General features: G+C 59.9%; 59 protein-coding genes (2 of these 59 cut by a window edge). 32 read left to right on the top strand and 27 right to left on the bottom strand.

Annotated features, from left to right (window positions below):
* Both lnt and I6E51_RS08580 read left to right on the top strand, forming a co-directional pair.
* Positions 1-1,036 carry the 3' portion of an apolipoprotein N-acyltransferase gene (lnt, locus tag I6E51_RS08575; protein ID WP_197110175.1) on the top strand. 530 nt of this gene lie to the left of the window's left edge, so 1,036 of the gene's 1,566 nt are visible here — the last part of the coding sequence; its start codon lies beyond the left edge, outside the window; the stop codon is at positions 1,034-1,036.
* Positions 1,029-1,754, top strand: a complete 726-nt coding sequence (locus tag I6E51_RS08580) for a polyprenol monophosphomannose synthase (protein WP_197109967.1) — start codon at positions 1,029-1,031, stop codon at positions 1,752-1,754. The genes lnt and I6E51_RS08580 overlap by 8 nt, the downstream gene beginning before the upstream one ends.
* On the opposite strand, the gene I6E51_RS08585 is transcribed toward I6E51_RS08580, so the two are convergent.
* The 4 genes from I6E51_RS08585 to I6E51_RS08600 all read right to left on the bottom strand — a co-directional run bounded on the left by I6E51_RS08585 (position 1,755) and on the right by I6E51_RS08600 (position 4,493).
* On the bottom strand, positions 1,755-2,120 hold the full coding sequence (locus I6E51_RS08585; protein WP_197105583.1) for an RNA polymerase-binding protein RbpA: 366 nt from the start codon (positions 2,118-2,120) through the stop codon (positions 1,755-1,757).
* A 144-nt stretch (positions 2,121-2,264) separates the two neighbouring features.
* Positions 2,265-3,047 (bottom strand): glycerophosphodiester phosphodiesterase family protein, encoded by a 783-nt coding sequence (locus I6E51_RS08590; RefSeq protein WP_197109968.1) that lies wholly within the window; start codon positions 3,045-3,047, stop codon positions 2,265-2,267.
* The gene (locus tag I6E51_RS08595; protein ID WP_197105581.1) at positions 3,022-3,936 is read right to left on the bottom strand and encodes an SPFH domain-containing protein; all 915 of its coding nucleotides are present in this window, start codon (positions 3,934-3,936) and stop codon (positions 3,022-3,024) included. The genes I6E51_RS08590 and I6E51_RS08595 overlap by 26 nt, the downstream gene beginning before the upstream one ends.
* Positions 3,933-4,493 (bottom strand): NfeD family protein, encoded by a 561-nt coding sequence (locus I6E51_RS08600; protein WP_231599700.1) that lies wholly within the window; start codon positions 4,491-4,493, stop codon positions 3,933-3,935. The genes I6E51_RS08595 and I6E51_RS08600 overlap by 4 nt, the downstream gene beginning before the upstream one ends.
* A 66-nt stretch (positions 4,494-4,559) precedes the next feature.
* On the opposite strand from I6E51_RS08600, the gene I6E51_RS08605 reads away from it, so the two are divergent.
* From I6E51_RS08605 to I6E51_RS08625, 5 genes are all read left to right on the top strand, one after another.
* Positions 4,560-5,336, top strand: a complete 777-nt coding sequence (locus tag I6E51_RS08605) for an SDR family oxidoreductase (RefSeq protein ID WP_197109969.1) — start codon at positions 4,560-4,562, stop codon at positions 5,334-5,336.
* Positions 5,337-5,346: 10 nt separating this feature from the next.
* Positions 5,347-5,802 carry an NUDIX hydrolase gene (locus I6E51_RS08610; RefSeq protein ID WP_197109970.1) on the top strand — a complete coding sequence of 152 codons (456 nt, stop codon included), beginning with the start codon at positions 5,347-5,349 and terminating at the stop codon, positions 5,800-5,802.
* Positions 5,799-6,284, top strand: coding sequence for a heme-binding protein (locus tag I6E51_RS08615; protein WP_197109971.1), 486 nt, complete (start codon positions 5,799-5,801; stop codon positions 6,282-6,284). The genes I6E51_RS08610 and I6E51_RS08615 overlap by 4 nt, the downstream gene beginning before the upstream one ends.
* A 157-nt stretch (positions 6,285-6,441) precedes the next feature.
* Positions 6,442-6,960 carry a hypothetical protein gene (locus tag I6E51_RS08620; protein WP_197109972.1) on the top strand — a complete coding sequence of 173 codons (519 nt, stop codon included), beginning with the start codon at positions 6,442-6,444 and terminating at the stop codon, positions 6,958-6,960.
* 122 nt (positions 6,961-7,082) lie between these two features.
* Positions 7,083-7,220: a hypothetical protein gene (locus tag I6E51_RS08625; protein ID WP_197105576.1), complete on the top strand. Its 138-nt coding sequence runs from the start codon at positions 7,083-7,085 to the stop codon at positions 7,218-7,220.
* A 101-nt stretch (positions 7,221-7,321) separates the two neighbouring features.
* Here I6E51_RS08625 and I6E51_RS08630 read toward each other — a convergent pair whose 3' ends face one another.
* The 5 genes from I6E51_RS08630 to I6E51_RS08650 all read right to left on the bottom strand — a co-directional run bounded on the left by I6E51_RS08630 (position 7,322) and on the right by I6E51_RS08650 (position 13,677).
* Positions 7,322-8,104, bottom strand: coding sequence for a glucose 1-dehydrogenase (locus tag I6E51_RS08630; protein WP_197105575.1), 783 nt, complete (start codon positions 8,102-8,104; stop codon positions 7,322-7,324).
* A 307-nt stretch (positions 8,105-8,411) separates the two neighbouring features.
* Positions 8,412-9,803 carry an NAD-dependent succinate-semialdehyde dehydrogenase gene (locus tag I6E51_RS08635; RefSeq protein WP_197109973.1) on the bottom strand — a complete coding sequence of 464 codons (1,392 nt, stop codon included), beginning with the start codon at positions 9,801-9,803 and terminating at the stop codon, positions 8,412-8,414.
* A gap of 51 nt (positions 9,804-9,854) precedes the next feature.
* Positions 9,855-10,046 carry a hypothetical protein gene (locus I6E51_RS08640; protein WP_197109974.1) on the bottom strand — a complete coding sequence of 64 codons (192 nt, stop codon included), beginning with the start codon at positions 10,044-10,046 and terminating at the stop codon, positions 9,855-9,857.
* Between the two features lie 230 nt (positions 10,047-10,276).
* A complete protein-coding gene (locus I6E51_RS08645; protein WP_197105573.1) occupies positions 10,277-10,492 on the bottom strand; it encodes a hypothetical protein in 216 nt (71 codons plus the stop codon).
* Between the two features lie 77 nt (positions 10,493-10,569).
* Entirely contained in the window at positions 10,570-13,677 is a 3,108-nt protein-coding gene (locus I6E51_RS08650) for a lamin tail domain-containing protein (protein ID WP_197109975.1), read from the bottom strand.
* Positions 13,678-13,900: 223 nt separating this feature from the next.
* Here I6E51_RS08650 and I6E51_RS08655 point away from each other — a divergent pair, with 223 nt between their 5' ends.
* Positions 13,901-14,890 (top strand): YHYH protein, encoded by a 990-nt coding sequence (locus I6E51_RS08655; RefSeq protein ID WP_197109976.1) that lies wholly within the window; start codon positions 13,901-13,903, stop codon positions 14,888-14,890.
* Positions 14,891-14,919: 29 nt separating this feature from the next.
* Here I6E51_RS08655 and I6E51_RS08660 read toward each other — a convergent pair whose 3' ends face one another.
* On the bottom strand, positions 14,920-15,246 hold the full coding sequence (locus tag I6E51_RS08660; protein ID WP_307783881.1) for a GntR family transcriptional regulator: 327 nt from the start codon (positions 15,244-15,246) through the stop codon (positions 14,920-14,922).
* Complete coding sequence (locus I6E51_RS08665) at positions 15,246-16,229, bottom strand: hypothetical protein (RefSeq protein ID WP_197109977.1); 984 nt, start codon at positions 16,227-16,229, stop codon at positions 15,246-15,248. The genes I6E51_RS08660 and I6E51_RS08665 overlap by 1 nt, the downstream gene beginning before the upstream one ends.
* A gap of 121 nt (positions 16,230-16,350) precedes the next feature.
* On the opposite strand from I6E51_RS08665, the gene I6E51_RS08670 reads away from it, so the two are divergent.
* The 4 genes from I6E51_RS08670 to I6E51_RS08685 all read left to right on the top strand — a co-directional run bounded on the left by I6E51_RS08670 (position 16,351) and on the right by I6E51_RS08685 (position 19,048).
* Entirely contained in the window at positions 16,351-17,250 is a 900-nt protein-coding gene (locus I6E51_RS08670; RefSeq protein WP_197109978.1) for a hypothetical protein, read from the top strand.
* Positions 17,247-17,546 carry a transcriptional regulator gene (locus tag I6E51_RS08675; RefSeq protein ID WP_197109979.1) on the top strand — a complete coding sequence of 100 codons (300 nt, stop codon included), beginning with the start codon at positions 17,247-17,249 and terminating at the stop codon, positions 17,544-17,546. The genes I6E51_RS08670 and I6E51_RS08675 overlap by 4 nt, the downstream gene beginning before the upstream one ends.
* A gap of 213 nt (positions 17,547-17,759) precedes the next feature.
* Entirely contained in the window at positions 17,760-18,392 is a 633-nt protein-coding gene (locus I6E51_RS08680) for a DUF3105 domain-containing protein (protein ID WP_307783882.1), read from the top strand.
* Entirely contained in the window at positions 18,389-19,048 is a 660-nt protein-coding gene (locus I6E51_RS08685; RefSeq protein WP_197109981.1) for a DUF305 domain-containing protein, read from the top strand. Before I6E51_RS08680 ends, I6E51_RS08685 begins: the two co-directional genes overlap by 4 nt.
* 3 nt (positions 19,049-19,051) lie before the next feature.
* On the opposite strand, the gene I6E51_RS08690 is transcribed toward I6E51_RS08685, so the two are convergent.
* Both I6E51_RS08690 and I6E51_RS08695 read right to left on the bottom strand, forming a co-directional pair.
* Positions 19,052-20,683 (bottom strand): ABC transporter permease subunit, encoded by a 1,632-nt coding sequence (locus I6E51_RS08690; RefSeq protein WP_197109982.1) that lies wholly within the window; start codon positions 20,681-20,683, stop codon positions 19,052-19,054.
* Positions 20,684-20,799: 116 nt separating this feature from the next.
* Positions 20,800-21,708: an ATP-binding cassette domain-containing protein gene (locus I6E51_RS08695; protein WP_197109983.1), complete on the bottom strand. Its 909-nt coding sequence runs from the start codon at positions 21,706-21,708 to the stop codon at positions 20,800-20,802.
* 159 nt (positions 21,709-21,867) lie between these two features.
* Here I6E51_RS08695 and I6E51_RS08700 point away from each other — a divergent pair, with 159 nt between their 5' ends.
* Positions 21,868-24,258 (top strand): excinuclease ABC subunit UvrA, encoded by a 2,391-nt coding sequence (locus I6E51_RS08700; RefSeq protein WP_197109984.1) that lies wholly within the window; start codon positions 21,868-21,870, stop codon positions 24,256-24,258.
* 33 nt (positions 24,259-24,291) lie between these two features.
* Here I6E51_RS08700 and I6E51_RS08705 read toward each other — a convergent pair whose 3' ends face one another.
* Complete coding sequence (locus I6E51_RS08705; RefSeq protein WP_197109985.1) at positions 24,292-24,696, bottom strand: VOC family protein; 405 nt, start codon at positions 24,694-24,696, stop codon at positions 24,292-24,294.
* Positions 24,697-24,921: 225 nt separating this feature from the next.
* On the opposite strand from I6E51_RS08705, the gene I6E51_RS08710 reads away from it, so the two are divergent.
* The 13 genes from I6E51_RS08710 to glpK all read left to right on the top strand — a co-directional run bounded on the left by I6E51_RS08710 (position 24,922) and on the right by glpK (position 35,731).
* The gene (locus tag I6E51_RS08710; protein ID WP_197105560.1) at positions 24,922-25,323 is read left to right on the top strand and encodes a DUF805 domain-containing protein; all 402 of its coding nucleotides are present in this window, start codon (positions 24,922-24,924) and stop codon (positions 25,321-25,323) included.
* A gap of 53 nt (positions 25,324-25,376) precedes the next feature.
* The gene (locus tag I6E51_RS08715) at positions 25,377-26,300 is read left to right on the top strand and encodes a YHYH protein (protein WP_197109986.1); all 924 of its coding nucleotides are present in this window, start codon (positions 25,377-25,379) and stop codon (positions 26,298-26,300) included.
* Positions 26,297-26,935: a DUF305 domain-containing protein gene (locus I6E51_RS08720; RefSeq protein ID WP_307783883.1), complete on the top strand. Its 639-nt coding sequence runs from the start codon at positions 26,297-26,299 to the stop codon at positions 26,933-26,935. The genes I6E51_RS08715 and I6E51_RS08720 overlap by 4 nt, the downstream gene beginning before the upstream one ends.
* A gap of 125 nt (positions 26,936-27,060) precedes the next feature.
* Complete coding sequence (locus tag I6E51_RS08725) at positions 27,061-27,678, top strand: GAF and ANTAR domain-containing protein (RefSeq protein WP_197109987.1); 618 nt, start codon at positions 27,061-27,063, stop codon at positions 27,676-27,678.
* 29 nt (positions 27,679-27,707) lie between these two features.
* Positions 27,708-28,448 (top strand): GAF and ANTAR domain-containing protein, encoded by a 741-nt coding sequence (locus tag I6E51_RS08730; protein ID WP_197109988.1) that lies wholly within the window; start codon positions 27,708-27,710, stop codon positions 28,446-28,448.
* Between the two features lie 107 nt (positions 28,449-28,555).
* Positions 28,556-29,752, top strand: coding sequence for an NAD(P)(+) transhydrogenase (Re/Si-specific) subunit alpha (locus I6E51_RS08735; RefSeq protein ID WP_197109989.1), 1,197 nt, complete (start codon positions 28,556-28,558; stop codon positions 29,750-29,752).
* On the top strand, positions 29,752-30,078 hold the full coding sequence (locus tag I6E51_RS08740) for an NAD(P) transhydrogenase subunit alpha (RefSeq protein WP_231599702.1): 327 nt from the start codon (positions 29,752-29,754) through the stop codon (positions 30,076-30,078). Before I6E51_RS08735 ends, I6E51_RS08740 begins: the two co-directional genes overlap by 1 nt.
* A complete protein-coding gene (locus tag I6E51_RS08745; RefSeq protein WP_197109990.1) occupies positions 30,075-31,496 on the top strand; it encodes an NAD(P)(+) transhydrogenase (Re/Si-specific) subunit beta in 1,422 nt (473 codons plus the stop codon). Before I6E51_RS08740 ends, I6E51_RS08745 begins: the two co-directional genes overlap by 4 nt.
* A gap of 54 nt (positions 31,497-31,550) precedes the next feature.
* Complete coding sequence (locus I6E51_RS08750; protein ID WP_197109991.1) at positions 31,551-32,135, top strand: DoxX family protein; 585 nt, start codon at positions 31,551-31,553, stop codon at positions 32,133-32,135.
* A gap of 58 nt (positions 32,136-32,193) precedes the next feature.
* Complete coding sequence (locus I6E51_RS08755; RefSeq protein ID WP_197109992.1) at positions 32,194-33,267, top strand: 2,3-butanediol dehydrogenase; 1,074 nt, start codon at positions 32,194-32,196, stop codon at positions 33,265-33,267.
* Positions 33,257-33,703, top strand: a complete 447-nt coding sequence (locus tag I6E51_RS08760; RefSeq protein ID WP_197105552.1) for a pyridoxamine 5'-phosphate oxidase family protein — start codon at positions 33,257-33,259, stop codon at positions 33,701-33,703. The genes I6E51_RS08755 and I6E51_RS08760 overlap by 11 nt, the downstream gene beginning before the upstream one ends.
* Before the next feature lie 124 nt (positions 33,704-33,827).
* A complete protein-coding gene (locus tag I6E51_RS08765; RefSeq protein WP_197109993.1) occupies positions 33,828-34,199 on the top strand; it encodes a YchJ family protein in 372 nt (123 codons plus the stop codon).
* Between the two features lie 23 nt (positions 34,200-34,222).
* A complete protein-coding gene (gene glpK, locus I6E51_RS08770; protein WP_197109994.1) occupies positions 34,223-35,731 on the top strand; it encodes a glycerol kinase GlpK in 1,509 nt (502 codons plus the stop codon).
* 6 nt (positions 35,732-35,737) lie between these two features.
* On the opposite strand, the gene trpD is transcribed toward glpK, so the two are convergent.
* Entirely contained in the window at positions 35,738-36,793 is a 1,056-nt protein-coding gene (trpD, locus tag I6E51_RS08775; protein WP_197109995.1) for an anthranilate phosphoribosyltransferase, read from the bottom strand.
* A gap of 78 nt (positions 36,794-36,871) precedes the next feature.
* Between trpD and I6E51_RS08780 the strand changes: the two genes are divergently transcribed.
* The 4 genes from I6E51_RS08780 to I6E51_RS08795 are packed head-to-tail and all read left to right on the top strand — an operon-like array spanning position 36,872 to position 41,063.
* Positions 36,872-37,507, top strand: coding sequence for a heme-copper oxidase subunit III (locus I6E51_RS08780; RefSeq protein ID WP_197105548.1), 636 nt, complete (start codon positions 36,872-36,874; stop codon positions 37,505-37,507).
* A gap of 17 nt (positions 37,508-37,524) precedes the next feature.
* Complete coding sequence (locus tag I6E51_RS08785; protein WP_197105547.1) at positions 37,525-38,334, top strand: c-type cytochrome; 810 nt, start codon at positions 37,525-37,527, stop codon at positions 38,332-38,334.
* A gap of 39 nt (positions 38,335-38,373) precedes the next feature.
* On the top strand, positions 38,374-39,450 hold the full coding sequence (locus I6E51_RS08790) for a ubiquinol-cytochrome c reductase iron-sulfur subunit (RefSeq protein ID WP_197105546.1): 1,077 nt from the start codon (positions 38,374-38,376) through the stop codon (positions 39,448-39,450).
* A complete protein-coding gene (locus I6E51_RS08795) occupies positions 39,447-41,063 on the top strand; it encodes a ubiquinol-cytochrome c reductase cytochrome b subunit (protein WP_197105545.1) in 1,617 nt (538 codons plus the stop codon). Before I6E51_RS08790 ends, I6E51_RS08795 begins: the two co-directional genes overlap by 4 nt.
* 889 nt (positions 41,064-41,952) lie before the next feature.
* Here I6E51_RS08795 and I6E51_RS08800 read toward each other — a convergent pair.
* The 6 genes from I6E51_RS08800 to I6E51_RS08825 form a co-directional block, all read right to left on the bottom strand.
* Positions 41,953-42,411, bottom strand: a complete 459-nt coding sequence (locus I6E51_RS08800; protein ID WP_231599704.1) for a GNAT family N-acetyltransferase — start codon at positions 42,409-42,411, stop codon at positions 41,953-41,955.
* The gene (locus I6E51_RS08805) at positions 42,380-42,802 is read right to left on the bottom strand and encodes a cytochrome c oxidase subunit 4 (RefSeq protein ID WP_197105542.1); all 423 of its coding nucleotides are present in this window, start codon (positions 42,800-42,802) and stop codon (positions 42,380-42,382) included. The genes I6E51_RS08800 and I6E51_RS08805 overlap by 32 nt, the downstream gene beginning before the upstream one ends.
* A gap of 3 nt (positions 42,803-42,805) precedes the next feature.
* Positions 42,806-44,485 (bottom strand): cytochrome c oxidase subunit I, encoded by a 1,680-nt coding sequence (gene ctaD / locus I6E51_RS08810; protein ID WP_197105541.1) that lies wholly within the window; start codon positions 44,483-44,485, stop codon positions 42,806-42,808.
* A 5-nt stretch (positions 44,486-44,490) separates the two neighbouring features.
* A complete protein-coding gene (gene coxB / locus I6E51_RS08815) occupies positions 44,491-45,369 on the bottom strand; it encodes a cytochrome c oxidase subunit II (RefSeq protein WP_197105540.1) in 879 nt (292 codons plus the stop codon).
* Positions 45,370-45,485: 116 nt separating this feature from the next.
* A complete protein-coding gene (locus I6E51_RS08820) occupies positions 45,486-45,842 on the bottom strand; it encodes an iron-sulfur cluster assembly accessory protein (RefSeq protein ID WP_197105539.1) in 357 nt (118 codons plus the stop codon).
* Positions 45,843-45,851: 9 nt separating this feature from the next.
* On the bottom strand, positions 45,852-47,270 hold the full coding sequence (locus I6E51_RS08825; RefSeq protein ID WP_197109996.1) for a dipeptidase: 1,419 nt from the start codon (positions 47,268-47,270) through the stop codon (positions 45,852-45,854).
* Between the two features lie 38 nt (positions 47,271-47,308).
* Here I6E51_RS08825 and I6E51_RS08830 point away from each other — a divergent pair, with 38 nt between their 5' ends.
* Entirely contained in the window at positions 47,309-47,890 is a 582-nt protein-coding gene (locus tag I6E51_RS08830; protein ID WP_197105537.1) for a DUF3043 domain-containing protein, read from the top strand.
* Positions 47,891-47,922: 32 nt separating this feature from the next.
* On the opposite strand, the gene I6E51_RS08835 is transcribed toward I6E51_RS08830, so the two are convergent.
* The 3 genes from I6E51_RS08835 to hisD are packed head-to-tail and all read right to left on the bottom strand — an operon-like array spanning position 47,923 to position 50,805.
* Positions 47,923-48,957, bottom strand: coding sequence for a quinone-dependent dihydroorotate dehydrogenase (locus I6E51_RS08835; RefSeq protein WP_197105536.1), 1,035 nt, complete (start codon positions 48,955-48,957; stop codon positions 47,923-47,925).
* A 52-nt stretch (positions 48,958-49,009) separates the two neighbouring features.
* Positions 49,010-49,471: a transcriptional regulator NrdR gene (gene nrdR, locus I6E51_RS08840; protein ID WP_197105535.1), complete on the bottom strand. Its 462-nt coding sequence runs from the start codon at positions 49,469-49,471 to the stop codon at positions 49,010-49,012.
* Positions 49,472-49,491: 20 nt separating this feature from the next.
* Positions 49,492-50,805 carry a histidinol dehydrogenase gene (gene hisD, locus I6E51_RS08845; RefSeq protein WP_197109997.1) on the bottom strand — a complete coding sequence of 438 codons (1,314 nt, stop codon included), beginning with the start codon at positions 50,803-50,805 and terminating at the stop codon, positions 49,492-49,494.
* A gap of 67 nt (positions 50,806-50,872) precedes the next feature.
* Here hisD and I6E51_RS08850 point away from each other — a divergent pair, with 67 nt between their 5' ends.
* Positions 50,873-51,388 carry a flavin reductase family protein gene (locus I6E51_RS08850; RefSeq protein ID WP_197109998.1) on the top strand — a complete coding sequence of 172 codons (516 nt, stop codon included), beginning with the start codon at positions 50,873-50,875 and terminating at the stop codon, positions 51,386-51,388.
* A 16-nt stretch (positions 51,389-51,404) separates the two neighbouring features.
* Here I6E51_RS08850 and dnaE read toward each other — a convergent pair whose 3' ends face one another.
* The 3 genes from dnaE to I6E51_RS08865 all read right to left on the bottom strand — a co-directional run.
* On the bottom strand, positions 51,405-54,923 hold the full coding sequence (gene dnaE, locus I6E51_RS08855) for a DNA polymerase III subunit alpha (RefSeq protein WP_197107106.1): 3,519 nt from the start codon (positions 54,921-54,923) through the stop codon (positions 51,405-51,407).
* Between the two features lie 67 nt (positions 54,924-54,990).
* Positions 54,991-55,911, bottom strand: a complete 921-nt coding sequence (locus tag I6E51_RS08860; protein WP_197105532.1) for an RluA family pseudouridine synthase — start codon at positions 55,909-55,911, stop codon at positions 54,991-54,993.
* Between the two features lie 141 nt (positions 55,912-56,052).
* Positions 56,053-56,695, bottom strand: partial view of a DivIVA domain-containing protein gene (locus tag I6E51_RS08865; RefSeq protein WP_197105531.1) — the 3' portion only. Its footprint extends 173 nt past the window's final position; the window shows 643 of its 816 coding nt (coding positions 174-816); its start codon lies beyond the right edge, outside the window; its stop codon occupies positions 56,053-56,055.

Here is a 56,695-nt window from a genome sequence, read left to right on the forward strand (position 1 = left end):
GGTTCTTGTTGTCGCGCTTTCGCTTGCCGCCGCCGAATACACCTGGCGTCACTACCGCGAACTTCCCTTGGATGAACGCGCCCAGCACCTCTCGCGGGCGCTACGCACCGCCTTCATACCGGTAACGGTCGTCACTCTGCTGCTGAACACACCCTCGTGGCACGCGACCCTCGACGGAACACTCCGCGTCGGCGCAGTCCAAGGAAATGGAAAAGCCGCCTATTTCGACGAGCGCGACCGCGGTGACCTACTTCAGGCGCAACTCACCGCCACCGAGCCGCTCTACGGCCAGGATCTCGATCTCGTGGTGTGGCCCGAGGGCGGCACCGATCTCTCGCCGCTGAGCAATAGTTACGCGGCAGCAGCCTTCGATTACGTCGTCGATAACGCCAATGCACCGCTGATTTCCGGCGACATCACCGAGCGTGACGGAAACATCTATAACAGTCAGTTGTTGTGGATGCCGGGGGAGGGCGTCGTCGATATTTACGACAAACGCCATCCCGTTCCCTTTGGCGAGTATGTCCCCAACCGCGAGATCTGGGAGCAGTTTGCGCCCGACCTCATCGGGCTCATTGGGCGCGACTATTCAATCGGCAGCACCGATATGGTCTTCGATGTGAACGGTGTGACCCTCGGCGTCAACATCTGTTTCGACATCGTCGACGACCAGATCCTTACAGAGTCCGTCGAAGAGGGCGCTCAGCTCATCATCGCGTCCTCCAACAACGCGGATTTCGGCCGCACCGATGAGAGCGCCCAACAGCTGGCGATGGCCCGCATTCGCGCGCTCGAACTCGGCCGCAGTGTCGTCAATATCTCGACTGTCGGTTTGAGCGCGATCATCGCCCCCGACGGAACCACAATTGCTGAAGTACCGTGGTACACGGCGGCCACCATGGTCGAAGACGTGCCGCTCTCCACCAGCATCACTCCGGCCGTTGTCTGGGGTCGCGAGCTCGAGTGGCTCGTGTCAGGAATAGGGCTCGGCGCACTCATCGTCGCAGCAGTGGCCGGTCGGAGAAAAAATGCCTAACGTCGTCGTGGTCGTCCCGACCTATAACGAGATCGAGAACATTTCCGCGATCGTTGGTCGGCTCCGGCAAGCAGTGCCACGAGCCCACGTTCTCGTGGTCGATGATTCGAGCCCTGACGGCACGGGGGAGCGCGCCGAAGAGCTCGCCGCCGCCGATCCGGGCATCACTGTGCTGCACCGCGCCAAGAAAGAGGGACTCGGCAAGGCCTACCTCGCCGGCTTTGCGCTGGCCCTTGAGCGCGGTTATGACTACATCGCGGAGATAGACGCCGATGGTTCCCATGATCCGTCTGATCTTCCGGCGATGATTGCTCTCGCCAAAGCAGGCAACGATCTTGTCATCGGTTCCCGCTGGGTGCCCGGCGGTTCCGTCAAGAACTGGCCATGGTTTCGGCACACCATTTCGCAAACGGGGAACGCCTATGCCCGCACGGTGCTGCACTCCGACATCCGGGACATCACGGCAGGGTTCAGAGTGTTTCGCGCGAGCGCGCTGCGAGAGCTAGGCCTCGACGGTGTCTCGTCGCAGGGCTACTGCTTTCAAGTAGAAATGGCCTGGAACTTGGAACGTGCGGGCTACCGAGTGGCGGAGCATCCGATCACGTTCGTTGAGCGCTCAACAGGTCGATCAAAAATGCATGCAGGAATTGTTGCAGAAGCACTGCTCAGGGTCACCGGCTGGGGAATAGCGGCGACCCTGAATGCAGCACGTCGTTAGTTAGGCGCCGATCTTCTGCTGGCCGCGACGGGCACGCAAGAAGTCGAGACGCTCTTGAAGAAGCTCTTCTAATTCGGGGCGGGTGCGACGTTCGAGAAGCATGTCCCAGTGGCTACGGGGAACCTTCACGTCGACCTCATCGAGTTCTACCAGCTCGCCGTTGTCATCGAGGAGTGTTCCTTCGTGACCCGTCTTGGCGTCAAGCCACTGCTGGGGAACTTCGGCGTCAGACGAGAACATCACTTCAAACGTGGTGCCGTCGGCCGCCTTGTATACGCTCTTTTTCCGCGGGGAAAACTCGACACCCTCTTCGCTCTGTAAGCTCTGGGTACCAAGTCTCATGCCGCGCAAGCTGCGATCTGCCATCGTGTGGCCTCCTTCAATTCGCGGTTTCTACAAGTAATAAACCCTCTTGCTGAACGTATGCTTCCAAGGGCGCACTGTTCACAGCGACTTGTCAGCATTTGCCAACATTTTCGCTGCCCAGAAGTGGAGTGTGCGCCGCCTTGATCAGGCGCGCGATTTCACAACTTCGAGGGCGAGGTCTGCTCGATCGGTGACGATTCCATCGACACCGAGGTCGAGCAGGTGACGCATTCGCTGCGGTTCATTGATCGTCCAGACGTGCATCTCGAGTCCGAGAGTGTGCACGCGGTCGATCATCCGCTGAGTGGTCACACGCAACCCTAGTGCCTTCTCGGGTACTTGGATGGCAACCAGTCCACTGAGCGCGCGGCGAACGGCGGGCGAAATTCCGGTCTTGGCGCTCAGTAGCGCCAGAATGAAACGTCGAGCGGATGCCGAACTCGCCACTCCTGGCAATTGTTCGACTGTGGCGGCACGGCGGGCTTCATCGAATGAAGTCACGAGCACTCGATCGATCGCGTGGATATCGCGGATCGCGCGCGCGGCGGGAAGCACCGCGCCTTTGTTCTTGACGTCGATATTGAAGCGAGTCTCGGGAAAGGCATCGAGAGCCTCTCCCAACGAGCAGAAGCCTTGACCTTCGCCCAGATCAATTCGCCGCAACTCTGTCATCGTGAGCTGATCGACCATGATGTTCCGGCCGGCGACGCGAGTGAGACTCGGGTCGTGAGCGACCACAGCTACACCGTCGAGGCTGACGTGAACATCCGTCTCGATGTAGTGCGCACCCACCGCGACAGCTTTCGCGAACGCAAGGAGCGTGTTCTCGGGTGCTTCCACCGCAAGCCCCCGGTGCGCGAGCACTCGGGGGCGAGCGGGGGAGAGGAACGACGAGTTGGCGCTAACGCGCGACTGGTCCTTTGCCACTAAAGAATCCTTCACCAATGCCCTTGAGCGCTTCCGTCAGTTCAGACGGGATAATCCACATCTTGTTGGAATCACCTTCTGCAATCTTAGGCAGCGTCTGGAGGTACTCGTACGCCAGCAGCTTCGGGTCGGGGTCGCCCTCATGAATCGCGGCGAAGACGGTCTTGATCGCAGCAGCTTCACCATCCGCACGCAGCACAGCAGCTTTCGCTTCACCCTCAGCCTCAAGGATCGCTGCCTGACGCGAACCTTCCGCTTCGAGAATCGCGGCCTGCTTGGTTCCCTCGGCGGTCAAGATCTGCGCACGGCGGTCGCGCTCGGCACGCATCTGCTTTTCCATCGAATCTTGGATCGAGAGGGGCGGGTCAATGGCCTTGAGCTCGACGCGACCCACGCGAATGCCCCACTTGCCTGTTGCTTCATCGAGAACAACGCGCAGTTGCGAGTTGATGTTGTCGCGGCTCGTGAGCGCCTGCTCAAGGTTGAGGCCACCGACGACGTTTCGCAGCGTCGTGGTCGTCAACTGTTCAACGGCCCCGAGATAGTTGCCGATCTCGTAGGTCGCGGCACGGGCATCCGTTACTTGGAAGAAGACGACGGTGTCAATGGAGACGACGAGGTTGTCTTCGGTAATAACGGGCTGCGGGGGGAACGAGACGACCTGTTCTCGCAGGTCGATGAGGGGCAGCATTCGGTCGATAAAAGGAACAAGGATGTTGAGGCCCGGCAGCAAGGTCTTGCGGTACTTGCCGAGGCGTTCGACGACTCCGGCACGCGCCTGCGGAACAATGCGGATTGCACGGAACAACGTGACGATCACGAAGATCGCCAGAACGACGAGCAGAATAATCACAAAGATCTGGCCTATGAAGCCAGCAGGATCAGTCACTTTTCTTCCTTTCTCGGCGATTTTGTAGACGCACGAGGTTGAGTGGAGCCGGGTTTGGCAGATTCAAGAACGACAACGGCCATGGCACCTTCGATGGCCGTGACCGAAATTCGCTTGCCGACGGGAACCGCCGACGGTGGCGAGCTGTCTCCGATGCGGGCAGTCCAGGTTTCGCCATTGTCGAGTTTGACTTCGCCAATGCCATTGGCGAAGGGGCCTGTTACGCGACCGCCGAGATCATAGAGAGCGTCGACGTTGCTCTTTGCAGGGTCGGATCCCTTTTCGAGATTCATCAGCAAAACCGGCCTGATGGTGAAGATGAGAAGGCCAGAGATCGCTGCGGCGAGAGCGATCTGGATGTACCACGGCCAGCCGAGAAGGTTGGAGCCGAGCCCACCGATGAGAGTGCCCGCGGAGATCATGAGGAACGTGAATTCGAGAGTCATGACTTCGATCACGATGAACAACACGACGAGGGCAAGCCAGAGAATCCAGAGGTACTGGGTCAGATCAATAAGCATTGTTCCGGCGCCCTTCATCGTTGCGCGGTTCGACAAATCTTCAGTCTCGACGCTAGCACTTACCTCACTGCACAGCACGGCATTGACCGCTAAAGTCGTAGGGTGAACAGCGATAATTCGAATCCTCTGGCAGCCCACTCGCTCGATGGCGCTCGCGCGCTCATCACTGGTTCTTCGCGGGGGATTGGCGCCGATACGGCCGCCTACTTCGCCGAAGCGGGCGCCCGCGTTGCCGTGAACTACCGCAACAAAGAGGCTCGCGCCCTCAAGCTTGTCGCTCAGCTCAACGAGACTGACGGTTCGGCGATTGCCATTGGCGCCGACCTCACTGACCCCGAGACTGTTTCTGCCCTGTTCGAGACGGTGAAGACTGAGTTCGGCGGGCTCGAGATTCTGGTGCTCAATGCCTCCGGCGGCATGGAGGGTGGCATGGCTGAGGACTACGCCATGCAGCTCAACCGCGACGCTCAAGTCAATTTCTTGAAGACCATGATGCCGCTGCTCCACGAAGGTTCACGCGTTGTCTTCGTCACTAGCCACCAGGCGCACTTCATCCGCACCGTTGAGACGATGCCCGAATACGTTCCGGTCGCGCTGAGCAAGCGTGCCGGCGAGGATGCCCTGCGCGAATTGATCCCTGAGCTTGAGGCTAAGGGCATCGGCTTTGTCGTTGTCTCGGGCGACATGATTGAGGGAACGATCACCGCGACGCTGCTGCAGCGCGCCAACCCTGGAGCGATCGAGGCTCGCAAAGAGGCTGCTGGCCGCCTGTACAACGTGAGCGAGTTCGCCGCCGAGGTTGCTTCTGCTGCCGTTGAGCCTGTGCCCGAGAACAACACTCGCTACGTCGGCGACGTCTCAGACTTTCTGAACAAGTAGCGACCCGCGGATGCCGGTGAACCGAACTACCAGCCGTGTGCTGTTGTTCGACCGCGAGCAGCGCTTCTTGCTTTTTCTGACGAAAGCGCCGGATACAAGCGGTGTCGCGCGCTGGCTGACGCCGGGTGGCGGCGTGGACCCGGGGGAGTCACACCACCAAGCGGCACTACGCGAGCTTGAAGAAGAAACCGGACTTGTTATCGAGGATCTCGGTGCTCCCGTGTGGTCGCACGACTTCGTGGTGGAGTGGGATGACGCTGATCATGACACGGGTCACGCCGAGTTCTACCTCGCTCACTCAGATGCCTTCGAGCCGTCACAAGAACAATGGACAGCCGACGAACGCGTCGACGTGTTGGCACACCGGTGGTGGACCATCGATGAGTTGGCCGCCACATCCGATCGTTATGAGCCCGCCGAGCTTGTCGGCGTCATTCGAACGCACCTTCAGGAGATGAACCGATGAGTCGTCCACTACCGCACTACTCGGTGCCCGATGTCGAGTACTTGAACGAAATTGAGTTCGACACCATCACCAATGATGATGCTGTCGCGCTGGGGCTGATTGCCGTACAGGTCATTCAGGAATGGGATCTCAATCTCGCAGTTGAAATCGTTCTCCACGGTGACGTTGTCTTCAAGGCGAAGCTGAAGTCGACAAACGCAGACAACGACCCCTGGCTGGCGGGAAAAGCTGCAGTTGTGAACCATTTCGGCGAAGCGTCGCTTGTGGTCAAGCTGCGCCACCTCGCTGCCGGTACGCCGTTTGAAGATCGAACGGATGTCGACCACGACAGGTACAAGGCTCACGGTGGATCGATTCCGCTGTGGGTAGACGGCGCCATCATCGGCACAATGACCATGTCGGGGGAGCCGGACGCTATCGATCACGAAGCCGCTGCTGAGGCGCTGGCGAGGTTCGTCAGCAGCCGTAATCCGAGTTTTTAGTGTGCTGCTGCAGTGAGCACGGGTAGAACTTCACGTCCTCAAACCGGGGCTTAGTTGACAGACTCTCATGTTTTTGCTAACCTGCCTATGCGGCTAAGGCGCAAGCCTTCGACGCCAGCGCAAGGTGAAATCACGAGTGTTTAAGTGGGGGAGCGCCATGAGCGAGGTGCGCAGCGGGCTGCACATTGTTGCCGCTGCGGCCGTTATGGCGATGCTGACCGGGTGCACCGGCGCCTCAGAGGCAGACGTCGAAGTGAGAGTTCACGCGCCGGACCGCACAAACACGGCCAGTGATTCCGTTATGTCAGAAGCTCCCGAACTGATGGCGTTCGAAACCGAGGGCGAGGTTGTCCTAGCGACGAGCACCAATGCCGGCGGCTCTATCGATGTGTCACCTTTCATCCCGACAACAGGACGCATTGCGGTGTATTCAGACTGTGTCGGCTCTGGTCGCATGACAGTGTCGCTCGGTGACGTTGCACAGTCTTCTCACGAGTGTCGCGAAAGTTCAGATGACGCAGTCCACCTGGACGAGCTGGACATCGATCCCAGCGGCAGCTATTCAATCGCAGTAACGACCGACAACCAGCAGCCCTGGACCGTGGCGGTCGTGGCGTTGCCGCCGTTGCAGCCCTGGACCGTGGCGGTCGTGGCGTTGCCGCCGTTGCAGCCCTGACCTCTGCCGCCCCTCTCGTAGACGCGTTTAGTATCCGATAATGCACATTATGTCAGCTCAAGGAGATTTCAACACTCTCTAGCGTTTAGCCGACCGGCTGGCAACGAACAAAGGATTCCGGAATGGATTTCGTTTTCACCGTCGTCGTCATCGTCATTCTGTTTTATGTGCTGCACCGAGTCGTTCGCAGCGCCGTGCGTGATGGCATCCTCTTGGCTGACGAGGAACGCCAGTCAGTCGATCACCACAAACCTGAATAAATCTTTATCAAGAACTTGGTTCGAGAACAAAGAAAGGGAGCAGGCAGCCCGATCGGCCGCCCACTCCCCTGCGCCCTCGTCAGATAACGACGAGAGGTGACCTAGTACTTGTAGGACTGCCCGCCATCGATCGGCAGAACGGTTGCGTTGACGTAGCTGGCGTCATCGCTCAGCAGGAAGGCCACAACGGCCGCGATCTCAGGTGCTTCACCAAAGCGCTTGGTCGGGTTTCCCTGAATGAACTGCTCGGCAGCGCCACGGGGGTTTTCGGCATCAAGCTGCTTCATCGAGTTTTCGACCATCGGCGTCCAGATGGCGCCTGGTGCGATCGCGTTGATGCGGATGCCGTGCTCAGCATATTCAATACCCGAGTTGCGAGTGAGACCCACGACGCCATGCTTGGCTGCTGCATAGCCGGACTGGTTTCCGATCCCGCGGATGCCGCCAACGCTCGCCGTGTTCACGACCATGCCGGAACCCTGCTCGCGCATGATCTTGAGAACCTTCTCGAGGCCCAAGAACACACCGCGCAAGTTAATGGCGACGACCTTGTCGAACTCTTCTGCGGAGAAATTTTCAGTGAGGTTCTGCTTACCTTCGATGCCGGCGTTGTTGAAGAAGCCATCGATGCGACCGAAGCGTTCTACGGTTTCCGCGACGTAACGATCAACATCCGACTCTTTGGACACATCAGCGACGACAGTGAGAACTTCGGCGTCGGGCGCGGTCTCAGCGATCGCGGTGACGGAGTCGGCCAAGCCGCTTTCGGATACGTCGACGAGAGCGAGTTTGGCGCCCTCCCCCGCTAGTCGCACTGCGGCCGCCCGGCCGAGGCCTGACCCTCCGCCGGTGATGAGAACTACGCGGTCTGTGAAGCGATTCATGAATTGCCTTTCGAGTGGTTTCACCGCTCAACTGAATTCAGAGCGGCGGTAATGAGTGCGCGTGATGCTGTCCAGCGCACAACCTCAGCTCGAAAAGTCAGAAGCGTGCGTCGAACGATTGCACAAGTTTGACTATACGATTGCTGGCTGAATGTCGCCTCAGAACTATCACCGCGATTCTCCACAGCGCTCGGTTGCGGCAATGCCAGCCCATCGTGATGCGGGACGAGCCACGCGTGCCCGAATCCCCGCTCGGCTCTCCGGCTGGCCAGCCTATGTGCGTTGGGCTGGCCGACCGAAGTGGGAGTTAGAACGCCGCGTTGATATCTACGACGTCAATGACCTTCTTGTTCACGAACTCTTGAATACCAAGGTTGGTGAGCTCGTGGCCATATCCCGAATGCTTAACGCCACCGAACGGAATGTCAGCCTTCACCATCGTCGGGTGGTTCACGTACACCATCCCCGTGTCGATCTTTCTGGCTACCTTTTCACCGTTCACGGTGTCCCTCGTAAAGACCGAGCCGCCAAGACCGAACGGCGAATCGTTCGCCACCGCAATCGCCTCCGCTTCATCTTTGACCCGGATGACGATGGAAACAGGTCCGAAGAACTCTTGGTAATAAGACGGATTTTTCGAGTCGATTTCGGTGAGAATCGTTGGCTGGAAGAACGCTCCGGTGGTGGGCACCGGTGTGCCGAGGGTTTCTGCCTTCGCTCCCCCGGCAACGGCATCCTTCACCTGGTCTGCAAGCTTGTCCGCTGCGGACTGAGACGACAGCGGAGCGAGGGTCGTCGCCGCATCCATCGGGTCGCCCGCTTTCAAAGCGGATACGCCGGCGCGGAACTTCTCGAGAAACTCATCGAACACATCGTCGACCACGATCATTCGCTTGGCTGAAACGCACACCTGGCCGGCATTCCAGTGGCGGCCGAATACGGCCCACTCGACTGTTTTGTCCATATCGGCGTCCTTGAGGACGACAAACGCATCGGAACCGCCCAGTTCGAGAGTGCTTTTCTTCACCGCTTTCGCCGCGTAGGCCGCAATAATCGACCCCGCTTCCTCACTTCCGGTCAATGCAACACCGCGTACGCGCGGATCGTCAATAACGTGCTGAGTGAGGTCATGAGGCAGGTAGAGGTTCTTGAATCCGCCCGCGGGAAGCCCCGCACGCGCAAACAGATCATCGAAGATTGCCGCGGACTGCGGAACATTGCTTGCGTGCTTCAGGAGGATGGTGTTGCCCGCGACCAACTGCGGCGCGGCCACACGAACCACCTGGTAGTAGGGGAAGTTCCAAGGCTCAACCGTCAGGAGAACACCGAGCGGCTGGCTAACGATCTCGACGTTACCCTCTGCGGCGTATTCCACGGGAACCTTCTCGGTTTCCAGCAGCGACTCGCCACGCTCTGCGTAGTACTCGAGGATGTCGGCCGAGAGGTCAACTTCGGCCTCAGCCTCGGCGATCACCTTTCCCATTTCCAGAGTGAGCAGCTCTGCGTAGCGACGCTTGTCGGCTCGCAGGAGCTTCGCGGCCTTGGCCAACACCGCCATCCGGGTCCCATACGAGGCTTCGCGCCACGACAAAAATGCTTCGTGCGCCGCGGTGATCGCTTCATCCACTTCACTCACCGTTGCATCGGGGAAGGTGGCGACCACTTCATTCGTATACGGGTTAATCGTTTGGTAGGCCATTCTGGCTGATCCTTTCGTTGGTTGATACTTTTCGGGAGGGAAAACTGCGGCTTACTGGCCCGCGGAAAACGATACGAGCCGGGCGAGCGCAGACGAGTCACTCAGCGTGGAAGGGTCGATCGGTGTTGGCGACACGAGCGTGGCCGCTGGCGCGACAGGAAGAAACCTTTGCGTGGCTTTCGCAGTCTCGGTGAGAGGAACGATGCGAAGCGCTGCGGCTTTAAGGGTGAAAATTGCGGTCATGGTGGTCCTCAGGCGAGAGCGAAAGATATTCGCTGCCGAGGACTAGAGCAACAAGATAAACGTTACTCCTCATGCCTGAGAGTTTCGCAAGTCTCGGGCATTTACGAGACGGAGAATTGTGCCTATGCGTGCAAAAAACTCGCCGTGCCGCCCCAGAGTTCTGAGTTGCGGATCACGGCGAGTCTCGTGTTCATGGGACGCTGCCCCACCTGTAGTCAGGTTACGTCGGACTATTCCTTGTCCAGGTTCTGAGGACCGTCCTCCGAATTAAGTTCGTGTTCGTCATAAACCGGAGAAACCTCGTGGAGCTCTGAACCTTCGGGCGCACCGCTTTCGGCAAAAGGAACGACTGGCTCGCCCGCGACCGCATCGTTAGTGGCGACCGCATCGGCTTCGAAAGCGTCATCCGGGTACTCGAATCCGGATGGAGTGGAATCTGACTTCATGGTGCAGCCTTCCTAGGTTGAGCAATTGCGCAGGAGTACCCTCACGCGTCTGTGTCTATTGAACGCCGCAGTGGCACCTAGGGCAAGCGTGATTCTCTGCTGAGGAGTGCCCCGACCTCGCGGCGACGAATCATGACCAGCGCGAGGCCAGCGACGAGCAGCATCAACGGCAGTTGAATCGGCAACACTGACCCAGAACCGGTGAACGCGAGCGAACCCGATTCAAGTGCGGTGATCGTGATGTTCGCCCAACCAATCACTGTGCCATCCGCTGCGGTAACTACCAAGCGGTGAACGCCTGGTGTGAGCGTCGAAGGAATAGTTGCTGAGACAGTTCCGGCGGCGGTGACCGTCGGCGATCCCAATAGAGTCGGCGTGGAGTAGATCCACGTGTTCACGACATTGCCGGCGTGCGCTGTACCCACAGTGATCGTGATGGTCTCCCCCGGACTCGCGCTCGTGGGGGCAGACACCGAACCCCGGTTCGCCGCCGTGAGGCTGGCCTCAGGAACAGCTACAGGAGTAGTCGGCGTCGCTGGATCAGTCGGATCGGTCGGGTCAGTGGGGTCAGTGGGGTCAGTGGGATCAGTGGGATCAGTGGGATCCGTCGGGGCCGTCGTCACAGTGCAGTCGATGGTGCCGGCCCGCAGCGCGATGCCGTCGGTGTTCGAGTCATCCGACCAAAACACCGCTTTGGAGTCGGAGACGCACTCGGACTGCGGCACGATCGCGAAGCCCTCGTTGTTGAGGTTCGGCATTCCTGTGGGGCGTTCGAAGACGGTGGCGACTTCGAAGGAACCAGCCGTGGCGCCATCCTGAGCAATCTCGAGAATGGCGCTGCGACCGTTGCAGGTGTCGTCACAGATCGCCCAGAGTGCCCCGAGAGCGGGGTCGAACTCGAGTTCCATCACGCTTGAGAAGCCACTCTCGATCGTTGCAACCCGCTGGAATGCGCCCGAATTCTGGTCGAGCGCGTAAGCGTAGATCGTGCCATTGGCTTCGAGCCCCACGAAGAAGAGGCCCTCACCGTGGCCGGCGTAGGTGCTGGGGTTGTAGAGCGCGCTCGTGGCCTCATCCCTGAATCCTTCAGCGACCAGGTAACTGTCGGGAACCCACGCGATGCCCTCAAGCCCCGCATTCGCTGCCACAGCGGGCAGGTCAGCGGTGAGGTTCCACTCCTGGCTGGCCGTCAATTCGGATGCAGCGCCCGCCACCCCATAGCGAAGAATTGTCGGGCGGCTCACCCCGCTGTTCGCGTTGTCACGTTCGCTCGCGATGAAAACTCCCCCGGAGGCGCCAGCCGAGGTCAGCGCGACGCCTTCGGCATCCACGTCTCCGGTACCGTCGGCGTAGTGCAGCAGCTTGCCCTCGTTCCACGAGTTCGTTACCACTGGCGCCCAGTTGGTGCCATCAAAGACAAGCTTGTACAGCGCACCGGGGCCGTTCTTTGCCGCCCAGAGCACGTCACCTGACACTGCGGCTTCAAAAGCAAGCCCGCTCATGTTGTCGCTGAACGCGTCCTTCGCGTTCGCCGTCGAAATCGTCGACGCCCCAGGCCATGTCGACGTTTCGAGTTCGCCAACGCAACTGTTGGGCGCGCCCTGTGTGACGGCCTTCGACGTCGCGAAATCGCCGGTGCCGTCGGGGCAGCGCGCGTAGGTTGTGGCGGCATGCGCCGTCCAGACGTAACTGTCGATCAGGGTCACGCCGTCAGCATCGAAGAGCCTCGCCGAGTCTCCCCCGCCGAGCCCAAAGTCGGGCTCGACGACGAGATAGTCGCCCGCAGCAATCGTCGTGCCGGCAGCGAGCGTGAAGGCGTGACTGTCGTCGCTGTCCTTGAGGATGAAGCCCGAGACATCCATTGAATCTGAACCGTTGTTCTTCAGTTCGACCCAGTCGCTCGAATCGCCGCTTGACTCGATTTCGTTGATGCGGATCGGCGCGCTGCAGTCGTTGACTGAACCCTTGGTGGAGCTTGTCGTGTCGCCAAACCCGGTGCCGCACACCCCGAGGGTTGTGGGCGAATGGCCGCTCCAACTGCGTGAATCGATTGCGGTGAAGCCGTCGGCAGCGAAAACGCGGACCGAGTCGGCCGTGCCGAGGCCGAAGCTCAACGCCGGCTGGTCAAAGACGTAGAAAGCCCCGGCCGCAAGTGATGTCCCGGCAGGGATCCGCGCGACGTGGCTATCGTCATTGTCTTGGATGACCCAGTTAGAGAGGTCAACAGGGGTGCTGCCGCTATTGAAGAGTTCGATCCAATCGGTAGCATCACCATTCGACTCGATTTCGTTGATGCGAACGCTCGGGAGCTCGGTGGCAATGCAGTCGTTGGCGGCACCCTTTGTCGTGGTGTTCGTCGTCGCAAACTCGCCGATGCCGTCTGGGCAGCGGCCGTAGGTAGTGCTCGCGTGCGTTGTCCAGCTGTAGCTATCGATCAGCGTCGTGCCGTCGGTGTCAAAGACGCGCGCGGCATCCGCACCGCCCAAGCCGAACGATGGCTCAAACGCGAAGAAGGCGCCCGGCTCGATCGTCGTCCCGCTAGGGATCGAGTCGGTGCGGCTGTCGTCGTCGTCCTTGAGAACGAGGCCCGACACATCCACCGCAAAGGTGCTGATGTTGGTGAGTTCGATCCAGTCGCTCGTGTCGCCGCTCGACTCCACCTCGTTGATGCGTACCGCAGCTGCGGCCGTGATCTCGCAGGCGTTCGCTGCACCCTTGGTGGATGCCACAGTGTCGCGGAACTCCCCCGTGCCGTCAGCGCAACGCCCATAGGTGGCAGCGGCGTGACCATCCCACGCAAACGCGTCGATAGCCGTAATACCGTCGGCGGCAAAGAGGCGCGCGGTGTCTGCCTTACCGAGTCCGAAGCCCTCCGGATTGGCGTCGTCGTTGACGTTGATGACGAGGTACTCGCCGGCCGCGATGCTGGAGCCGACAGGGAACGCAAGGGCGCGCTCGTCGTTGTCGTCCTTGATGATCCAGCCCGAGACATCCACAGTGTCGGTTCCCGTGTTCACGAACTCAACCCAGTCGAAGTCGTCGCCGTTCGATTCAATTTCGTTGATGCGCACCGACGACAACTCGGCGGCATCCGCCGACACCGTCGAAACGGTCGGGGAAGTCACTACCAGCGGCACCGCCAACGATAAAGAAATGAGGAGGGCGGCAAGGGGCCGTCTGCGCATGGGGAATGCCCTTCGAGGCTGCGGTGAGGATGCCCGGTCGGGAGAGCAGGCGTGCGCAGTCTTGGGCAACGATGTGAACCACCGGTGAACGCGAATCGACCGGATAGTTCGCAATCAGCGACGCCGACAGGTTTCCCATGAAGCCGTCATAGAACTATCCGCTAGTATCAGCGGCGCTCGCGATCACCACCCGCGCGGCCAGATTCTTCTAGGGGCATTTGCCATGATCACTCGCTCGATAACCTCACGCACAGCACTCGCTTTGTCGCTGGGGGGAATTCTCATCCTCTCCGCGTGTGCGTCAGGCCCTGCCGACGACACTGCGACCGCTACCGCGACGCCGAGTATCGAGCCGAGCGCTGCAGCGTCTGCGATCGACATCCCGGATGCCTGGTCTGGCGTCATCGATGCCACTGCCATTCCGCTCGGCGACGACCGCACCTCCACCTCCCCCGCTGTCGATTATCTGTACTCCTGCAAGACCGACTTCAGCGGGCGCGGACCCGTGAACGGCGGACCGTGGATCGACTACGACGCTGGCACGTGGGATGCCACGACAAAGGACACCGTCGAGGGCGCCGTCTCGTGGCCACAGGCCTATTACGAGGAACAAGTCGGCCACGACACTCGCACCATCCTGACTGCCAATGTGCCGACCGAGCAAATGACCGGCACGTTCCCCATCGCCGATACCGACCCGGCGAAAGAATTCGACCGCAACCCCAACGAGATTGACGAGAAGCTTGTTGAGCTCACGCTTAGCGTCGCTCCCACCGTTGCCGCCGAGCCAAGCTGTGTTGCGATGGGGGCCGTTGGCGTGCTTAAAAATGGCGTCTACCTCTATAACGCGGTGGATGCCTCGGGCGGGGATGCGGTCGCCCACGAAACTCAAGACCTGTGTGACGGGCATCCGGATGGCGGCGACTACTACCACTACCACGATGTACCGTCGTGCCTGCTCGACGCTACCGCCGAGACCGGGTCAACGCTTGTCGGGTACGCCCTAGATGGCTTTGGAATTTACGTCGAGCGTGACTCCGCGGGAAACCTGCCCACCAATGCCGATCTCGACGAATGCCACGGCCGCACGAGCACCGTGCTTTTCGACGGTGTTGAGCAGGAGATGTATCACTACAGCGCCACGATTGAGTTTCCGTTTACGGTCGGGTGCTACGTCGGCGACCCTGCGCCCGTGCCTTCGCACGAGCACTGAGCTTCGGCCGCGCACTCTGCCGAAGTTCGTCAGGAACTCCAGGCGCTGCGGATCGCGGTGACCACATCCTCTTCACGAACCTCATGCCCCTTCGCCTCGAAGACCAGTTCACGGATGCGTGACACGATCGCCCCCGGCAACACGGATGCGCCTTCTGAAACGCGGGTGCCAGCACCCGTGCGCGAGTAGACGAGCCCGTCAGCTTCAAGCATCTTGTATGCCTTGGCAGCAGTTCCGTTTGCCACACCAAGATCGCTCGCAACCTGGCGCACCGTGGGGAGCCGCTCGCCGCTGCCTACCTGACCCGAGACGATCATCCCTCGAAATTGCTCGTAGATTTCGTTGGCGTCGGTCACTAGCGCACCAACTCCGGAGAAGACACACGCGACCGCTTGCCGTGAATTGCTGCCACGAGGATGAGCAGCGCGAGGGCCTGCAGCAGCGCACCGGTCACGGCGATCGCCGGGGCAAAGGACGCATACCCCAAGGACACGAGGTAGTCGTCGGAATCTAGGGTGGTGATCACGTTGGAGAACATCGCTGTTTGACCGATGAGGAGAAGAGCGCCGCCCAGCGGAAGCAATACTGCGGCGATGAAAAGTCGAAGCAGTACAGAAGATGCGCGCGTGCGCTCGCGAGTTTCCGCATCGACGGACGCCGGGCTTGCGAACGGGCGAACCGAGATGGTGCGCAAAACCCACCACAGCTGCACTGCAAGTACCACAGCGAGGATTACGACCGGCACTGAATAAGCCCAGCCGTAGAAAGTGCTGGCTGAGTACTCATCCCAGGCAGCATCGGTGACGCCGACGGGTCGCGGCCCGCTGACCAAAGTATGCAGCCCGAATCCGTCGGTGATCGAGTGCACTCCCGCAAATAGCGAGACGCTCACGAGCGCACCGAGAACGCTGGCTGCGCTTGCGAGCTCTTTGCGACTGGCGAAACTCGTCCACCCACGCGGCTTCATTGACAACACCGGCGCCTCCACCACCACGGGCTCTCGTGCAACCCGCACCATGACTACGGCCAGCACCACGACCGCGACGATCAACGGCAGCGGATAGCGCCACCACGCATACGCCCACGGGTCGGGGCTGAAATCGACGCTCAAGTTCGGCAACAGGTAACGCTGCGCCAAGTCGAGTAGCGGAAAGAACTGGACCGCGAGATGCACGATCAATACCGCGGCTGATCCTGTGACTGCGACTGAACGCATGAACGCACTGCGTCCTGGCACGACAGTTTCGGCGGTTCGCCCTCGCCTCGCGAAAAGGAAGATGACGATTGCGATTGTCGCCAGGATAAGTGGAGACTGTAAGACGAGCAGTAGGTACGACATTGACGGCTCCTTCAACTTGTGTCACTCGCATGATACAAGATTGAAGTGATCGATTGTCAACACTTCAACGCAAGATCTGCCGGAATACTTGCGAAAAACTCACATACGTTACACTTTCCAGATGGAAAGTGATTCCGCGGACTCCCCCACCGCCCCAGATTCCGCCCCACAGTCCACGCGGGTTGAAGCCTCTCGCCAGCTCCAACAGCAACAAGAAGTGCGCGATTCGTTGAACCAGCGAGGGCCGTCCCGAGGCTTCGCTTGGTTCAGCCTCTGGAGCGCTCTGATGGCAGCGAGCTATATCGGCGTGTTTCTTTTCGCATTTTCCGTGAGCATCGGCACAGCCGGCGACAGCAACCCCGACAAGTTCTCGCAGACATCGCTACTCCTCGTACCAATACTGGCCTTCACCACGATGACCACGGGCACCCGTGAACGGTTCGGCATCCGAAGAGCACTACCGCGAGCAGTATGGATTCCCTTGGCCCTCGCGATCATCGCGATGACCTTTCTGTCGGGTCTGTCGGTGTTCGACGTGCCCTACTCCCCGTGGCTCATCGCACTCGTCGCTCTCACCGTCTTCGTTCCTCTGGCCGCTCCCGCCATAGCTCAACTGATCCGGGTGCCACGTTCACGCACCCCGGCGGGCCGCAGCCCCGAACCGCTCAGCACACCCGTGCGCTGGAACACCGGGATCATGGGAGCGGTAGCGGGCTTGCTCATCTCATTCGGCACTATTCCGATCGTCTCAGCACTGCTGATGATCGCGGCGCTCGCGGGCATCGCGTTCACGTACGTGCTGAACGAATCTGCATGGGTCTTGCCCCGCGTCGGTTTCGAATGGGGCTGGATACAGTGGACTGCCTTCGGCATCACCACGAGCACGCTCTTTGCATTTGCGATACTCGCTCCGCTGGCACAGTCGCAATCCCTCGCGGCAACGATAGCTGCCGGAATCGCGGTCTTTCTCGTCATGCTCGCGGCTTCCGCGCTGCCTGCGCACCGAGACGCACGTTCATGAAACAGCATCCTCGTCACCAGCTGGACGACGCATTTCTGACCCCGGTGAGACTGTCGCTCATGGCCGCACTCGGCCCGAGAAACGAGATTGACTTCACGACGCTAAAACAACTCCTCGAAGTTGAGGACTCGGCTCTCAGCAAGGCGATCAGCTATCTTGCGGATGCCGGCTACGCGAAAGTCATCAAGGGAACGGTCGGCAATCGTCCGCGCACGTGGGTCACCTCGACGGCAGCCGGGTATCGCGCGTATCAGCAGCACCTGCTGGCATTGCGAGCGATCACAGAGCAGGGCTAGCCGCGCAGAAGTTAGCCGCATCTTCGCCAAGAACTAGGGACTCGGCTGCCGATATTCGCGAGTGCGTTCCCTAGGAGGGCTTTCACAAATTCGACCGAATAGGCTCGGACTGCACATCTGTTCCCTGCCCACGCACTCGACGACAGGACCACCTGAATGCCACCCCGCGACCCGCAATCCTCCCCAAACGCATCATCCGGCAAAGACCTCACTGTGAAGCAGCAGCGCGATGCGCGCCGGGCCACAAAAGTCGCCGCGCTAAAAAAGAAACAAGCCGCCGAGAAGCGTCACCGTGTCATCGGTATCGTCATTAGCAGCGTCGCCGCGGTAGGCGTCCTAGCATTGGTCATCGTAATGGTGGTGGCGAACGGAACTCCCCGAACCAGCCCCGAAGCCATCGAGATCGACGGTGTGCAGAATTATCCGAATCTGGTTGCCGGTCATGTTGAGGGCACCGTCGACTACGAACAAAGCCCACCGGCGGGCGGTGAGCACGCATCCGTGTGGCTGAATTGCGGTGTGTACACCGAGCCAGTGCCGAACGAAAACGCCGTGCATGCTCTTGAGCATGGTGCCGTGTGGGTAACCTACGATCCGGCGCAGGTCTCGGGAGACGAGCTGGAGGCGTTGCAGGATGCTGTTCCGTCCACCTATTCGGTACTGTCACCGTACGAAGGCCTTCAGTCGCCCGTCGTGATCTCGGCCTGGGCTAACCAGGTTGAGCTCGACGGAGTGGACGACCCGCGAATGCAGGATTTCATTGACAAGTTCTGGCAGGGCGGCGACGCACCAGAAATCGGCGCTTCGTGCTCCGGAGGAATCGACGGCGGCGGACGCATCGCATGACCGTCGGCGATGGCAGTTCGCCACGTCACCCCTGGCTCCGCTTAAGCGCCATGGCGATCGCAGCGCTGCTGCTGGTTGGAGTCGGCGTTCTCGCTGGTCAAAAGTTGTTGCCCGCTGAATCCTCGGATCCCTTGACGACGAGCGCCGAAGCCGGTTTCGCGCGCGACATGCAGACGCACCATCTGCAGGCTGTCGACATGGCGATGATCATTCTGGAAAAGAGCGAGAATCAAGCCATACGCACCTTGGCCTATGACATTGCGACGGCGCAGGGCCAGCAAGCGGGACAAATGTTCGCGTGGCTCATCATGTGGAATTTGCCGCAAGCCTCGAGCGAACCTGCGATGACGTGGATGATGGATGACGGCGAGCACGACTCTCACGTCACCTCGAATTCCGACTCCTCGACCGCGACGACAATGCCCGGCCTCGCGACGTACGACCAGATGGAAGCTCTTAGAGCGAGCACAACCGACGCTGACGCTATGTTTCTTGAGCTCATGATTGCCCACCACGCGGGCGGCGTCGACATGGCTGAGGGGCTTCTCGAACGCTCGACCAACGATGTCGTGACGTCGTTGGCCGAGGGAATGGTTGCCGTGCAAATGAGTGAGATCAACTACATGAACGAGTTGCTCGCAGGTCTTGAAGGATAGAACTCAGACTCCACGGCGACGAAACAGCACCCACGCGATCGCTAGGCTTCCGGCCGCCCACAGAAACAGCGCCACCATGCTCGCGCCGGGTGGAAGCTGCAAAGTATTTCCATACTGAAACCACGGCTGGAAGGTATTCGGGCCCAGCGTTTCCGCTGCGTCGCGCCCCGACGGGAATACTCGGCCAATGTTAGTCAGCCAGACAAGCGGGGTGTCGACGGTTATGCGTTCCATTTGGCTCGTCAGCGTCGACACGACGACGAAGATCGTCGCCAAGGCGAAAAGTGCACCGGAGGCCGAACGCGCGATCATGCCGACACCGCATCCGAGTGCCGCGACTAGCCCGAGCGCAATCGTCCCTTTGGCGATAGAGATCCATACGATGCTCGCTGACAAAGTGGCGGGGAAACCTTGGTCCTGCTGGATGGGCGTCGCCACTATCGCAGCCAGCAGTAACGCGATTGCCCCTACAGCCATCGCTGAGGTGACCGCAATCCCGGTTTTCGCCGCCAGCAACCATCCGCGCCGGGGTACCGCCGCTAGCGCCGGCCGGATGTTTCCGGTGGCAAAGTCCGAGGTCGCGACAAGAGCGCCGAACGCTGCGATGAGGAACTGGCTGAGGGCCAGCCCACCGCTTATCACTGTCATCTGATCGTAAAAGGTCAACGAAGCTAAATCCCAGGCGGTAATTGGCGCCTCGAGAATGTCAGCTGGATTTCTCGCGACAGCCCAGCGCCACGCCATAAACACAATTGCGCCCGCACTCAACGCCAACAACCACCGCGAGGAGGGCAAGGTAAGTGCCTTCAGCGCCTCGGATCGAACTACTCCCGTAAAGCTCAATCCGCGAGCAGGGCTCTCCACTCGCATCGCCGGCCGCGAGGCTTGTGACTGGCGACCGTTGCGCGCGACTTCCAGATGAACTGACCGTCGGGCAAATATCACAGCTGCGGCAGCGAGGAGGAGCGCTGATCCGGAGGCGAGCACAGCGAATCCTATGGACGGCTCCAGCGCTGATGCGCTAGTCCCTTCCAGCACGAATGGCTCTGCCGGTGCTCGCGTAGTGAGCGCTTGAAGCGCGCTGGCCGGGAGCAGCTCCGCGAACCGAGGCACCCAGGATCCTCCGAGATAGAAGAGCGTGCTCGGCATCAACACGATGATCCCCACGAAGAAAATTGCGGCCGACACTGCTGATCGCGCAAGCGCACCGAATGCAACGCCGAGAACCGCGAAACATGCAGCGCCCGCGACGACGCTGATCAACAACTCCGCCGAGCGATCGAGGCCGGGCACTGTATAACCACGCGATGTCAGCGTGATAGATGCGATCCAGCCGGCGACAGCCGTCCCCACAGCTGCGGAAATAGCGGAGAGGCCAATGCTCGGAACGGTCTTTGCCACGATCAGCATCACTCGGGATGGCACTGCCGCCAATGAAGCTGCCAACGAGTCGTCCGTGTACTCCGAGGTTATGGCGATGAGACCGAGCGTCGCCGACAGAACTGCCAGCGGAAGCGCACCCACTGAGATCGATTCGAAAAGTATCGAGGTGCCATCGGTGTTCAGATCAGTTCCGACAATCAGCGGCACGAACAGCACGCGCACGGTTGCCAGCACAACTGGCAGGAGAAACATCAGCACCACGATGAGCCGCGGTGGACGAAGAGACCAGAGCTTGAGTGACTCCGAACGAACAACACCCCAGGCCTGAGTCAGCCTCTTAGGCTCGACTCCGCGTGCAACCGCGGAACTCACTTCTCCGATCCCTGCCGGTATTCGACACTCGAATCGGTGAGCTGACGATATGTCTCTTCGAGGGATTCCACCTGAGTGCGAAGCTCAATCAGCGGAATACTCAATCGAGCCGCCAGCAAGCCGACTTCTTCGGCGGTCGAACCCTGAATGACCAGTGCGTCGCGCTCCTCAACCACCCGCGCCCCGGACGCGGCGAGAGGCACGATCAATTCGCGCGTGTGAGGGCTCCGCACAACTACGCGTTCAGCGCCCCGGAGGCGTGCAAGCTCTGACAGCGGAGAATCAGCGAGCACCTTCCCGCGCCCAACGATCACCACGTGGTCGGCGGTCAGCGCGACCTCACTAATCAAATGCGAGGAAAGCAGCACTGTGCGCCCCTCCGCCGCAAAGTCGCGCACCAGCTCCCGAAACCACATCACGCCATCGGGATCTAAGCCGTTTACGGGCTCGTCGAATACGAAGACCTCGGGATCGCCGAGCATTGAAGCTGCAATGCCGAGCCGCTGGCGCATCCCCAACGAATACCCTCCAATGCGACGAGAGGCCACACCGCTGAGCCCAACTTCTTCGAGCACGAATTCGACTCGCTCGTTAGATATCCCATGAGTGAGGGCAAGCGCCCGCAGGTGATCGAAGCCGGAGCGCCCCGGATGCGCGTTGCGAGCATCCAACAGTGCGCCCACCTGAAACAGCGGATTCTTTATCTTCCGATAAGGTTCGCCACTGACGAGAGCTTCCCCTGAATCCGCCGCTTCGAGGCCGAGCAGTATGCGCATCGTCGTGGTCTTGCCCGAGCCGTTAGGCCCCAGAAATCCTGTCACACGTCCAGACGCAGCCGTGAAACTGAGGTCATCGACCGCGAGCTTGTCGCCGAAACGTTTCGAGAGGTGACGAAACTCGATCAAGCGCGGCCCCTATCTTGACGGATCATCACCTTAGAATCCCATAGCGGGAAGCTGAGAACTAGGGTCTCTCCACAATTGCCCGTACTGTCGCAATAATGGTCACAAGCATCCGCGAACCCGCAGAGCCGCGACATCCGCACCGCTAGGGAGGCACCCACGATGGCCAGTACAAGCAACCCCAGCTCCCCCGGTTCTCACGCGGCCGATAGCCACGACATAATTCGGGTGCGAGGCGCTCGCGAGAACAACCTCGCTGACGTCAGTGTCGACATCCCGAAACGCCGCCTCACGGTCTTCACTGGCGTATCGGGCTCAGGCAAGAGTTCGCTCGTGTTCGGTACAATCGCTGCCGAGTCGCAGCGCATGATCAACGAGACGTACAGCGCATTCTTGCAAGGCTTCATGCCCTCGCTCGCCCGCCCCGATGTCGACGTGCTCGAGGGCCTCACGACGGCGATCATCGTTGACCAGGAGCGCATGGGCTCGAACGCCCGCTCCACCGTCGGCACCGCGACCGATGCCAATGCCATGCTGCGCATCGTGTTTAGCCGCCTCGGCAATCCCCATGTTGGTTCACCGCAAGCCTTCTCCTTCAACGTGGCATCCATCTCGGGCGCAGGCGCCGTCACTTTTGAGAAGGCGGGCGTCACCACTAAGGAGCGCCGCGAGTTCAGCATCACCGGCGGCATGTGCCCGACGTGCGAAGGTCGCGGCAGCGTTAACGACATCGACCTCACGCAGCTCTACGACGACAGTAAGTCGCTCGCCGAAGGTGCCCTGACGATCCCCAACTACACCGCCGATGGCTGGATGGTGCGCATCTTTACCGAGTCAGGCTTCCTCGATCCCGACAAGCCCATCAAGAAGTACACCAAGACTGAGTTGCACGACTTTCTCTACAAAGAGCCGGTCAAGGTCAAGATGCAGTCGATCAACATGACCTATGAAGGGTTGATCCCCAAGATTCAAAAGTCGATGCTGTCGAAAGACCGCGAAGCGATGCAGCCCCACATCCGGGCTTTTGTCGATCGCGCGGTCACGTTCACGACCTGCGCCGATTGCGGCGGCACTCGACTCAACGAGGGTGCCCGAGCATCCACAATCGCTGGAATCAATATTGCGGATGCCTGCGCCATGCAGATCAGTGACCTCGCCGAGTGGGTGCGCGGGCTGAACGAACCATCTGTAGCCCCGCTGCTCGAAGCGCTGCAGCAGACGCTCGACTCGTTTGTGGAGATCGGCCTCGGCTATCTCTCCCTCGACCGTCCCGCCGGAACCCTTTCTGGCGGCGAAGCGCAACGCACCAAGATGATTCGCCACCTCAGTTCGTCGCTCACTGACATCACCTACGTTTTTGATGAGCCAACCGTCGGTCTCCACCCGCACGATATTCAGCGGATGAACGAGCTCCTGTTTCGGCTGCGCGACAAGGGAAACACTGTGCTCGTGGTTGAGCACAAGCCAGAAACGATCTCGATTGCCGACCACATTATCGACCTTGGCCCTGGTGCCGGCACCGAGGGCGGCCAGATTTGCTTCGAAGGCAGTTTCGACGAGCTGCGCCAAAGCGACACCGTCACCGGCCACCACATTGACGACCGAGTCTCGGTCAAAGACGAAGTGCGCTCCCCCACCGGCATCATGGAGATTCGCGGCGCCGACTCCCACAATCTTAAGAACGTGGATGTCGACATCCCGCTGGGCACCCTCGTCGTCGTGACGGGCGTTGCCGGTTCGGGCAAGAGCTCATTGATTCACGGATCGGTGGTGCCCCGCGACGGCGTTGTGTCCGTCGATCAGGCCGCCATCAAGGGATCACGCCGCAGCAACCCCGCCACATACACCGGGATGCTCGAGCCCATTCGCAAAGCATTCGCTAAGGCCAATGGCGTCAAGCCCGCCCTGTTTAGCGCCAACTCCGAAGGCGCCTGCCCCAATTGCAACGGCGCCGGGGTAATCTACACCGACCTCGGCGTCATGGCCACCGTCTCGACCCCGTGTGAGGTCTGCGAAGGAAAGCGCTTCATGGCCTCCGTGCTGGAGTACAAGCTCGGCGGGCACGACATCAGCGAAGTGCTCGGGATGTCCGTCGCCGAGGCCGAAGCGTTCTTCGGCGAAGGCGAGGCACGCACTCCCGCGGCCCACGCCATCCTCGACCGGCTAGTTGATGTCGGGCTGGGCTACCTGCGCCTCGGGCAACCACTGCCCACGCTCTCGGGCGGAGAACGTCAACGTCTCAAGCTCGCCACCCAAATGGCTGACAAGGGCGACATTTATGTTCTGGATGAACCGACCACAGGTCTGCACTTGGCCGACGTTGAGCGACTCTTGGGCCTTCTCGATCGACTCGTCGATTCGGGAAAGTCCGTGATTGTCGTCGAGCACCATCAGGCAGTCATGGCCCATGCAGACTGGATCATCGATCTCGGTCCTGGTGCCGGAAACGATGGCGGCTCGATCGTTTTCGAAGGCACTCCGGCAGATCTCATCGCCGCCAAGTCTTCGCTCACGGGCGAACACCTCGCGGCGTATGTGGGCGATGGCGGGTAAGGCAAACCGCGCATTACACACTCCTGTTGCGGTCTACCAGCTATAGATTCGCGGAATGATCGCGTGGCGCGCCGACTCATCGGGTCCAGGAAACACCACGAAGATGGGCAAATGGTCAGGGTCTCGGCCCTCGAGCACCTCAATCCCATCGAGCTGTTCACGACGGACGTGGCTCGACTCTCGACGCATCGCATCTTCACACTGTTGCAATTCTTCCAGGGTGTCGGCACTCCAAATGAGGTACTGGATACCCACTGAGCCGAGTACGCGACTCGGCTGCGCATGCTTACCGCGAAGGTAGAGCTCATAGTTCTCAGGGCCAACCAACAGCGCTGCCGACTCATCAAAAATTGAGCATGTGAGCCCGAGAAGATCGCAATAGAACGCGACCGATCGATCAAGATCTGAAACAAATGCGACGGCGGATGAGAGACGCACGATAGCTCCTCACTGAACGATTGTGAGCTTCGCCGATTGGCGCGCTCACTCTGGCGGTGAGCAGTGGCACCAGCAGTTCGCTCGCTATTCAAGGTACGCTCACGATGCCCGAGCAGCGAGGCTCTTCACCGTTTCCTCAGGCAGCGTTCAGATTCGATGCCGCCCGAGACGCTGTCGACGCCGAAGCCGTACGCTTAGTGCACGCCACCTAACTGGGGAGAGATCGTGACATTTTTTGAGTCCATCGCCACCGTATTCCGCAAGTACGCGGACTTCACCGGGGTCGCAAGCCGCCCCGAGTACTGGTGGTTCGCGCTCTTCTCCTTCATCACGTCGGGAATCGCTGCTTCGCTTGACCCGAGCAGTGGCAACGATTTTGGTCACATGGGAGCAAACTTCGGGCTTTCAGTGGGTCTGAGCGCCGCCTGGTCACTCGCTCTCCTCGTTCCTCAACTCGCCGTCACCGTTCGCCGTTTGCGCGACACTGGCCGCAATTGGACGAACATTTTCTGGATACTGGTTCCGATCGCCGGTGCGATCGTTCTGATCGTTTTCCTGACTCAGCCGAGCGTTACGCAGCAGAGCGTTGCCGGGCAAGTTCCCCCGCAGGTCGCAGAGACTTCATAAGGAATCCATAGACTTCTGGGCCAACATGGCTCTCCTCACGATCAGGAGAAACCATGAATCGACTTGTCACAACCGTGGCCACTGCAAGTGTTCTGCTGCTAGCGCTTGCCGCCTGCACTACTGCTTCAGTAGAACCCGCCGAAACCGCCGAAGCAACCCCAGAATCGACCGAGACGGCTACAGCCTCGACAGCCACCTTTGCGGCATCCACGGGTGATTGCGACGCCATGGCTGCGACACTCCGTGATGTCGAAAGTGCGAACTCTGACCTCGTGGACCCCGAGCTCACCGCTGTCTGTGATGGCGACACCCTCACCATCAGCAGCAACAGCATCCCCGACTATCTCTACATCGCGACGACACCGGGCTCGCCCAAGGTGTCCGAACTCACTATGACGATCCCTGTCACCCCCACGCAAGCTGACGAACCCGGCTCCGTGCCGTACCTCGGTGCTCTCGGAGTTGCCGTCAATGGAGTTCCCATCTACGGGCCGACCGAAGGCACCGGTGGAGATGTGCAATCCCTAGAAGGCGCGCTTTCGGTCTGCGGCAGCCACAGCGGCCCAACCGACTTCCACATCCACTGGTTTGGTTACGCCGATGGGGTCGACTGCCTCTACGACGCTGACGAAGTTGAAACCGGTGAATCACTCGTCGTGGGATGGGCTGCCGACGGCTACCCCATCATGTCCGGAGTCGTGTGCTCAGATGACGACTGCAGCGAGGTTGTTCAGCTCACGAGCAGTTGGCAACTCACCGACGAATCTCAATTCGCCACTGACACTTGGGCGGCCCACAGCTACGTTGAAGGCTCCGGTGACCTCGATGAGTGCAACGGACGCGTCGATAGCGACGGCCAATACCGTTATTACTCCACCACCACGTTCCCTTACTTCCTCGGCTGCTACTACGGCGATGTGGCAGATGACGCTTTGAGCGGTAACAACGCCGCAGCTCCCGGCGGCGGCCCTGCGTGATCCCCGCGACTGAACGCGCGACAAACGCCGTAAATCCGGCCCGCCGTAACTTTCTCGCGTTCGGGTTACTCGCCCTCACCGGCACAGCGCTCGCCGCCTGCACAACCGCCGCCGCTGACGACGACGACACCAGCGCAGCTGAAGAAACGCCTAACGACACCGATATCGGTTTCTTCACGGACATGGCTCTACACCACGAACAAGCCCTCGCCATGTGCCAACGCGTGCTCGGTCGCGACAACGGCGACTCTGTGCAGTCGCTCGCCGCCGACATCCTTCAGAATCAATCGTTCGAACGGGGCGTCATGCACACGTGGCTCACGGTGTGGGGCGAGAGCACCGCGCCGCCTGAGACAGTGATGGCTTGGATGGGAATGGAGATGCCCGCAGTCGAGATGACGGGTCTCGCCACTGACGAACAGATGAGCTCCCTCTCGACCACAACCGGGATGGATCAGGGGCGACTCTTCTTGAACCTCATGCGCGCGCACCACGTCGGCGGTGTCCACATGGCCGCCTATGCGAACGAGCACGCCGCGGTGAGCACAGTGCGGGCAACAGCCGAGCGGATGGATGTCATCCAAACGTATGAGATTGGGATCATCGACCAGCTGCTCTCGACCACCTACCTCTAACGGGGCGCTCTTATTCAGAGTGATAGCCTCGATTGAGATACCCCTCAGCCAAGGCCATCATGCTTTCGAAACCAAAAATAGCCGGAACACAAGCGTCCGCTGATGCTTGCCTGTGTTCACCTTTCGTGACTGCGCTCAACGTTTCGGGCGCCGCTATCTCGGTCATCGGCGAACACGGTAACCAATCGACGGTGTGTGTGAGCGGCCGCCTCGCTGGCCGACTGGATGCTCTCCAGTTCGAACTCGGCGAGGGTCCAGGCCTGCAAGCACTCACTACCCAATCCCCTGTTCTCTGTTCCGACCTCGCTCACGTCTCCGACTCGGCCTGGCCCGTGTTTCTGGGTGCCGCACGGGAGCTCGGCGTTGGCGCTATTTTTAGTTTCCCGATGATGCTGGGCACCGCGGTAGTCGGAGTGGTCGATTTGATCACCACGACACCTCGACACGCTGACGCCGAGTTCATCTCGAGGGCCCAAGCGCTGACCCGTGATGTGGCGCTCACTGCCGTCGAACGAGCACTCACGGCCGCGCAACAACACAGCTCGCCCGAGTCTGATCAATCACCGGCGCTGCGACGCGAAGTCCATCAGGCGACAGGCATCATCATTTCGCAGCTGGCGCTCTCGGCACCGGATGCGTTTGCCCGACTACAGGCCCACGCATTCTCGACTGGGCGCCCCATCGACGATGTAGCACGTGACATAGTTACGCGCGTGCTTGAGTTCGATCCCCTCACCGAATAACCACCTCCCCCGCAGGAAAGAAGCTTCAGATGGATGGAACAACCCGCGAGGCCCAGATCAGCGCCGCATTTGTCACTGTTGCGGAAACGCTCACTGTCGACCATGACCTGGTCGACGTGCTTCACACGTTTGTCGAGCGTTGCGCAGAGATCGTTCGGATGGATGCTGGCGGGCTCGTTCTAGTTAATGACGCTGGTGAACTCCAACTCATGACATCCACGAACGAAGCAGCCGTAATGCTCGAGAGTATGCAACTTGAGGCAGCCGAAGGACCATGCCTCGATTGTTTCCGCACCGGAAATGCGGTGGCGATCGACAATATTTCAGCGTCCGAGGCGTCGACCGAATTTCGTGCCGCTGCCGTTGCCCAAGGCTTCAACTCGCTGTTGTCGATCCCTATGAAGGTCCAAGGCGCGGTTATCGGCACCATGAATCTCTTTCGCGCAACGACAGAAGCCGTCAGCTCTCGAGACGCTGCGGTAGCTCAAGCGCTCGCGGACGTCGCGACGATCGGCATAACCCACGAACGCGCACTCCAGCACGCTCACCTCGTAGAGGAACAGCTGCACAACGCTCTCAACAGCAGAATTGCCATCGAACAGGCGAAGGGTGTCATCGCAAACGGCTTGTCCCTCAGCATGGACGATGCCTTCGCACTCCTGCGCAAGTATTCCCGCGACTGCAACCGAACGATTCGGACAACCTCCGAAATGGTCAGTCGGCGCGAGATTACGGTGCAGCAGATTGTCGAAGCCGCAACCAAGAGATAGTGCTCTCAGCATTTCTTCAGAATCCGGTCACAAGCCCGGGTGTACGCTTTAAGTAGTTGCTCCAGACCTTGGCAACGGAATTTGTTCCGTTTCGACCAAGGATGGCAATGTCCAGCTCAGGTACAAGCCTCACCATCGGGGTTCTCTCCGAACAAAACTCGCGCGAGCATCGGGTCGCTCTCGATCCAACCGCGACCAAACACCTCGTTCACGCGGGCTTCACAGTGCTCGTCGAAGCGGGGTGCGGATCCGGGGCGAGCTTCACCGATGAAAACTACGTCGCCGCCGGAGCCACCCTCACTACCTCGTCTCAGATAATCGCTACGTGCGATGTACTCGCTTCTCTCTCGCTTCCCTCGTCGGATGTTACTGACGGTCTCGCCGCGGGGCGGACCGTTATCGGCCTTCTCGACCCGCTGAACAATCTCAGCCGAGTGTCAGCACTTGCTGGCCAAGGAATCACTCTCGTAGCGCTAGAGCTTCTCCCCCGAACGCTCAGCCGTGCCCAATCGATGGATGCTCTGAGTTCGCAGTCAAGCGCTGCGGGCTACCGCGCGGTTATCGTGGCCGCCGAAAAATTCGGACGCTACCTCCCGATGATGATCACGGCATCCGGTACTGCAACTCCGGCGAAGGCAATCGTCATTGGCACCGGCGTCGCCGGACTCCAAGCAATCGCCACGGTGAAGCGACTTGGTGCTGTCGTTACGGGCTACGACGTGCGGGAAGCATCCCGCACCGAGGTCGAGTCGCTCGGAGCTAAATTTCTCACGTCCTCGGTAGCTGCTGGCGCCGGAGAGGGCGGCTATGCCCGACCGATGACTGCGGCTGAGCAAGCCGTCCAGCAGAAAGAACTTGCGGATGCCCTCGTGAGCTTTGACATCATCATTACGACCGCAAAGGTGCCGGGTCGCACTCCCCCGCTGCTGGTCTCGCAAGACACTCTCGCCGCGCTGAAGCCCGGCACGGTGTGCGTCGACCTTGGCGCCAGCGACAAGGGCGGCAACGTATTCGGCTCGAGTGATGGTGAATCCTCAACGACCGTAAATGGCGTCGTAGTCGTCGGCGCCGGCAACCTTGCCGCCGACCTTCCTGCCTCGTCGTCTCTGATGTACGGCCGAAACGTCGCTGCTGTTCTCGAAGCGCTCGCCCCTGAAGGCGCAATCGCGATCGATCCCAGCGACGAAGTCCACAGCGCCATCGTCGTTTCCCATGCAGGAGATGTCACGAGTGCCACCGTGCGTACAGCCCTCAATCTTGAGCCGCTCGGCTCCACCGAACCTCTGAAAGCTCAGGCCAACTGATGGAAACCCTGTACAGCAATCTCGCCATCTTCGTTCTCGCGCTTCTCGTGGGCGTTGAAGTGATCGGCAAGATTCCCTCGACCCTGCACACCCCGATGATGTCGGGATCAAATGCCATCCACGGGGTCGTGATCGCTGGTGCCGTTGTCACGGCATCGCTCGCCGACTCCCCTACCGGCTACATCCTGACCTTCATTGCGGGTGCCTTCGCGGCCGCGAACGTCTTCGGAGGCTATGTCGTCACTGACCGGATTCTGAAAATGTTCACGAGGCCGACGCCTCCCAAGACCGCTGAAACCAGCAGCACCACGGAGGACGCATCATGACCGGCTTCGAGTTTCTCGTCGGAATTCTCTACTTACTGTCGGCGTCGCTCTTCGTCGTCGGCCTTCACATGATGCGGGCACCCGCGACCGCCCGAAACGGTAACCGCATCTCTGCTGTCGGCATGATTATTGCCGTCCTAGCGACGATCATGCTTGCCCTCGTTGTCGATGGCGGCGAATGGATTGCGTGGGTTGCCCTCACTGCGGGCGTGCTCGTCGGTGCAGTGTTCGGGGTTCACCGTGCTCGCACCGTAAAAATGACCGATGTCCCTCAGCTCGTGAGCGTGTTCAACGCCGTCGGAGGCAGCGCGGCTGCCGCAATCGCCTTTGCCGCGTTCATTCTCGCGACGAGTGCCGATCCCCTCGAATTGACGGTCTCTATCCCCGTCGTGCTCGATGTCCTCATTGGCTCCATTACCTTCTCCGGCTCGCTGATCGCGGCTGGAAAGCTCCAGGGCATCATCCCCGGCAATCCCGTGACGTTCCCCGGCTCCCGCCTGCTCAACGCGCTCGTCGCGGCGATCGCGCTCGGTGCGAGTGTTGCGGCAGTGATGCTTCCCCACAACACACTGTTGCTCCTAGTGGTGCTCGTGACCGCACTCGTCCTCGGCATTCTTATGGTGCTGGCGATCGGTGGCGCCGATGCTCCCGTCGTCGTTTCGCTCCTCAACGCCCTGACCGGCCTCGCCGTAGCCATGGCTGGCTTTGCGATCGACAATCAGGCGCTCATCATCGCGGGTGCTCTGGTCGGCGCAGCGGGCACCATTCTGACGCTGCAGATGGCGCAAGCGATGAATCGCTCCGTGCTCTCGATCATCGTCGGCGGCTTCGGCACTGGCGAGGCTACGGCGACGGCAGGACCAGCGGATGCGGATCTCACCAATGTGCGAAGCCTCACCTCCGATGATGTCGCCATTCAGCTCGCCTATGCGCAACACGTGCTGATCGTGCCCGGCTACGGACTCGCCGCCGCCCAAGCCCAACATGAAGTCGCGGAGCTCGCCGCTCTGCTCATGGCCCACAACATCGACGTCAAATACGCAATTCACCCGGTTGCCGGCCGTATGCCAGGCCACATGAATGTGCTGCTGGCCGAAGCCAACGTGCCCTACGAACAAATGCTCCAGCTCGACGAGGCAAATGCAGCATTCGATAACTGCGATGTTGCTCTCGTAATCGGCGCCAATGACGTCTGCAACCCGGATGCTCGAAAGCCGGGCAATGCCGTCTCCGGAATGCCCATTCTCGACGCTGATCATGCCAAAGCCGTTGTCGTCATCAAGCGGTCGATGCGGCCTGGCTATGCGGGCATCACGAATCCACTGTTCACCGATCCCAAGACGGGGATGCTCTTTGCTGATGCCAAGAAGGCGCTCAAGGACATCACCGTCGCTGTCAAAGAATACGTCTCGGCCTAAACCGAGCAGAAGCCACCCGGCTTCGCTATCACCCATCCCTGAAGGAGCACGACGATGACTACACGCCCAGCCACCGCCCCCACTAAATCGCTCCACGAGACGCCGAAGGCGGTGGCACTCGAGAGCGATCTCGTAATCTCCGTCACCGGTCGTCGCGTTCTGGCAGCGTTGCGCCTTGCCACAGGATTCCTCTTCCTGTGGGCGTTCCTCGATAAGACCTTCGGGCTCGGTTTTTCTACCCCGGCCGAACGAGCATGGATCAATGGGGGCGGCCCGAGTCAGGGTTTCTTGACCGGTGACGCGGTTGTCGGCCCTCTAAAACCGGCGTTTGCCGCAATCGCGAGCCCCGCCTCCGACATTCTTTTTATGCTTGGGATGATCGGAATCGGTGTCGCAGTGATGCTGGGCATAGGCCTACGCATCAGTGCCGTCGCCGGAACCATCATGATGCTCCTGATGTATCTGGCGGAGTGGCCGTTCGCCGCGAACGCCGGCTCCACTAACCCGCTGGTGGATTACCACATCATCTACGCCCTCGCACTCATCACCATCGCTGTTCTGTCAGCCGGGGATACCTGGGGCGTTGGCCGGGCGTGGAAGCGCCTCAGCATTGTGCAGAAAATGCCGTGGCTCGTTTAGCAATTCGACCTTGCAACTGACAACCAACCCTTAATCGCTCAGGAGAAAGAAGAAAATCATGAAGGCAGCACGTTTCCACGGACGCAAAGACATCCGCATCGATGACATTCCGGAACCAGAGCTTCGGCCCGGCGCAGTCGCTATTGATGTCGCGTGGTGCGGCATCTGCGGCACAGACCTTCACGAATATCTCGAAGGCCCGATCTTTATCCCAGCAGCGGGGCATCCGCACCCACTGACTCACGAAGAAGTTCCCGTGACTATGGGTCACGAATTCTCGGGAACAATAACTGCTCTTGGCGAAGGGGTCACCGACCTCACGGTCGGAGAGAACGTTGTCGTGGAGCCGTACTTTGTGTGCGGCGAGTGCGCCCCCTGTCGCGCCGGCAACTACAACCTCTGCACCAAAATGGGCTTCATCGGGCTGGCTGGTGGGGGCGGTGGCTTGAGTGAAAAGATCGTCGTCGAACGTCGCTGGGTTCACCCGATCGGTGACATCCCCCTCGATCAGGCCGCGCTCATCGAACCCCTTGCTGTCGGCCATCACGCGTTCGTGCGCAGTGGCGCTAAAGCCGGAGATGTCGCGTTCATCGGTGGCGGTGGCCCCATCGGTCTTCTGCTCGCCGCCGTGCTCTCCGCCGAGGGAATCACCGTCGTCATGTCTGAGCCAGGCACAGCGCGCCGCGAAATGGCGACCTCCACCGGAGTTGCCGATCACGTCATCGACCCCAGCGTCGAGGATGCCGTAGCCAGAGTCATGGAATTGACCAATGGAGTCGGCGCCGACGTCGCATTCGAGTGCTCGAGCATCAACGCCGTACTCGACCAGCTTTTTGATGCGGTGAAGCCGACTGGCGTAATTGTGAACGTCTCCATCTGGGGTCACCCGGCGCAACTCGATATGCAAAAGCTCGTACTCAAAGAGATTGACCTGCGCGGCACGATTGCCTACGCCCACGACCACCCTGCAACCATCAAGCTCGTTCAGGATGGCAAGGTCAATCTTGAACCGTTCATCACCGGTCGGATTCATCTCGACAAGCTCATCGACGAGGGCTTCATGACCCTTATCGATCACAAGGAGACCGCCGTGAAGATCATTGTTCGTCCGGAGGTCAGCAATGTCTCATGACATGACGGAGGCCGGCTGGTCTCCACAGGGACCGGTCGTCGAGTTGTCCGATCAGGCAAGTCTGGATCTGCTTGCCAGCAAGAGCTTCGGTCATCTCGCTCTGAGCAATGATGGGCGGCCGGATATCTTCCCGGTCAACTACTACTGCGACAAGAAGACGATCCTGTTTCGCACTGCGTCAGGCTCAAAACTTCACGAGCTCACCGAGAACATGCATGTGGCTTTTGAAGTCGATGTGAAGACTCCCGACGACGTGTGGAGCGTCGTAGTCAGAGGGCTGGCAACGGTTCTTGACGATGCATCTCAGGTGACTGCTCAGGCGCTGAAGACCCTCCCCGATTGGGTTCCCATCGAGTCATTTGTCTACATCCTGATCGAACCAGAATCTATCCGCGGCCGCCTCTTCGAACGCCGCCTTCCGATAGGACACAGCTAACGCTCAGCACTGCAACGATGGTCGGCCGCTTCTCTGAGCGACCGACCATTGTTGCGTCCCGGCGAAACACGGTTGAGCCGCCGCGAGAGAAGCGCACTGCACGGCAACTAGTTACGCTGGGGGGATGAACGCATGCCCGTGCCAATCGTCCGAAACCTACGACGATTGTTGCGGCCGCTTCCATCGCGGTGAGGCACTGGCCCCCACCGCTGAACGGCTGATGCGTTCGCGCTATAGCGCCTACGTGCGTGGCGAAACCGATTACCTCCTGAAGACCTGGCATTCGTCTACCCGCCCGACAACGCTGGAGCTTGATCCGGATGTGCGCTGGTACCGTCTCGATATCGTCGCGCGCACGGGCGGCAGCATGTTCGACACGGCGGGTACTGTCGAGTTTCGGGCCCACTATCGCTTCGATGGCGGAGCCGACCAGCAACACGAGAACAGCAGATTTCTGCGCGAAAATGGCGCCTGGCTTTACGTTGATGCCGTCTAATGAGTGAGAACCAAGGAGAACCGGTGAACTACATACTCTCGATCGATCAGGGCACCACCAGCACCCGTGCGATCATCTTCGATCACGATGGCAAGCCGGTCACCTCTGGCCAGCTTGAGCATGACCAGATTTTCCCGAAAGCGGGTTGGGTCGAGCACGATGCCGCCCAAATTTGGAACAACACTCGAGAAGTAATTGGTCAGGCGCTCTCCAAAGCGAACGTCACGCGCCACAGCATTGCCGCTGTCGGCATCACTAATCAGCGCGAAACGGCCATCATCTGGGACCGCGCGACCGGCAAGCCCGTCTACAACGCCATCGTCTGGCAAGACACCCGCACCCAGGCGATCATCGATCACATTGCGGACGGCGACACCAACAAGTTTAAAAAGATCACCGGGCTGCCCCTCGCCACCTATTTTTCAGCATCCAAAATTGTGTGGATGCTCGAGAACGTCGACGGAGTTCGTGAGCGTGCCGAGGCGGGCGAGCTTGCCTTCGGAACCCCCGACACCTGGCTTCTGTGGAATCTCACCGGTGGGCCTGACGGCGGAGTTCACGCCACCGACGTCACTAATGCGAGCCGCACGCTGCTCATGGATCTCGAAACCCGCACGTGGAGCGACGACATCCTTTCCGAGCTGGGCATTCCTGCGTCGCTCATGCCCGACATCCGCAGTTCTTCCGAGGTCTACGGCACCGTTTCCACGTCGAGTTTGCTGCGCGAGGTGCCCGTTGCTGGCATTTTGGGCGACCAGCAGGCCGCGACCTTCGGGCAGGCTGCGTTCGACGCCGGCGAATCGAAAAATACTTACGGCACAGGCAACTTTCTGCTGACCAACACGGGCACTGACATCGTGCATTCCGAAAACGGCCTCATCACGACGCTCGCCTATCAGCTCGGCGATGATGCACCCCGCTACGCCATCGAAGGCTCGATTGCCGTGACGGGTTCACTCATTCAGTGGCTGCGTGACAATCTCGGCATCATCTCTCGGTCTGAAGAGGTTGAGACTCTCGCCGCGTCAGTCGACGACAATGGCGGCGTTTATTTCGTGCCCGCGTTCTCCGGTCTCTTTGCGCCTCATTGGCGTCCGGATGCCCGGGGCGCCATTCTCGGCCTCACTCGTTTTGCCAACAAGGGTCACATTGCTCGTGCCGCGCTTGAAGCCACAGCGTTCCAAACCAGCGACGTGATCGAAGCAGCCAATGCGGATGCCGACGTTGCGATGACTGAACTGCGAGTGGATGGCGGCATGGTCGCCAACTCCGCGCTCATGCAATTTCAAGCGGACATCCTCAACATGCCGGTCATCCGACCTGAGGTCGCAGAGACGACAGCATTGGGCGCTGCCTACGCTGCGGGCCTTGCGGTCGACTATTGGAGTGGCCTCGATGAGCTGCGCGATCGCTGGAGCGAGGGCGAGCGGTGGGAACCGACGATGGACGATGCCGAACGTGAGCGCCTCATCCGCAATTGGAAGAAGGCCATCACGAAAACTCTGGATTGGGTCAACGAAGACACCGACTAGGCGGTTCTAGCGGTTGGTGGCAGCGACCCACTCGTCGAGCTTGCTCGCGGCAAGCCCTGAATCCACGACGTGCTCGGCGCGCTCAAGTTGTTCTTTCAAGCGCGCCAGCAGCGGACGCTGACTCTGCTCGGGATCCTTCGCCAGCTCGAACGAGGCGAAGCCTGCCGCGGCGTTCAGCAACACCACGTCACGCGCCGGCGACTTTTCGCCAGCGAGAATCGAGCGGATGACCTGGGCGTTGTACTCGGGGTCTTTGCCCAGTAGCGCCTCGATCGGCGCCCGCGGGATACCCAACTCCAGCGGGTCAAGATCGTGTTCGGTAACGAAACCGCGCGACACTTCCCAGACGTGACTGTGACCCGTGGTGGTCAGTTTGTCGATTCCATCGTCACCGCGGTAAACCAGCGCCGTCGCTCCGCGAGTCTGGAACACTCCGACGAGGAGACTGACACGTTCGCGGCTGCCGACACCGACCGCCGAGGCTTGCGGGCGGGCGGGGTTGCAGAGCGGACCAAGAATGTTGAACAGCGTCGGGATTCCTAGCTCGCGCCGTGTCGGGCCAGCGTGTGCAAAACCGGGGTGGAACAGCGCAGCGTAAACGAACGTGATGCCCACCTCGTCTAGCACTTCGGCTACTCGCTCGGGCGTGAGATCCAGCTTGAGCCCCAGCGCGCTCAGAACATCGGATGCTCCGCTCTTGCTGCTCGCGGCACGATTGCCGTGCTTAATCACTGGCACGTCCCCCGCTGCCGCGATGATCGAGGCAACGGATGAGATGTTCAGCACGGCGCCGTAGGGGTCGCCACCGGTACCGACGATGTCCAACGCCATGGGATCCACGGGCAACGGCACGGCGCTGGCCAACGCAGCATCGCGAAAACCAACAATCTCGTCAACGGTCTCGCCCTTGATGCGTAGGGCGATCAACATCGCTGCTAATTGAGCGGATGTTGCTTCTCCGTTCATCACGGATTTCATCGCCCACTCAGCCTGACTAATCGACAAATCGGTGCGGGAAACAAGCGTCGTAAGGATTTCTGGCCAAGTTGGGGATGAAGACATGAGTGAAATCCTACCGATCCTGAACCGACAGGCCGGGGATTGAAAAACTAACGCCGAGTTATCAGCCATAATAGATACGTGACCACAGCTGCCCTCAACCGCTCTCTTGGAGCCCAGTCTGTCCAGCGACCGAACACTGTTGCGGTCGGTACCATCGTTTGGCTTGGTAGCGAGGTGATGTTCTTCGCCGGCCTTTTCGCCATCTACTTCACTCTGAAGTCGACGTCCCCCGAATTGTGGGCGGAGCAGACCGCCAAGCTCAATGTGCCATTTGCGACCACGATCACGATCATCCTCGTGCTCTCGTCGGTCACGTGCCAGTTCGGCGTCTTCGCCGCTGAGCGCATGCAAGTGCGTCGCACAGGCAAGCTCTTCGACATGCGCAAGTGGGGCATGACGGAATGGTTCTTCCTTACCTACTCCATGGGTGCTGTCTTCGTAACCGGTCAGGTTTTCGAGTACGCCACGCTGGTTTCTGAGCACGTGAGCCTCTCGAGCGACTCCTACGGCTCGGCCTTCTACATCACCACCGGATTCCACGGACTCCACGTCGCCGGTGGCCTCATCGCCTTCTTGCTGGTTCTTGGTCGCGGATTCGCCGTCAAGAGCTTCGGACACAAAGAGGCAACGAGCGCAATCGTTGTTTCCTACTACTGGCACTTTGTCGACGTAGTGTGGATTGGCCTCTTCCTCATCATCTACGTGCTCAAATAAGAAACGGAATAGACGTAATGGCCACCAAGGCAGCTCGCGCGTCACGCAGGTCACAACCTGTCGGTCGACGCCATCCTCTTGCGACTGTAGCCCTCCTGCTCGTCGGTCTCCTGGGAACGGGCGGCGCGTACGCGCTGTTCACCTCGAGTGCAACGGCAGAGACCAGCGCATCCGCCGAAGCTCTTGTCGAAGAAGGCGGAAAGCTCTTCGCTGCAAACTGTGCAACGTGTCACGGTCTCGATCTCGAGGGCACGACTCAAGGCCCCACCCTCATCGGTGTAGGCGCCGCGGCGACTGACTTCCAAGTGGGAACGGGTCGCATGCCCCTCGCGTTCTCCGGACCGCAGGGTGAAGTAAAGCCCGTGCAGTTCACTGAGGAGCAGATCCAGGCTCTCTCCGTTTACGTCGCATCGCAGGGCCCCGGCCCCGCAATTCCCGCCGACATGTACCTCACGGGTGACGCTGATGTATCAAACGGTGCTGAGCTCTTCCGCATCAACTGCGCAATGTGCCACAACGTTGCTGGTGCCGGTGGAGCACTCACCGAGGGTAAGTTTGCTCCGGCGCTGGCTGATGTAACTCCAAAGCACGCCTACGAGGCAATGCTCACCGGCCCGCAGAACATGCCCGTGTTCAACGACACCAACCTCACGCCTGAAGAAAAGGCCGACATCATCACGTACCTCAAGTACCTCGATGAGACGCCCTCTGTTGGTGGATTCACGCTTGGATCACTTGGCCCCGTTTCTGAGGGACTGTTCATCTGGATCTTCGGCCTTGGCGCGATCGTGGCAATCACGGTCTGGCTCACGGCTAAATCAAACTAGTTAGCGACCGCTGTACAGCGGACGGTTGAAGGGATAAGAATGGCAGACGACCACGGCGATACCGCCGGCAGCACCGCTGCGGGTAAGGACGTCGAGCAGCACGGGGCTCCTGCGCACAGCGCAGGTACCGCCGTCGTCGCAACCGACGAGGTGCCCAACCCTGGGTTTCCCCCGCATCGCCCCCGCGTAACGGATCTCGACCCCAAGGTCGACAAGCAACAGGAACGCCACGTTTCGACGCTGTTCCTCCTTTCCATCGTGGGAAGTGTGCTTGCCGTTGTCGCTTACTTCGTGTTCCCGATTGAGCCAGGAAATATGCAGTCGGTGCGTAACAACACCCTGTTCCTGGGTCTCGGCATAACACTGGGGCTGCTCGGTATCGGCATCGGTGCCGTTCACTGGTCCAAGGCTCTTATGCAGGGTCACGACCTTGTTGAGCAGCGCCACGGCACGCGAGGCAGCGAAGAAACTCGCGCCAAAGCCGTCGAGGTGTTCACTCTCGGCAACAAAGACTCCGGATTTGGCCGTCGCACCCTGTTGCGTCGCTCCCTCATCGGTGCCCTCGTTGTCACCCCGCTTCCCGCGATCGTGCTGTTCCGTGACTTAGCTCCGGCTGACGACCCGGTAGCTCTTCTCAAGCACACTTTCTGGGAAGAGGGCATGCGCTTGACGCGTGACCCCAGCGGAACCCCCATCAAGGCATCGGACCTCACCATTGGTTCAGCCTTCCAAGTGATCCCTGAAGGCCTCAACGACTCTGAGCACCGCATCGAGGAGAAGGCGAAAGCCTCCGTTCTCCTCGTTCGCCTCAAGCCTGAAGACCTCGAGGTCTCGGAGGGTCGCGAAGACTGGAACTACGACGGCATCGTCGCTTACTCCAAAATTTGCACCCACGTTGGATGCCCGGTGGCACTCTACGAACAGCAGACGCATCACTTGCTGTGCCCGTGCCACCAATCACAGTTCGACATCAAGCGCGAAGCAGCCGTGATCTTCGGCCCAGCGAAGCGTCCACTTCCGCAATTGCCGATCACGGTCGACTCAGAGGGCTACCTCATCGCTAAGAGCGACTTCACTGAGCCCATCGGACCAAGCTTCTGGGAGCGCAAGCTATGACAACCACCCCCACCCAGGACGCACAGCCCAAGACACGCGGACAGCGTTTCACGGGAGCTGCAGCCAACTACATTGACGAGCGCACCAGCATTTCTGGGCTCGTCAAAGAGGTAGGTCGAAAGATCTTCCCCGACCACTGGTCGTTCATGCTCGGAGAGGTTGCTCTCTACAGCTTCATCGTGATTCTTCTTTCGGGAACGTTCCTGACGTTCTTCTTCGAAGCATCGATGGTTGAAGTCCACTACGAGGGTTCTTACGCACCGCTCAAGGGAATCGAAATGTCGGCCGCCATGGCGTCGACGCTCGACATCTCCTTCGACATCCGCGGCGGACTCTTGATGCGCCAGATCCACCACTGGGCAGCGCTTCTGTTCGTGGCCTCGATCGGTCTGCACATGCTCCGCGTGTACTTCACTGGCGCGTTCCGCAAGCCGCGTGAGATCAACTGGTTCATCGGCTTCGTACTCTTCGTACTCGCCATGGCAGAGGGCTTCACCGGCTACTCGCTCCCCGACGACCTGCTTTCCGGTAACGGTCTGCGCATCATCGACGGAATGGTCAAGGGAATCCCGGTCATCGGCACGTGGATCTCTTACCTGCTGTTTGGTGGAGAGTTCCCCGGCGTTGACATCGTCAGTCGCTTGTACATCCTGCACATCATGCTGCTGCCGGCGATCATCATCGCTGCGATCGGTATTCACATGCTGCTGCTCGTGATCAACAAGCACACCCAGTTCGCTGGCCCCGGTCGCACCAACGACAACGTCGTCGGTTCGCCCGTCATGCCTGGCTTCGCTGCGAAGGCTGGTGGATTCTTCTTCATCATCTTCGGTGTCATCACGCTGATCGCATCCACGTTCTCGATCAACCCCGTGTGGGTCTACGGCCCCTACGACCCCTCCCCTGTTTCGGCAGGTACTCAACCTGACTGGTACATCGGATTCGCCGACGGCGCTCTCCGACTCGTTCCGCCAGGGTGGGAAACCGAGTGGTTCGGCTTCACGTGGTCGTTCAACATCATCGCGCCGCTGGTGATTCTGGGACTCTTCATTGCCATCGTGGCCTTCTACCCCTTCATCGAGGCGTGGGTTACGGGCGACAAGCGTGAGCACCACATCGCTGACCGTCCCCGTAACGCTCCGACCCGTACCGCTATCGGTGCAGCCGGCGTCACGTTCTACGCAGTCCTCTGGGCCGCCGCGAGCTCTGACCTCATAGCAACTCACTTCAAGTTATCTATCGAAGGCGTTATCCACTCCTGCCAGGCTCTCCTTATCTTCGGGCCGATCATTGCGTACTTCCTCACGAAGCGTGTGTGCATCGGGCTCCAGAAGAAGGACCGCGAGATCGCTCTTCACGGTTACGAGTCGGGTCGTATTGTGCGCCTGCCGCACGGTGAATACATTGAGGTGCACGAGCAGCTCGACGACTACGAACTGTGGAAGCTCGTCAGCTACGACGACTACAAGCCGCTCATGGTGCGTCCGGATGCTCAAGGCCGCATCACCGTCGGACAGAAGTTCCGTGCGTCAGTGTCTCGCTGGTTCTTCGAAGACCGCATCGCGCCGGTCTCGCAGAAGGAAATCGAACAGTCCAAGGATGAGCACCACTAAAGCTGCTCCCCGCTACGACTGCTGTGGGCCTCGCCGAATTCATTTCGGCGGGGCCCACACTCGTTTAGGCACTCGGATGCCGCGCCGGCTGCTCCCCCACCGCGGGCCAATATGCGTCCGCTCACCACACGTCACCGTGCGCCGGCCCGCTCACGCCATGGCCGGCGACGGCGGCTCAACACTGCTCAGCCAGGCCGCCGGACTACCGGAGTGCGGGACTGCTCCACCCGTGTGGTTGCTAACTAGCTCGACGAACAGCTTCGGAGACGCCATCTGATTGTCCATGCGGTCAATCCGCGACGCGATTAGTCCGCGACGCCAGAAACGCTCTGGCGCCGAACGGACACCTCGGTAGCCGGGGCTGGATTTCCCCTGTCGTCAGCGCACGCGTGCCGCATCGCTCCCACACGCGCAGACGCAGAGTGCGGCACACAGGGAACTGGGCACGGCCTGGCACGGCACGGCCTGGCACGGCACGGCACGGCACGGCCTGGCACGGCACGGCGTGGCACGGCCTGGCACGGCCTGGCACGGCCTCGCACTACTGCACGGCCTGGCGCAACCCGACACGGTTCGACACAGCAGGCAGCATCGCATGGCCTGGCCTGGCCGCCTGGCCTGTCCTCGCACCACGGCCTGGCACGGCCCGACCGGGGATACGGCACGGCACCACGGGCCTCGGCGCAGCGCGGAAGCAACCCTCTGCAGCCCCTAGTTGCCTATTGACGTGGCATGTGTGGCCAGCCGCGACGCCGATTCCACCGTCTCGTCGCCCCGTGAGCATCCTGAGCCCCAACACCCAACACCCAACAGTGATCCGGGCACAGAATTCCACGGAAGCAAAAGACGGCGCGGACGCAGTTAGGGACGCTGGAGTCCCGTGGAGTTACTAAAAGACGCGCTTGAGAAAGTCCGCCGTCGACATGTAGCCGATGCGCTCAAAGAAGTCTGCAGAGCCGCGGCTGGGCACCGTGAGCTGGCGCACGCCGCGCTCGAGACATACGGCCTCGACAGCTTCCACCAGTCGCGTACCGATTCCGGTGCTCTGAACAGTGCTATCGACGACAAGCTCCTGTAGTTGAGCGGAGCTGCCGTTGGTGTGCAGCAGGTGGGCGATCGTCGCAAAAGCGTAGCCGACGACGGCACCTTCCGATTTCTCGGCAACGAGGAGGAGCGTTGTCGCCCGGTCATCGACAGCATGTACAAATGCGGAGTCAAATGCCGACCGGTCCGGTGCGTACTCAGTTCCGAGTTGCTTGAGCAACTCGAACACTGAGGCAGCGTCGTTGGCGGTGGCAGGGCGAATCTGCACCGACTTAGCGGGCGAAGTATCCGCGGTAGTACTCATACGTCCACCCTACGAGGCTAACGACGAGGATACCTCCGCCGATGAATGCAATCCAGGCTCCAATGGCAACGCCCAAGAACACGAGCGAAGCAGCGCCGGCGAGAACGATCGGCCACCAGCTCCACGGGCTGTAGTGCCCTTGCTCGGCGTCGCCATCTTCGATATTGGCGTCGAGGCGATCCTCAGCGAGTTCGCCGCCCTGAGCTGCGTGCACCTTGCTCAGGTAGAAACCGATGAGCAGGAACAGGAGTCCGCTCAGCAGGAGAGCAATGGTGCCCACCCACTCGATGCGCTGGTGACTTGCGTCCAGTAGCGACCACACCGTGTACAGCCCTGAGAGGAGAAGGAAGAAGACGGTCAGAATCCAGTAGAGCTTGACGTTTGCATTCATCGGTTACTTCACCTTCTCGTCTGCGAGGTCGTAGACCGGTGCGTCAGGCGCATCCTTGCCTGGACCGATGCCAACAGGGATACCCGCTTCGGGGTGGTTGAGGTCGAATGCCGGAGATTCTGAACGAATTCGTGGGATCGACGTGAAGTTGTGTCGCGGAGGCGGGCAGCTTGTGGCCCACTCGAGCGAGCGTCCGTAGCCCCATGGGTCGTTGACAGTGACCTTAGGCGCCTTGCGCGTGGTCATGTACACGTTGAAGAGGAACGGGATCATCGACACTGCGAGGATGAACGCACCGATGGTTGACACCTGGTTCATCCACGTAACACCATCTTCAGCAAGATAGGTGCGGTAACGACGCGGAAGCGCGACTACACCGGCCCAGTGCTGGATGAGGAACGTCATGTGGAAGCCGATGAAAAGCAACCAGAAGTGAATCTTGCCGAGACGCTCGTTGAGCATCTTGCCGGTCCACTTGGGCCACCAGAAGTAGAAACCGCTGAACATGGCGAACACGACGGTTCCAAATACGACGTAGTGGAAGTGAGCCACAACGAAGTACGTGTCAGAGACGTGGAAGTCGAGCGGCGGGCTAGCGAGGATAACACCGGTGAGTCCACCGAAAGTGAAGGTCACGAGGAAGCCAATAGCCCAGAGCATGGGCGTCTCGAACGTGATGGAGCCCCGCCACATTGTGCCAACCCAGTTGAAGATCTTCACCCCTGTAGGCACTGCGATAAGCATTGTCATCAGAGAGAAGAACGGGAGCAACACAGAGCCCGTGACGTACATGTGGTGAGCCCACACCGTTACGGACAGCGCAGCAATCGAGATTGTTGCGTAGACCAGAGTGGTGTACCCGAAGATCGGCTTGCGGCTGAAGACCGGGAATACTTCAGAGACGATTCCGAAGAACGGAAGCGCAATGATGTACACCTCGGGGTGGCCGAAGAACCAGAAGAGATGCTGCCACAACAGCACTCCACCATTGGCGGGGTCATAGATATGAGCGTCGAACACCCGGTCAGCACCGAGACCAAACATGGCCGCGGCCAAAACGGGGAACGCCATCAGAATCAGCAGCGACGTCACGAGGGTGTTCCACGTGAAGATCGGCATGCGGAACATCGTCATGCCAGGAGCGCGCATCGTGATGATCGTCGTGATGAAGTTCACGCCACCCAAGATGGTGCCGAAACCGCTCATCGCGAGACCGAATACCCAGAGGTTTCCACCGATTCCCGGGGAGAACGTGGTGCTGGAAAGCGGTGCGTAGGCGAACCAACCGAATGATGCCGCGCCCTGCGGGGTGAGGAATCCAGCGACAGCAATCAGCGAACCGAAGCTGTAGAGCCAGTAGGCGAATGCGTTCAGTCGCGGGAAGGCAACGTCGGGAGCACCGATCTGAAGCGGCATGAGTACGTTCGCGAACCCAGCAAACAACGGGGTAGCAAACATCAGCAACATGATCGTGCCGTGCATGGTGAACAACTGGTTGTACTGCTCACCCGTTGCCACGATCGACAGTCCCGGCTCAAAGAGCTGGGCGCGGATGACAAGCGCCATCACACCGCCGAGAAGGAAGTAGAAGAAAGAAGTGATCAGGTACATGTACCCGATTGTTTTGTGGTCGGTCGAGGTGATCCAGTTCACCAAGACGTTGCCCTTACGTTCGACGCTCATGAGCCCTATTCCTCGTCGCTGCTGCCGTTGCCGGGCAAGTTCTGGTTGACGTTGTAATCGAGACCGAGTTGACCCTCGAAGCCAGCAGCACGCTGGGCGTCAATGTAGTCCTCGTACTCAGCCTCGGAGACGACCTTCACAGTGAAGAGCATGAGCGAGTGGTATTCACCACACAGCTCAGCGCACTTGCCCTGATAGGTGCCTTCCTTGGTGGGGATGAAGTACATGTAGTTGGTCTTGCCTGGCAGCATGTCCTTCTTGTACAAGAAGTCCACGACCCAGAACGAGTGAGCGACGTCGCGCGCCTCAACCTTGATCTCGACCTTCTTGTCGACAGGGAGAACCAGTTGGGGCAACGAGTCAACGTTGATGGTTCCATCCGGGTTGAAGTCTGCTTGAACACCGGGGCTGTAGACGTTTTCGTCAATGTAGTTGAAGTCCCACGCCCAGCGCTTTCCAATGACCTCAATCTGAACATCCGGGTTAACTTCAACAGCTTCAATAGCCGCCTGGTCACGCGCGGTGAAGGCGAAGAAGCCCAGAACCAAGATGAGCGGTACAACCGTGTAGAAGATCTCAATCGGCATGTTGTAACGGAGCTGGACCGGAAGACCGGTCTGTCCGCGACGACGGCGGTACACAACCGCTGCCCAGATGATGAGGCCCCAGGTGATGACACCAACGACCAGCAGAACGATCCACGATGTGACCCAGAGGCCAATCACGCTACTCGTGTGGTTGGTGGTGTCTGGACTTCCTGGCAAATATCCCTGCAACTGGTCCTGAGTACAGCCGGTCAGGACCAACATCGTAACCAGAGCGAGTGGAATCGCTGCCAATCGAATTCGGCGGTTAGAGCGCACCTGTGACCTCTCGAAGAACACGGACTAATACCTTTCCAGTGTATATGCAGCGAGAGGGGGTAGTGATTACCGGCTCGCCCCGCACAAGCGAAAAGGTGCACCGAATCGGCGCACCTTCTCAAAAAATTGCTATGAAATTAGTGGAAACTGTCGCCACAGGCACAACTGCCCTCGGCGTTGGGGTTGTCAATAGTGAACCCCTGCTTCTCGATGGTGTCTTCAAAATCGATGCTCGCACCGTCGAGGTACGGAACACTCATTTTGTCGACGACTACCTCGACACCCTCACCGAAGTCACGACTCACGTCGCCGTCGAGGAAGCGCTCGTCGAAGTAGAGCTGATAGATGAGTCCCGAGCATCCGCCCGGCTGAACGGCAAGCCGAAGACGCAAGTCATCGCGCCCCTCTTGCGACATGAGGCTACGAACCTTGTTCGAGGCAGCCTCAGTCAGTGCAACACCGTGGGTGTCAGTTTCAACAGCGGAATCAGTCATGACGTAATTCTACGCCCGACGTTCCAACTTTGCGAGCAGCAGCGCCTCCGTGAGGATAGCCCGCTTGAAAACGCCAAGGTGAAGCGACTCGTTGGGGCTGTGCGCCCGCGACTCGGGATCTTCGACTCCAGTCACAAGAATCTGGGCTTCAGGAAAAACTTCGACAAGATCCGAAATGAACGGAATAGAGCCGCCAATTCCAGTCTCAAGCGGTTCGTTTCCCCACGCCTCGCGCATGGCTGACTTCACGACGTCTACAGCCCACCCGCTCGTATCGACGAGGAAAGGGCTACCCGTGTCGACGTCGGAAATTTCGAGATGCGCACCGAAGGGCGCGTGGGATTCGAGGTGGCTGCGAAGCGCTTCGAACGCGTCATCCGCATCCTGTCCAGGGGCAATTCGTGCACTCACCTTGACTGTGACAGTGGGCACCAACGTGTTTGACGCGTTCTGGACGCTAGGCGCATCGATCCCGGTAACAGTGATGGCCGGCTTGTCCCACAATCGACTCAGCACACTTCCCGAACCCACTGAGGTGACGCCCTCAAGCAACCCTGCCTCGTGACGAAGTTTTTCTTCACTGAACTCCGGAGTCTCGGATTCACGACTCGTCAACCCCTGAACAGCGACAGCACCGTTCTCGTCGTGAAGGGTCGCCAGCAGTTTGATGGTCGCAAGCATCGCATCCGGAACCGCTCCCCCGAACATTCCCGAGTGAGAGGCGTGCGCCAACGTGGACACCTTCAGCTTGAAGGTCACGTTGCCACGGAGGCCGACCGTGAGCGACGGCGTGTTCACATCCCAATTGTCGGAGTCAGCAACCACGATCACATCAGCCGCGAGCTTGTCGCGGTTCTCGACGATGAAGTTAGCAAACGACCGCGAACCGAACTCCTCTTCGCCCTCGAAGAAAGCAACAAGGCCGAGATCAAAGTCGGGCCCAACGGTGTCGACGAAAGCGCGGATCGCCGCAACATGCGCCATGATCCCCGCCTTGTCATCAGCCGCGCCGCGACCGTAGAGACGATCACCGCGCACTGTCGGCTCGAAGGGAGGCGAATCCCAATCGGCATCCTGACCGGGAGGCTGCACATCGTGGTGCGCATACAAGAGAATGGTGGGCTTTCCGTTCTTCGCCTTGCGCGTAGCAAGCACAGCCGGATGCCCGAGCGTGTCGCCATCGATCGGCGCCTGAGCCAGCTCAACGGTGTCGAAAATTCCAATGCCGTCGATCAACGCTCGCGCAGCTTCAGCACTGCGAGCGACCTGATCTGCATCGAAGCCATCCCATGACACTGAAGGGATGCGAACCAACGTTGACAACTCCGCAATCGTGGCCGGTAAAGCGCCATCAACAGCCTCAGTTAGAGCAACGAGCAAAGGATCGGGAGTCGTCGACGCTGACGTCGGCTGCGGCGTGTGAGTCATACGAGTAATCTTAGATTGACACCAACGCAAGGAACCCCGTGGCAAAAACATCTTCGACCGAAAACACTCCCAATCCTGAGAACTCCGACGCGAACGACAGCGTCAGTTCCGGCAAAGGACGTCCCACCCCCACGCGCAAAGAACGTGAGGCCGCAAACCTTCGCCCGCTGGTCTCCAACGACCGCAAAGAAGCTAAGCGTACGGCTCGGGCCCAAATGCAGGTCGAACGCGAACGAGCTCGCGTAGGTATGGCGAACGGTGAAGAAAAATACCTGCCGATCCGCGACCGCGGTCCGCAGAAGCGTTTCGTGCGCGACTACGTAGACGCGCGCTTTAACGTGGGCGAGTTGCTTGTCCCCGTGATGTTCGCCGTGATTATCCTCACGTTCATCAACGACCCCACGATTCAAGCCCTCGGCTTGCTCTTCCTGTGGGGCTTCTTCATCATCGCCGCAATCGACGCCGTTCTACTCGGACTGCGCTTGCGCAAACTGATCAACGCCAAATTTGGTGAGTCTCGCGCCGAGCGCGTGCGCTGGTACGCTGCGATGCGTTCGCTTCAGCTGCGCATCATGCGTTTGCCGAAGCCTCAGGTGAAGCGCGGCCAGTTCCCGAGCTAGTCACGACGCCGGCCGGTTCCTTAGGGAATCGGCTATGCAGCGTTCTCTGCGCGAAACAGTTTCGAGAGACCGCGATTGATTGAGCGCGCCCACAACGGGCCGCGATAAATGAAGCCTGTGTAGCCCTGAACGAGCGTCGCTCCCTCGCGGAGACGCTCAGCGACATCCGCAGCCGTTTCGACGCCGCCCACTGAAATCACACAGAAATCGGCGGGAACAACGGCGCGAATTACGCGCAAAAGCTCGAGCGAGCGAGCAGCGACAGGCTTGCCCGACACTCCCCCGGCTCCGGCGGCCTCAACGACGTCGACAGGGGTCGCAAGGCCCTCACGCGACAGGGTCGTGTTCGTGGCGATGATGCCGTCGAGTTCGTCGACCGCAAGCTGAGCAATGGCCCGAGCCTCGTCATCCGAAACATCAGGGGCAATCTTGACCAGCACGGGAGTCTGGCCAGCAGCCGACTTGACCGCAACCAACAGCGGCTTGAGCTTGTCGATCTCCTGAAGGCCACGTAGCCCCGGAGTATTGGGGGAACTGACGTTCACCACTAAGTAGTCTGCGAGCGGCGCGAGGGCACGAGTGCTCGAGAGGTAGTCCGCAACGGCGTCCTCGACGGCAACAACTCGCGACTTGCCGATGTTGATGCCGATGATCGGACGCCCCGGGCGTTTACGAGCGCGCTCAATCACCATCGAGGCTTTGGACGCCCCCGCATTATTGAAGCCCATGCGGTTGATAACTCCGCGGTCGGCAACAAGCCGAAACAACCGCGGCTTGGGGTTGCCAGGCTGCGGTAACGCCGTAATCGTGCCGACTTCAACATGGCTGAAGCCCAATTGTCCGAGCCCGTGGATGCCGGAACCCGACTTATCGAAGCCTGCTGCGACACCGAACGGTGAATCAAAGGTCAGCCCCAGAGCTTTCACCTGAAGCGCAGGATCCACCGGACGCTGCAGTAGCGTGCCCACACCAATCACCGGAAGCACCTTGATCACCGAAAAGGCCAGCGAATGAGCAAACTCAGGGTCAAGTCGTTTGAGAACAGTGCGGAAAAAGAAGTCGTACATAGCTAACGGTGCTCTCAGCGATAGAAGGCGGGAAACAGCGAAACCGGATGGTTTAGTTAGAAGCGGTGCCGTGATCCAACCGCAGTTGGCTAATAGCAGCATCGAAATCGTCGAGCGAGTCAAACGCCTGATAAACGCTCGCGAAACGCAAGTAGGCGACCTCGTCGAGATCGCGCAGCGGCGAAAGAATCGCTAGGCCGATCTCGTTGGCATCAATCTGAGCAGCGCCTGTCGCACGAATGGCCTCTTCAACCTTCTGCGCCAACACTGCGAGGTCAGTATCCGTGACCGGGCGCCCCTGGCACGCCTTGCGCACGCCGCTCACGATCTTCTCGCGGCTAAAGGACTCGACAACACCGTTGCGTTTGATGACGTTCAACGAAGCGGTCTCGGTGGTCGAGAAACGGCGACCGCACTCGGGGCACTGCCGACGACGACGGATCGAAAGACCATCATCGCTGGTGCGCGAATCAACAACCCTGCTGTCAGGATGCCTACAAAAAGGGCAATACATAGTGCCTTAAGAGTACCCGCTTAGCGGTCGCGGAATCGTTCACTCACGGCCGAACCGTGGGCAGGAAGATCCTCAGCAGAACTCAACGCCGCAATGTGCGGCTCCAGCTCGCGGAGAGCGTCGTGGCTGTAGCGAATGATCTGCTGCGGGCGAAGGAAGGTATACGCCCCGAGCCCGGAAGAGAAGCGAGATTGACCGCCTGTAGGAAGCACGTGATTTGAGCCAGCGAGGTAGTCCCCCAAGCTCACGGGTGACTGATCACCCAAGAAAATTGCTCCGGCGTTATCGATCATGTCGAGCACGGCACCAGACTCTTCCGTCTGAATCTCGAGGTGCTCCGGGCCATACGCATTGCTGAGCGCGGCAGCGGCTGCCATATCGCTCACGAGGACGATCGCTGATTGCTGGCCGTCGAGAGCGGCGCTCGCGCGAACGGAGTGCGGCGTCACGGCAAGCTGCTCGGCCAGGTGCGTGCGAACGGCATCCGCAAGTTCTTCTGAGTCTGTAACAAGCACGGCGGCCGCAAGTTCATCGTGCTCTGCTTGACTCAGCAAGTCGGCAGCAACGAGGCGCGGATCAGCAGAACCATCAGCGATAATCAAAATCTCGGTAGGGCCGGCCTCGGAATCGATGCCAACCACACCACGAACGGCACGTTTCGCCGCCGCTACGTAGACATTTCCCGGACCAGTGATGATGTCAACAGGGTCGAGCCCCAACTCCTGAACGCCATAGGCAAACGCGCCAATCGCACCGGCACCGCCCATCGCGTAGACCTCATCGACGCCAAGAAGACCGGCGGCGCCGAGGATCGTCGGGTGAACTGCTCCCCCAAACGCTCGTTGAGGCGGAGAGGCCAAGGCCACGGAAGAGACACCAGCGACCTGCGCCGGAACGACGTTCATGATCACACTCGACGGGTACACGGCCTTGCCGCCAGGAACGTAGAGACCGACCCGGTTGACAGGCTGCCAGCGCTGAATAATCTCGGCGCCGTCGCCCAACTGAGTCATCATCGCGGGCGGCACCTGCGCTTTGCTCGCAGTGCGCACTCGGTCGATTGCGAGTTCGAGAGCCTCGCGTACGGCAGGTTGGAGCGCCCGCGTGGCGCGAGTGATCTCATCCGCGTGAATTCGTACGCGCTCAGGAAGCACCCCATCAAGGCGCTCTGCTTGATCGAGCAACGCTTGCTCGCCGTGTTCGCGTACATCCTCAATCAGTTGGATGGCCGCGGCAGACGCAACAGACACGTCCATTTGGGCGCGAGGGATGACACGAGTGAGTTCCGCACGACTCAAAGCGGCGGACCGAAGATCAATAGTATTCAGCGACATAGCTCAACCATGCTAGTTCGTTATCTGCAAGGAATGCGCCTACTCCAATTAGGGTTGTAGCAAGCACATGGAAAATTCAGAAGTAGCAGACGGAATCGACGCCTTCAAAGGCGCCTTCAGACGACACGCAGCCGGCGTCGCAGTGATCACTTCGCTCGCGCCCGACGGCCACCCTGTCGGCTTCACCGCCACGTCTCTCGCCTCGCTTGCTGCCGTGCCACCGCTAGCCACCTTCAACATGGCTCAAGTCTCCAGTTCTTGGCCTGCCATCACCGTCGGCAACAGAGTTGCTATCCACATGCTCGGCCCGCGAAGCCGTCATCTGGCCGAGAAGATGGCGGCCGATCATGACCTGCGATTTGTGGGCGACCACTGGAGCCCAGGCGAACACGGCCTCCCGCTGCTTGAGGAAGCGACCGCGATCGCGATCGGACACATCATTGAAGTGCATCCCGTGCATAACAATGCGGTTGTCGTCGTCGAAATCGACCACGGCACCCTTGGCACCGAAGACGAAGCATTGCTCTACCACGAACGCACTTATATGCGTCCCGTCGAGCTCACGGACGACGAGCAGCGCTAACGCGTTTCGTGCAGTCCTAGCCGAGGCAGCCTGGGCCAAGCAGCGACTTCAACTCTCCGTAAAGATCTGCCGAAACTTTCACCCGATACGGGAGTTCAAAGACCCGCGCAACATCGTCACGCACGAGGCGTAATCGCACCTCGATGTTTCCGGAATGACGGATGAGGACCTCGCCAAGTCCCGAAACAACCTCGGTCGTGGCTCGCTGTTCTTTTAGCGTCAGTACGATCGGCCCAGAACCCAAACTCGCACCTAGATCGGGCGAGAACATGCTCACTGCGTGCAGGTTCATGCCATCGTCGCGAGCACTCGCGCGACCGCGAACCACGACGATGGAGTCATTGACCAGCCCGGGCGCAAATTCTTGATAGGTCTTGCCCAAGAACATGACGTCGATTTCGCCGCCGAAGTCTTCGACGGTGACGATTCCGTACTGGTTACCGCTATTGCGGGCTACCCGATGTTGCACACTCGTCACCAACCCGGCGATCGAAACATGCTCGCCATCCGCGACCACGTCGCCCGAAAGCACCTCAGTGATGGTGAAGTCTTGATGCTTCGCCAGCTGAATCTCAAGACCCGATAGCGGGTGATCAGAAACATACAGGCCAAGCATTTCGCGCTCAAACGCGAGCTTGTCGCGCTTCGACCACTCCGGCCGCTCGGGAACGCCATCCTCGTCTTCGTTGAAATCGAAGATTCCGCCGAAGAGGTCTACTTGACCGTTGGCTTCGTTTCGTTTGAGGCTGACGGCTGAATCGCACGCGTCTTCGTGAATCTCCAACAGGCCACGACGGGTCGCCCCGAGCGAATCGAAGGCTCCCGACTTGATCAGAGACTCGACCGTGCGCTTGTTGGCGACTTGGATCGATACCTTCCGCAAGAAATCGTGGAACGATTCGAAGCGCTCCTTTTCAGTGCGCGCTCGAACGATTTGCTCCACAACCGCAGCGCCCACGTTGCGCACTGCTCCGAGACCGAATCGGATGTCGCCAGCCACAGCGGTGAAGTTCACCGTCGACTCGTTAACGTCTGGCGCCAGAACCTTGATGCCCATGCGGCGGCACTCGCTCAGGTACATGCCCAGCTTGTCTTTGGAGTCACCAACACTCGTCAACAGCGCTGCCATGTATTCGGCGGGATAGTTCGCCTTGAGATACGCCGTCCAGTAGCTGAGCACGCCATAGCCGGCGCTGTGCGCCTTGTTGAAGGCGTAGTCGGCAAAGGGCATCAGGGTTTCCCAGAGGACCTTTACGGCCTCTTTACTGAAGCCGTTGTCGAGCATTCCGGTTTCGAAGCCGATGAACTGCTTGTCGAGTTCTTCCTTCTTCTTCTTACCCATTGCGCGACGCAAAACGTCGGCTTGACCCAGAGTGAAGCCTGCGACCTTTTGCGCCACAGACATCACTTGCTCTTGGTACACGATGAGGCCGAAGGTCGTGCCGAGAATTTCTTTCAGCGGCTCTTCAAGCTCGGGGTGGATCGCATCGATCCCTTCCAAGCCGTTCTTACGCAGCGCGTACTTGGTGTGGGAGTTCATGCCCATAGGACCCGGGCGGTACAGCGCGATTACAGCCGAGATGTCTTCGAAGTTGGTGGGTTTCAGCTGCTTGAGCAGCGCTCGCATGGGGCCGCCATCAAGCTGGAACACCCCTAGAGTGTCGCCTCGCGCCAGCAAATCGTACGTCTTCTGGTCGGCATCGAGATCGAGGTCTTCAATGATCAAGGGTGAACCAGTATTGGCGGCGATCATTTTGAGAGCATCTTCGATCACCGTGAGGTTACGAAGACCCAAGAAGTCCATCTTGATCAGGCCGAGGCTCTCCAACGGCGGCTGATCAAACTGGGTAATGATAGCGCCGTCATCTTCACGACGCATGATGGGAAGCACATCGAGCAATGGCTCTGCAGACAGCACAACGCCGGCGGCGTGCACGCCCCACTGGCGCTTGAGTCCCTCGAGGCCAACAGCGGTTTCGAAGACCTTCGCCGCTTCATGGTCCGTATCGAGAATGCCCCGGATGTCGGCGGCTTCTTTGTACCGTGCCGCATCTTTATTGCGCACATCGCCGAGGGAAATATCCTTTCCCATGATGGCGGGAGGCATCGCCTTCGTCAGCTTCTCACCGACCGAGTACGGCATTCCGAGCACGCGAGCGGAGTCTTTAAGAGCTTGCTTGGCTTTAATCGTTCCGTAGGTAACGATCTGCGCAACCCGGTCGTCACCATACTTGTCGGTGACATAGCGGATGACTTCGCCGCGGCGCCGGTCGTCAAAGTCGACGTCGACGTCGGGCATCGACACACGCTCGGGATTGAGGAAGCGCTCGAAGATTAGCCCGTGCGCAAGAGGGTCAAGTTCTGTGATGCCCACGGCATAGGACGCCATCGAGCCGGCGGCGGATCCACGCCCTGGTCCGACGCGGATGCCCTGGGACTTTGCCCATTCGATGAAGTCTGCGACCACCAAGAAGTAGCCGGGAAACCCCATCTGTTGAATGACATCGACCTCGTACTTCGCCTGGGCGAGGTGCGCGTCAGACGGTGCGTTGTTGAACCGTTTGTTCATGCCACGGGCGACCTCTTTTTCGAACCAGGTCGCCTCGGTCTCCCCTTCGGGAACAGGGAAACGTGGCATGAGGTCGCGGCCTTCGAAGCTGATCTCACTGCGTTCGGCAATAAGCAGCGTGTTGTCGCAGGCTTCAGGATGTTCGCGGAACAGCGACCGCATTTCAGCAGCCGTTTTAAGGTAAAACTCGCTCGAATCGAACTTGAAACGGTTCGGGTCGTCGAGCGTTGATGCCGACTGCACGCACAGGAGCGCGGCGTGTGCCGTGGCATCGTGAGCATGCGTGTAATGCAAGTCGTTCGTCGCGAGCAGAGGCATATCGAGCTCTTTAGCGAGCTTCAGAAGATCGAGCATTGTGCGGCGCTCGATATCGATGCCATGATCCATGATTTCAGCGAAGAAGTTTTCTTTGCCGAAAATGTCTTGGAACTCAGCCGCGGCTATTTTCGCCTCGTCGTACAGGCCAAGGCGGAGCTTCGTCTGAACTTCGCCACCGACACAGCCGGTTGTGGCGGTAATGCCCTTGGAGTACTCGCTCAGAAGTTCGCGGTCCATTCGAGGCTTGAAATAAAAACCTTCAATAGATGCTCGTGACGACAGCCGAAAGAGGTTGTGCATGCCTTCGTTGTTCTGGGCAAGCAATGTCATGTGGGTGTAAGCACCACTACCACCGACGTCATCACGCGTCTGGTGGCTACCGCCCCAACGCACCCGCGTCTTATCTCTTCGCGACGTGCCAGGGGTGACGTATGCCTCTGTGCCGATAATGGGCTTGATGCCGCGGGCTGTCGCCTGTTTCCAGAAGTCGTAAGCGCCGAACATGTTGCCATGGTCAGTGATGGCGATCGCGGGCATGCCCTGCTCAACAGCGGCATCCAAGAGCGGACCGACGCGAGCCGCTCCGTCGAGCATCGAGTACTCACTATGAACGTGCAAATGCACAAACGAGTCGTTATTGGCAGCCAAAGACACTCCGAATTCTTTCGAAATCCAGCCTAAGCCAGCGGGCCGACGAGACTATAACTGACGCGCCCTAGTCGGCTCGAAGCACCTCAAGTGCTGCCTGAAGGTCAGCCGGATACGGCGACTCGAACGAGACCTGTTCGCCCGTTGCGGGATGGGCAAAACCGAGCTTATGGGCATGTAACCACTGCCGCGTTAGTCCCAGCCGCGTCGAAATCGTGGGGTCGGCACCGTACATGGTGTCCCCGACACAGGGATGCCGTTGCGCGGCCATATGAACACGGATTTGATGCGTGCGCCCGGTCTCTAAGTGCACCTCGACCAGAGCGGCCGACGGGAACGCTTCCAACGTTTCGTAGTGGGTAATCGAGTCTTTGCCGCCCGAGACCACTGCAAATTTCCAGCTGGAGCCCGGATGACGCCCGATCGGCGCATCGATGGTGCCGGCGAGCGGGTCGGGGTGCCCCTGCACGACAGAGTGATAGATCTTGCTGACTTCACGGTCATGAAATGCACGCTTGAGTTCGGTGTAGGCCAGCTCAGACTTCGCGACCACCATGAGACCACTTGTTCCAGCATCTAGACGGTGGACGACTCCGGCACGCTCTGCGGCACCCGAGGTCGAAATGCGGTAACCCGCACCTGCTAGCGCGCCAAGTACCGTAACGCCATCCCAGCCAATTGAAGGGTGCGCCGCCACTCCGGCTGGCTTATCGACAACAACAATGTGCTCGTCGTCGTAGATAATGCCAAGAGAGTCAAGAACTACGGGGACGATCTGAGGCTCGGTCTTGGAAACCCACGATACTTCGAGCCAGGAACCGTCAACGAGGCGGTCAGACTTACCGACGGCAACACCATCCATCGTCACTCCGCCGCCCGCCGCTACCTCAGCGGCGAAGGTGCGGGAGAAACCCAGCAGTTTGGCGAGAGCTGCGTCGACGCGCTGCCCCGCAAGGCCCTCAGGAACCGGCAAGCTTCGGGTTTCCATGATGCTCCTTGATAGTGATGCGTTTAAACGGACGTGCCGCACTCCCCCAGCGCGGCTGGGATTGGTGCGAACACAGCAAAAGCCGCCAGCGGCGGCGGAGCCTAAGCTCTCACCGACCGACTGACGGCCATTGCAGAAAAACTAGCTACCGGAGAATCCGGAGAAGCTGGCGGGAGGCTGCTGTGCCGACTGAGGCGCAGCGAAGTCTTCCGGAGTCAAGTGACCAGAAGGCTGCGATGCCGGAGCCTGGCCCTGCTGAGCTGCTGAACCACCAGCGGTGACGAGGCTCGAAGAATCGAGATCGTGAAGCTGGCCTTCGATGTAGCTCTTGAGCTTCTCGCGGTACTCACGCTCGAAGCTGCGAAGGGACTCGATGCGACCCTCAAGAGCTTCACGTTCGCGTTCGAGAGTGCCGATCTGCTCGCGCTGCTGCGCTTCAGCCTCGGCAACGAGCTCAGCGGCTGTTGCCTTGCTTGCAGCCACAACTTCGGCGGCAGATGCCTTGCCCTCAGCGAGAATCTCGGCAGCGGATGCCTGACCCTCAGCGATAAGAGCGTCGCGCTTCTGAACGCCTTCGCGGACGTGCTCTTCGTGCAAGCGACGCGCGAGCTGAAGAAGATTGTTGGTGCTACTAGCGTCGTCGAGAACCGACGACGCCGGCTCGATGGCGGCGGGTGCAGCAGGAGCGGGCGCGCTTTCAATTGCAGCGGGCGCCGGAGCGGCAATCGCGGCAGGAGCAGCGGCAGCAGGAGCGCTACTCGCGTTCTGCTGAAGTTCAGTTGCG

This window comes from Salinibacterium sp. NSLL17 (assembly GCF_015864935.1).
Taxonomy (GTDB): Bacteria; Actinomycetota; Actinomycetes; order Actinomycetales; family Microbacteriaceae; genus Rhodoglobus.

Bases quoted from the DNA above. Each gene is read 5' to 3' on its own strand.
- I6E51_RS08580 (WP_197109967.1), top strand. From the start codon at position 1,029: ATGCCTAACGTCGTCGTGGTCGTCCCGACCTATAACGAGATCGAGAAC.
- I6E51_RS08585 (WP_197105583.1), bottom strand. From the start codon at position 2,120: ATGGCAGATCGCAGCTTGCGCGGCATGAGACTTGGTACCCAGAGCTTA.
- I6E51_RS08610 (WP_197109970.1), top strand. From the start codon at position 5,347: ATGCCGGTGAACCGAACTACCAGCCGTGTGCTGTTGTTCGACCGCGAG.
- I6E51_RS08615 (WP_197109971.1), top strand. From the start codon at position 5,799: ATGAGTCGTCCACTACCGCACTACTCGGTGCCCGATGTCGAGTACTTG.
- I6E51_RS08620 (WP_197109972.1), top strand. From the start codon at position 6,442: ATGAGCGAGGTGCGCAGCGGGCTGCACATTGTTGCCGCTGCGGCCGTT.
- I6E51_RS08625 (WP_197105576.1), top strand. From the start codon at position 7,083: ATGGATTTCGTTTTCACCGTCGTCGTCATCGTCATTCTGTTTTATGTG.
- I6E51_RS08630 (WP_197105575.1), bottom strand. From the start codon at position 8,104: ATGAATCGCTTCACAGACCGCGTAGTTCTCATCACCGGCGGAGGGTCA.
- I6E51_RS08635 (WP_197109973.1), bottom strand. From the start codon at position 9,803: ATGGCCTACCAAACGATTAACCCGTATACGAATGAAGTGGTCGCCACC.
- I6E51_RS08640 (WP_197109974.1), bottom strand. From the start codon at position 10,046: ATGACCGCAATTTTCACCCTTAAAGCCGCAGCGCTTCGCATCGTTCCT.
- I6E51_RS08645 (WP_197105573.1), bottom strand. From the start codon at position 10,492: ATGAAGTCAGATTCCACTCCATCCGGATTCGAGTACCCGGATGACGCT.
- I6E51_RS08650 (WP_197109975.1), bottom strand. From the start codon at position 13,677: ATGCGCAGACGGCCCCTTGCCGCCCTCCTCATTTCTTTATCGTTGGCG.
- I6E51_RS08655 (WP_197109976.1), top strand. From the start codon at position 13,901: ATGATCACTCGCTCGATAACCTCACGCACAGCACTCGCTTTGTCGCTG.
- I6E51_RS08665 (WP_197109977.1), bottom strand. From the start codon at position 16,229: ATGTCGTACCTACTGCTCGTCTTACAGTCTCCACTTATCCTGGCGACA.
- I6E51_RS08670 (WP_197109978.1), top strand. From the start codon at position 16,351: ATGGAAAGTGATTCCGCGGACTCCCCCACCGCCCCAGATTCCGCCCCA.
- I6E51_RS08675 (WP_197109979.1), top strand. From the start codon at position 17,247: ATGAAACAGCATCCTCGTCACCAGCTGGACGACGCATTTCTGACCCCG.
- I6E51_RS08685 (WP_197109981.1), top strand. From the start codon at position 18,389: ATGACCGTCGGCGATGGCAGTTCGCCACGTCACCCCTGGCTCCGCTTA.
- I6E51_RS08690 (WP_197109982.1), bottom strand. From the start codon at position 20,683: ATGTTTCTCCTGCCAGTTGTGCTGGCAACCGTGCGCGTGCTGTTCGTG.
- I6E51_RS08700 (WP_197109984.1), top strand. From the start codon at position 21,868: ATGGCCAGTACAAGCAACCCCAGCTCCCCCGGTTCTCACGCGGCCGAT.
- I6E51_RS08715 (WP_197109986.1), top strand. From the start codon at position 25,377: ATGAATCGACTTGTCACAACCGTGGCCACTGCAAGTGTTCTGCTGCTA.
- I6E51_RS08730 (WP_197109988.1), top strand. From the start codon at position 27,708: ATGGATGGAACAACCCGCGAGGCCCAGATCAGCGCCGCATTTGTCACT.
- I6E51_RS08735 (WP_197109989.1), top strand. From the start codon at position 28,556: ATGTCCAGCTCAGGTACAAGCCTCACCATCGGGGTTCTCTCCGAACAA.
- I6E51_RS08740 (WP_231599702.1), top strand. From the start codon at position 29,752: ATGGAAACCCTGTACAGCAATCTCGCCATCTTCGTTCTCGCGCTTCTC.
- I6E51_RS08745 (WP_197109990.1), top strand. From the start codon at position 30,075: ATGACCGGCTTCGAGTTTCTCGTCGGAATTCTCTACTTACTGTCGGCG.
- I6E51_RS08750 (WP_197109991.1), top strand. From the start codon at position 31,551: ATGACTACACGCCCAGCCACCGCCCCCACTAAATCGCTCCACGAGACG.
- I6E51_RS08755 (WP_197109992.1), top strand. From the start codon at position 32,194: ATGAAGGCAGCACGTTTCCACGGACGCAAAGACATCCGCATCGATGAC.
- I6E51_RS08760 (WP_197105552.1), top strand. From the start codon at position 33,257: ATGTCTCATGACATGACGGAGGCCGGCTGGTCTCCACAGGGACCGGTC.
- I6E51_RS08765 (WP_197109993.1), top strand. From the start codon at position 33,828: ATGAACGCATGCCCGTGCCAATCGTCCGAAACCTACGACGATTGTTGC.
- trpD (WP_197109995.1), bottom strand. From the start codon at position 36,793: ATGTCTTCATCCCCAACTTGGCCAGAAATCCTTACGACGCTTGTTTCC.
- I6E51_RS08785 (WP_197105547.1), top strand. From the start codon at position 37,525: ATGGCCACCAAGGCAGCTCGCGCGTCACGCAGGTCACAACCTGTCGGT.
- I6E51_RS08790 (WP_197105546.1), top strand. From the start codon at position 38,374: ATGGCAGACGACCACGGCGATACCGCCGGCAGCACCGCTGCGGGTAAG.
- I6E51_RS08795 (WP_197105545.1), top strand. From the start codon at position 39,447: ATGACAACCACCCCCACCCAGGACGCACAGCCCAAGACACGCGGACAG.
- I6E51_RS08800 (WP_231599704.1), bottom strand. From the start codon at position 42,411: ATGAGTACTACCGCGGATACTTCGCCCGCTAAGTCGGTGCAGATTCGC.
- I6E51_RS08805 (WP_197105542.1), bottom strand. From the start codon at position 42,802: ATGAATGCAAACGTCAAGCTCTACTGGATTCTGACCGTCTTCTTCCTT.
- ctaD (WP_197105541.1), bottom strand. From the start codon at position 44,485: ATGAGCGTCGAACGTAAGGGCAACGTCTTGGTGAACTGGATCACCTCG.
- I6E51_RS08820 (WP_197105539.1), bottom strand. From the start codon at position 45,842: ATGACTGATTCCGCTGTTGAAACTGACACCCACGGTGTTGCACTGACT.
- I6E51_RS08825 (WP_197109996.1), bottom strand. From the start codon at position 47,270: ATGACTCACACGCCGCAGCCGACGTCAGCGTCGACGACTCCCGATCCT.
- I6E51_RS08835 (WP_197105536.1), bottom strand. From the start codon at position 48,957: ATGTACGACTTCTTTTTCCGCACTGTTCTCAAACGACTTGACCCTGAG.
- nrdR (WP_197105535.1), bottom strand. From the start codon at position 49,471: ATGTATTGCCCTTTTTGTAGGCATCCTGACAGCAGGGTTGTTGATTCG.
- hisD (WP_197109997.1), bottom strand. From the start codon at position 50,805: ATGTCGCTGAATACTATTGATCTTCGGTCCGCCGCTTTGAGTCGTGCG.
- I6E51_RS08850 (WP_197109998.1), top strand. From the start codon at position 50,873: ATGGAAAATTCAGAAGTAGCAGACGGAATCGACGCCTTCAAAGGCGCC.
- I6E51_RS08860 (WP_197105532.1), bottom strand. From the start codon at position 55,911: ATGGAAACCCGAAGCTTGCCGGTTCCTGAGGGCCTTGCGGGGCAGCGC.